Annotated in this window: 46 protein-coding genes, 2 tRNA genes and 1 pseudogene (1 of these 49 running past the window's edge); 35 read left to right on the plus strand and 14 right to left on the minus strand. The window is 41.0% G+C overall.

Annotated features, from left to right (window positions below):
- Positions 1-241: 241 nt before the first annotated feature.
- A tRNA-Arg gene (locus tag A33Q_RS00750) sits at positions 242-315 on the minus strand.
- A gap of 171 nt (positions 316-486) precedes the next feature.
- Between A33Q_RS00750 and A33Q_RS00755 the strand changes: the two genes are divergently transcribed.
- The 17 genes and pseudogenes from A33Q_RS00755 to A33Q_RS00835 all read left to right on the plus strand — a co-directional run bounded on the left by A33Q_RS00755 (position 487) and on the right by A33Q_RS00835 (position 19,701).
- Complete coding sequence (locus tag A33Q_RS00755; RefSeq protein ID WP_009035097.1) at positions 487-1,761, plus strand: site-specific integrase; 1,275 nt, start codon at positions 487-489, stop codon at positions 1,759-1,761.
- 95 nt (positions 1,762-1,856) lie between these two features.
- Positions 1,857-2,267, plus strand: a complete 411-nt coding sequence (locus tag A33Q_RS00760) for a hypothetical protein (RefSeq protein WP_009035098.1) — start codon at positions 1,857-1,859, stop codon at positions 2,265-2,267.
- Between the two features lie 137 nt (positions 2,268-2,404).
- A complete protein-coding gene (locus tag A33Q_RS00765; protein WP_009035099.1) occupies positions 2,405-3,301 on the plus strand; it encodes a hypothetical protein in 897 nt (298 codons plus the stop codon).
- A 327-nt stretch (positions 3,302-3,628) separates the two neighbouring features.
- Positions 3,629-5,197 carry a type I restriction-modification system subunit M gene (locus A33Q_RS00770; RefSeq protein WP_009035100.1) on the plus strand — a complete coding sequence of 523 codons (1,569 nt, stop codon included), beginning with the start codon at positions 3,629-3,631 and terminating at the stop codon, positions 5,195-5,197.
- On the plus strand, positions 5,197-6,426 hold the full coding sequence (locus tag A33Q_RS00775; protein WP_009035101.1) for a restriction endonuclease subunit S: 1,230 nt from the start codon (positions 5,197-5,199) through the stop codon (positions 6,424-6,426). The genes A33Q_RS00770 and A33Q_RS00775 overlap by 1 nt, the downstream gene beginning before the upstream one ends.
- A gap of 10 nt (positions 6,427-6,436) precedes the next feature.
- Positions 6,437-7,264: a toll/interleukin-1 receptor domain-containing protein gene (locus A33Q_RS00780; RefSeq protein ID WP_009035102.1), complete on the plus strand. Its 828-nt coding sequence runs from the start codon at positions 6,437-6,439 to the stop codon at positions 7,262-7,264.
- A 178-nt stretch (positions 7,265-7,442) separates the two neighbouring features.
- Positions 7,443-9,227, plus strand: a complete 1,785-nt coding sequence (locus A33Q_RS00785; protein ID WP_009035103.1) for a GmrSD restriction endonuclease domain-containing protein — start codon at positions 7,443-7,445, stop codon at positions 9,225-9,227.
- Positions 9,228-9,252: 25 nt separating this feature from the next.
- Positions 9,253-9,927: a hypothetical protein gene (locus A33Q_RS00790; protein ID WP_009035104.1), complete on the plus strand. Its 675-nt coding sequence runs from the start codon at positions 9,253-9,255 to the stop codon at positions 9,925-9,927.
- Positions 9,928-9,942: 15 nt separating this feature from the next.
- Complete coding sequence (locus tag A33Q_RS00795) at positions 9,943-12,828, plus strand: type I restriction endonuclease subunit R (protein WP_009035105.1); 2,886 nt, start codon at positions 9,943-9,945, stop codon at positions 12,826-12,828.
- A gap of 114 nt (positions 12,829-12,942) precedes the next feature.
- A complete protein-coding gene (locus tag A33Q_RS00800; protein ID WP_009035106.1) occupies positions 12,943-15,003 on the plus strand; it encodes a DEAD/DEAH box helicase family protein in 2,061 nt (686 codons plus the stop codon).
- A 249-nt stretch (positions 15,004-15,252) separates the two neighbouring features.
- Positions 15,253-15,471 (plus strand): annotated as a pseudogene (locus A33Q_RS21725) (BRO-N domain-containing protein); the annotation flags it as partial.
- A 146-nt stretch (positions 15,472-15,617) separates the two neighbouring features.
- Positions 15,618-16,454 (plus strand): DUF4846 domain-containing protein, encoded by an 837-nt coding sequence (locus tag A33Q_RS00810; RefSeq protein WP_084328456.1) that lies wholly within the window; start codon positions 15,618-15,620, stop codon positions 16,452-16,454.
- Between the two features lie 21 nt (positions 16,455-16,475).
- Positions 16,476-16,769, plus strand: coding sequence for a hypothetical protein (locus A33Q_RS00815; RefSeq protein ID WP_009035109.1), 294 nt, complete (start codon positions 16,476-16,478; stop codon positions 16,767-16,769).
- Positions 16,770-16,866: 97 nt separating this feature from the next.
- The gene (locus tag A33Q_RS00820; protein WP_009035110.1) at positions 16,867-17,184 is read left to right on the plus strand and encodes a hypothetical protein; all 318 of its coding nucleotides are present in this window, start codon (positions 16,867-16,869) and stop codon (positions 17,182-17,184) included.
- Positions 17,185-17,381: 197 nt separating this feature from the next.
- Positions 17,382-18,239, plus strand: coding sequence for an AAA family ATPase (locus A33Q_RS00825; RefSeq protein WP_016254450.1), 858 nt, complete (start codon positions 17,382-17,384; stop codon positions 18,237-18,239).
- A complete protein-coding gene (locus tag A33Q_RS00830) occupies positions 18,220-19,200 on the plus strand; it encodes a DUF3871 family protein (RefSeq protein WP_009035112.1) in 981 nt (326 codons plus the stop codon). The genes A33Q_RS00825 and A33Q_RS00830 overlap by 20 nt, the downstream gene beginning before the upstream one ends.
- Positions 19,201-19,251: 51 nt before the next feature.
- The gene (locus A33Q_RS00835; RefSeq protein ID WP_009035113.1) at positions 19,252-19,701 is read left to right on the plus strand and encodes a JAB domain-containing protein; all 450 of its coding nucleotides are present in this window, start codon (positions 19,252-19,254) and stop codon (positions 19,699-19,701) included.
- A 138-nt stretch (positions 19,702-19,839) separates the two neighbouring features.
- On the opposite strand, the gene A33Q_RS00840 is transcribed toward A33Q_RS00835, so the two are convergent.
- A tRNA-Arg gene (locus A33Q_RS00840) sits at positions 19,840-19,913 on the minus strand.
- A 164-nt stretch (positions 19,914-20,077) separates the two neighbouring features.
- Between A33Q_RS00840 and A33Q_RS00845 the strand changes: the two genes are divergently transcribed.
- Positions 20,078-20,818: a porin family protein gene (locus tag A33Q_RS00845; RefSeq protein ID WP_009035114.1), complete on the plus strand. Its 741-nt coding sequence runs from the start codon at positions 20,078-20,080 to the stop codon at positions 20,816-20,818.
- Between the two features lie 56 nt (positions 20,819-20,874).
- On the opposite strand, the gene A33Q_RS00850 is transcribed toward A33Q_RS00845, so the two are convergent.
- The 5 genes from A33Q_RS00850 to rplU all read right to left on the minus strand — a co-directional run bounded on the left by A33Q_RS00850 (position 20,875) and on the right by rplU (position 29,534).
- Positions 20,875-23,943, minus strand: a complete 3,069-nt coding sequence (locus A33Q_RS00850) for a WD40/YVTN/BNR-like repeat-containing protein (RefSeq protein WP_009035115.1) — start codon at positions 23,941-23,943, stop codon at positions 20,875-20,877.
- Between the two features lie 123 nt (positions 23,944-24,066).
- On the minus strand, positions 24,067-25,482 hold the full coding sequence (locus A33Q_RS00855; RefSeq protein ID WP_009035116.1) for a RagB/SusD family nutrient uptake outer membrane protein: 1,416 nt from the start codon (positions 25,480-25,482) through the stop codon (positions 24,067-24,069).
- A 12-nt stretch (positions 25,483-25,494) separates the two neighbouring features.
- A complete protein-coding gene (locus A33Q_RS00860) occupies positions 25,495-28,458 on the minus strand; it encodes a SusC/RagA family TonB-linked outer membrane protein (RefSeq protein WP_009035117.1) in 2,964 nt (987 codons plus the stop codon).
- 471 nt (positions 28,459-28,929) lie between these two features.
- Positions 28,930-29,190, minus strand: coding sequence for a 50S ribosomal protein L27 (gene rpmA / locus A33Q_RS00865; protein WP_009035118.1), 261 nt, complete (start codon positions 29,188-29,190; stop codon positions 28,930-28,932).
- Positions 29,191-29,222: 32 nt separating this feature from the next.
- Positions 29,223-29,534, minus strand: a complete 312-nt coding sequence (gene rplU, locus A33Q_RS00870; RefSeq protein ID WP_009035119.1) for a 50S ribosomal protein L21 — start codon at positions 29,532-29,534, stop codon at positions 29,223-29,225.
- Positions 29,535-30,171: 637 nt separating this feature from the next.
- Between rplU and A33Q_RS00875 the strand changes: the two genes are divergently transcribed.
- Both A33Q_RS00875 and A33Q_RS00880 read left to right on the plus strand, forming a co-directional pair.
- Complete coding sequence (locus A33Q_RS00875) at positions 30,172-31,152, plus strand: ribonucleoside-diphosphate reductase small subunit (protein WP_009035120.1); 981 nt, start codon at positions 30,172-30,174, stop codon at positions 31,150-31,152.
- Between the two features lie 33 nt (positions 31,153-31,185).
- Entirely contained in the window at positions 31,186-33,588 is a 2,403-nt protein-coding gene (locus tag A33Q_RS00880) for a ribonucleoside-diphosphate reductase subunit alpha (RefSeq protein WP_009035121.1), read from the plus strand.
- Between the two features lie 163 nt (positions 33,589-33,751).
- Here the strand turns inward: A33Q_RS00880 and A33Q_RS00885 are convergent, their stop codons facing one another.
- Entirely contained in the window at positions 33,752-35,002 is a 1,251-nt protein-coding gene (locus A33Q_RS00885) for a dipeptidase (RefSeq protein ID WP_051394796.1), read from the minus strand.
- Positions 35,003-35,182: 180 nt separating this feature from the next.
- On the opposite strand from A33Q_RS00885, the gene A33Q_RS00890 reads away from it, so the two are divergent.
- The 3 genes from A33Q_RS00890 to A33Q_RS00900 all read left to right on the plus strand — a co-directional run bounded on the left by A33Q_RS00890 (position 35,183) and on the right by A33Q_RS00900 (position 39,038).
- Positions 35,183-36,907, plus strand: coding sequence for a hypothetical protein (locus tag A33Q_RS00890; protein WP_009035123.1), 1,725 nt, complete (start codon positions 35,183-35,185; stop codon positions 36,905-36,907).
- 131 nt (positions 36,908-37,038) lie between these two features.
- Complete coding sequence (locus tag A33Q_RS00895; protein ID WP_009035124.1) at positions 37,039-38,040, plus strand: acyl-ACP desaturase; 1,002 nt, start codon at positions 37,039-37,041, stop codon at positions 38,038-38,040.
- Between the two features lie 146 nt (positions 38,041-38,186).
- Positions 38,187-39,038, plus strand: coding sequence for a pirin family protein (locus A33Q_RS00900; RefSeq protein WP_009035125.1), 852 nt, complete (start codon positions 38,187-38,189; stop codon positions 39,036-39,038).
- Positions 39,039-39,092: 54 nt separating this feature from the next.
- On the opposite strand, the gene A33Q_RS00905 is transcribed toward A33Q_RS00900, so the two are convergent.
- The 6 genes from A33Q_RS00905 to A33Q_RS00930 all read right to left on the minus strand — a co-directional run bounded on the left by A33Q_RS00905 (position 39,093) and on the right by A33Q_RS00930 (position 44,733).
- A complete protein-coding gene (locus A33Q_RS00905; protein WP_009035126.1) occupies positions 39,093-39,869 on the minus strand; it encodes a Rossmann-like and DUF2520 domain-containing protein in 777 nt (258 codons plus the stop codon).
- A 90-nt stretch (positions 39,870-39,959) separates the two neighbouring features.
- Positions 39,960-42,488 carry a cytochrome c biogenesis protein CcsA gene (ccsA, locus tag A33Q_RS00910; RefSeq protein ID WP_009035127.1) on the minus strand — a complete coding sequence of 843 codons (2,529 nt, stop codon included), beginning with the start codon at positions 42,486-42,488 and terminating at the stop codon, positions 39,960-39,962.
- Positions 42,489-42,513: 25 nt separating this feature from the next.
- Positions 42,514-42,930 (minus strand): cytochrome c maturation protein CcmE domain-containing protein, encoded by a 417-nt coding sequence (locus A33Q_RS00915; RefSeq protein WP_009035128.1) that lies wholly within the window; start codon positions 42,928-42,930, stop codon positions 42,514-42,516.
- A 57-nt stretch (positions 42,931-42,987) separates the two neighbouring features.
- A complete protein-coding gene (locus A33Q_RS00920; RefSeq protein WP_009035129.1) occupies positions 42,988-43,236 on the minus strand; it encodes a CcmD family protein in 249 nt (82 codons plus the stop codon).
- 18 nt (positions 43,237-43,254) lie between these two features.
- Positions 43,255-43,935: a cytochrome c biogenesis protein CcsA gene (gene ccsA / locus A33Q_RS00925; RefSeq protein ID WP_040489604.1), complete on the minus strand. Its 681-nt coding sequence runs from the start codon at positions 43,933-43,935 to the stop codon at positions 43,255-43,257.
- Positions 43,936-44,067: 132 nt separating this feature from the next.
- Complete coding sequence (locus A33Q_RS00930; protein WP_009035131.1) at positions 44,068-44,733, minus strand: heme exporter protein CcmB; 666 nt, start codon at positions 44,731-44,733, stop codon at positions 44,068-44,070.
- 535 nt (positions 44,734-45,268) lie between these two features.
- Between A33Q_RS00930 and A33Q_RS00935 the strand changes: the two genes are divergently transcribed.
- From A33Q_RS00935 to A33Q_RS00990, 12 genes are all read left to right on the plus strand, one after another.
- Positions 45,269-45,628, plus strand: a complete 360-nt coding sequence (locus tag A33Q_RS00935) for a DUF2200 domain-containing protein (protein WP_009035132.1) — start codon at positions 45,269-45,271, stop codon at positions 45,626-45,628.
- A gap of 449 nt (positions 45,629-46,077) precedes the next feature.
- Positions 46,078-47,961 (plus strand): molecular chaperone HtpG, encoded by a 1,884-nt coding sequence (gene htpG, locus A33Q_RS00940; RefSeq protein ID WP_009035133.1) that lies wholly within the window; start codon positions 46,078-46,080, stop codon positions 47,959-47,961.
- A gap of 400 nt (positions 47,962-48,361) precedes the next feature.
- Positions 48,362-48,574, plus strand: a complete 213-nt coding sequence (locus A33Q_RS00945; protein WP_009035134.1) for a hypothetical protein — start codon at positions 48,362-48,364, stop codon at positions 48,572-48,574.
- A gap of 44 nt (positions 48,575-48,618) precedes the next feature.
- Positions 48,619-49,776: a DUF4221 family protein gene (locus A33Q_RS00950; protein ID WP_009035135.1), complete on the plus strand. Its 1,158-nt coding sequence runs from the start codon at positions 48,619-48,621 to the stop codon at positions 49,774-49,776.
- Positions 49,773-50,162, plus strand: a complete 390-nt coding sequence (locus A33Q_RS22045; RefSeq protein ID WP_009035136.1) for a hypothetical protein — start codon at positions 49,773-49,775, stop codon at positions 50,160-50,162. The genes A33Q_RS00950 and A33Q_RS22045 overlap by 4 nt, the downstream gene beginning before the upstream one ends.
- Before the next feature lie 10 nt (positions 50,163-50,172).
- The gene (locus tag A33Q_RS00960; RefSeq protein ID WP_040489607.1) at positions 50,173-51,213 is read left to right on the plus strand and encodes a hypothetical protein; all 1,041 of its coding nucleotides are present in this window, start codon (positions 50,173-50,175) and stop codon (positions 51,211-51,213) included.
- Between the two features lie 52 nt (positions 51,214-51,265).
- Entirely contained in the window at positions 51,266-51,682 is a 417-nt protein-coding gene (locus tag A33Q_RS00965; RefSeq protein ID WP_009035138.1) for an RrF2 family transcriptional regulator, read from the plus strand.
- Positions 51,683-51,755: 73 nt separating this feature from the next.
- A complete protein-coding gene (locus A33Q_RS00970) occupies positions 51,756-52,028 on the plus strand; it encodes a DUF2061 domain-containing protein (RefSeq protein ID WP_009035139.1) in 273 nt (90 codons plus the stop codon).
- Positions 52,003-52,707 carry a phosphoadenylyl-sulfate reductase gene (locus A33Q_RS00975; RefSeq protein WP_016254457.1) on the plus strand — a complete coding sequence of 235 codons (705 nt, stop codon included), beginning with the start codon at positions 52,003-52,005 and terminating at the stop codon, positions 52,705-52,707. The genes A33Q_RS00970 and A33Q_RS00975 overlap by 26 nt, the downstream gene beginning before the upstream one ends.
- A 420-nt stretch (positions 52,708-53,127) precedes the next feature.
- Positions 53,128-54,027, plus strand: a complete 900-nt coding sequence (gene cysD / locus A33Q_RS00980) for a sulfate adenylyltransferase subunit CysD (RefSeq protein WP_009035141.1) — start codon at positions 53,128-53,130, stop codon at positions 54,025-54,027.
- 290 nt (positions 54,028-54,317) lie between these two features.
- The gene (locus A33Q_RS00985; RefSeq protein ID WP_009035142.1) at positions 54,318-55,574 is read left to right on the plus strand and encodes a sulfate adenylyltransferase subunit 1; all 1,257 of its coding nucleotides are present in this window, start codon (positions 54,318-54,320) and stop codon (positions 55,572-55,574) included.
- A gap of 174 nt (positions 55,575-55,748) precedes the next feature.
- On the plus strand, positions 55,749-57,671 hold the 5' portion of the coding sequence (locus tag A33Q_RS00990) for a HEPN domain-containing protein (RefSeq protein WP_009035143.1). Its footprint extends 180 nt past the window's final position; the window shows 1,923 of its 2,103 coding nt (coding positions 1-1,923); the start codon lies at positions 55,749-55,751; the stop codon falls past the right edge of the window.

Here is a 57,671-nt window from a genome sequence, read left to right on the forward strand (position 1 = left end):
CAATCAAATGTAGCAGATCCAACAAGCCCTTTAACCTCCTAATCCTCAATCCATTTAAACAGTAAAACAAAAAAAGCCCTGCTATGCAGAGCTTCTTGGTGATCTCGTCAGGATTCAAATACCGAAAAATCGGTACAGGCTCTAAAACCTTCCCGACCTTAGTCGGGATGTTCATTCAGGTAAGCTTTTGTAAATAATTGAATTTCACATCAATTAAATCCCTGACTAATTTAAGAATTTGTGACCTCGTCAGGATTCAAACCTGAAACCTCCTGAGCCGTAATCAGGTGCTCTATTCAGTTGAGCTACGAGGCCAATTGGGATTGCAAACCTGAAAATCAACAGGTTACATCTTTCACTTCTCTCAGATCTCAAACGGTTTTCTGCAAGGGAGACAAGATTGGGAGACAAAAGTGAAACTTTTAGCGGTTTGAAACAAGGCGTGTACGCAAAGTTTTCATCAAACCCCAATGTATCAAATGACAAATGTACACCGAAAACACCCAGGTCAACTTAATACTGCAAACCTGGAAACCTCTAAAAAATGATAAATTCCCTGTAGTTTTAAGAGTCTACCACGATAAAAAGCGGAGATACTACAGAACTGGCATCTCTGCAAAAATTGAAGAGTGGGACGAAAAGAATGCTGGTATAATAGGCAAACCACGAGAAAACAAAACCTTACAAAAGTTTCTCATCAAGGCACAAGACTTCATACAAAAAATCTACTTACTCCAGGAAGAATTCGATTTCGACTTGCTGAGTGAGGAGATCAGCCCCTCTCCTACCAAGAAGAGACTGGAAAACATCGAGACCTTCTGGGAGTCGGTCATCGAAGATCTCAGAAAAGAGAAAAGACATGGTACTGCCGATTCCTATGATAACGCACTTGTTAAGTTCAAGCGGTTTCTGAACGGCAAAACACTTTACCTCCACCAAGTCACACAACAGACTTTCGAGAAATTCCGCATTTATATGGTGCAGTCGGGGCAATCCACCAATGGAGTTGGTGTTTACCTGAGAGCCATGTCTGCTGTGTATGGAAAGGCGCTGAACAGAAAGCTAGTCAAGCCAGAAGAAGACCCAAGAATCGGCTTTCGGATCAAAACCAAAAAGACCCATAAGAAAGCAATCAAAAAAGAAGAGGTGCACCAACTGGCAAAACTCGACTTGAGTCAGTTTCCTTATATGGAAGAATCGAGGGATATGTTTCTCTTCTCTTACTACTGTCAGGGGATGAACCTAAAAGACCTCTCCATGCTCAATTGGCATGAAAACATCGTGGAGGATCGCATCTTCTACCACAGAGGAAAAACAGCCGACATGTTCAGCATACATATAAAGAAGGAGACCGTGGGCCGAATTCTCGAAAAACAGAAACAGGTATTGTCCGCAAAGCTTGATGCAGGCTTGATCAAAAACACCACAGCCAAAAGCTTGGTCTTTCGGGTCTTTGACAATCTCAGTGAAAAGGAAATGTCAAACCCAGCGAAAATCACCAAGGTAAGGAAACAGCGAGCCAAAGTCATCAACGCACACCTCAGAAAACTCGGAGAAAATGAACTTGGTTTCAGTCCATCACAACTCAGATTCCTGACCTTCTACGCAGCCCGGCACACCTATGCATCTGTTCTCAAGTCCCAGCATGCACCTGTAACTTTGATTGCGGAGGCATTGGGACATGCTGATATCAGAACAACGCAGGTGTATCTAGACAGCTTTGCCAACACGGAGTTGGATCATTTCAATGATTTGCTTTGAGCATTGCAATCAGGTAGTAAAGCGAAAGTTGAGGTACATTTTGTCTTGTTTCCCCATTGTTCTTCAACTATCTTTCTGGAAAAACTCATATGAACATGAAAAAAGGCCTTTTAGGTATTCTCGCAATCTTGATCCTCCTAGGGTGTTCAGATTCTGAAAATCCAAATTCAGGACAACTCAATTTCGTCGTCACCGTGTCACCTGCCCTTGAAGGCGAAACGTTCTTGTTCGGAAATGAAGATTTCTTTGTACTTAACATTACAGGAAATCAAACCAGGTTTGAGTCAGACCCTGTCGCTATCGGGTCTGGACAAAACTTTCAATACCAACTGGGTGGTTTGGGATCAACAAATAGCTGTCATCAGTTTTCTGTAGAAGCATTTTACTCTGGGAGATCCTTTCACAAAAGAGATTATGTTATGCACGGTTTTCAGAACTCGTTTAGCAGTTGGACGAGTGATTGCAAAGATGGTTATATTCAAACTATCAACATAATCACTCCGTAAAACACACCGCGTTTAAACTCTTCTTATTTAACTCTCCAAGCCTCACCAAACAGGTGGGGCTTTATCCATCCTATCCTGACTAGCAAAGTTCACCTAAAATTTTATATTTGTACACCAACACCATCCTGCAAAATACAATGATTGACTACCTACAGGCAATTCTTCCACGGATCCAGAATAAAAGCAAAAAGCTCGACCAAATTGAAATGTTTGTAGAAAAGCCTTGGGTGTTGATAGACAATGCATCAAATGAACAACTGGAATATGAGTTTTTCCGTGATGGAAGACTCCTTGTATCACGTGGAGGTAATGCAGCATGGGGAAAATGGGAGCTCGCCCCCTCTAGCCATCGCTTGATTTTGGAGTATGGAGACAAGTTGTTATTGCTTCAAACCTCATTCCTCGATGAGGCTGTCATGATAGTTCAAAAAAGTGGCATGCCAAATTCAACGCTTGTGTTTGTCAACCAAAAAAAGATACCAGACCTCATGTTCAAAAATTACCTGGACAAACTGATACAACTTGAAGATCTTGTAAAAAGCAATTCCAAGCGCAAAAGTTTAACTGACGCCGAGACTTACGGGGATTCAGCAAGATCTAGGCAAATCGCAGAGGTGAAAAGGGAAAAAGAGTACAAAGTTTACAGCTCATTTATCTCACTCAATAGCAATGGTGATGTTTCAGGGTTTGTTTGGTCTGGAAAAGAAAAAGAGCTTTACCTCAGGTTTGAAAATGGAAAACCAACTGACGAACCATGGTATGTAGTGGATGAGAAAAATAAGAACGGAGATACCTTCTCCTTCCTTACACCACACAAAGGTGTTATTTTGGACAAATCCCATCTAATTAAAGTGAATGAAGATACAGAATACGAATGGATCCCCAGAAAAGAAACACTAAAAACCTTTAATGGAGACCTTTCTTTAAAAATCGATCCAAACGGTACAGTATCAAAAGTAAAAACCTATCAATCTGAGATTTTCATTTTTATTGTCCTTCTGATTATGGTTTTAATAATTGCGTTTTCGGTCTAAAAAATTACTGAACATGACAGCAAGAAAAACTGGCAATTTCCACCCAAAACCTTATCTTAGCCAGCAGAAGTTCTGTCCATCAGGGGCAAAGCTTAGGGGTGTCAAAGCAGACTGTTTCCAAAAAACCTGAAATTGTGGAGGTTATTCCTGTCAAAACCAAAAGGAGTTCCAATACCCCATAATGACCGGCTTTTTACAGCTCCTTATATTTTGTAGAGCCACAAATGGAAACATCTCTGTAGGGAAACCCCAAACAAAAAACAGTTTTTCACTTGGTCTCTGGACTTTTTCAATCAAGTCTGAGAACCAGCAACGAGTACAGCATACATGTCAGAAGAACAAAAACGCCTCCTGGAAAGCAAGCTCTGGGGAATCGCCAATATTTTACGCGGCAAAATCAGCGCAGACGATTACAGAGATTATATCCTCGGGTTTATATTCTACAAATACCTCAGCGAGCGGCAGTACTTATATGCCAACAACCTGCTGGAAACTGAGACCGTCAAGGATTATCTCAATCTCACCGACCCAGAACTGCTGGAAGCCATCAAAGAGGAGTCCCTGCAGGCACTGGGTTATTTCCTGAAACCGGAAGAACTCTTTGCTTCCATCACGGCCAAAGGCAATGCCTCCACAGAGACGGACAGCAATTATATTCTGGAAGATCTCAAAGCGGTACTCAACCACATCGAGCAAAGCACCATGGGCACAGATTCAGAAGAGGACTTCAACGACCTTTTCTCTGACATTGACCTCAGCTCCAACAAAATCGGGCGAACAGTCAAAGCCCGAAACGAAGTAGTGGTACAAATCCTGAACCACCTCGACTCCATTGATTTCCGGCTGGAAGATATAGAGTCCGACGTACTGGGTGATGCTTATGAATTCCTGATCGGCAAGTTTGCCGCAGGAGCAGGAAAGACCGCTGGGGAATTCTACACTCCTCAGCAGGTATCCAAGATCCTTGCAAAAGTAGTCACCACGGGCAAGGACAAACTCAAGTCTGTCTATGACCCCACCTGTGGTTCAGGTTCCTTGCTCCTTCGGGTAGCCAAAGAAGCAGAAGTCAGTGAGTACTTCGGACAAGAAATGACCCGTACTACTTACAACCTGGCAAGGATGAACATGATCCTGCACGGCATTCACTATAGGAGATTCAATATCGCTCATGAAGATACCCTGATGCATCCGCAGCACTTGGACTATAAGTTTGAAGCGGTGGTAGCCAATCCTCCCTTTTCGGCACATTGGAAAGGAGACGAGCATTCCCTCTTTCATGCGGACGAACGCTTCTCCCAGTATGGCAGGCTGGCTCCCAAGACCAAGGCGGATTTCGCTTTTATGCAGCACATGCTCTATCAGCTGGCAGACAATGGCATCATGGCCAGTGTATTTCCACACGGAGTACTTTTCCGTGGGGCAGCAGAAGGGCAGATCAGACAGTATATGATTAAGGAGATGAATGTACTGGATGCCGTGATCGGATTGCCAGCCAATATCTTCTACGGTACCAGCATTCCCACCTGTATTGTGGTACTGAAAAAATGCCGGGAGCAGGACGACAATGTGGTCTTTATCGATGCCAGCGGAGAGGGCAATTACATCAAAGTAGGGAATCAGAACGAGCTACGGGAAGAAGACGTGGACAAAATCGTACAGACCTACCGTGAGCGCAAGACCATTGACAAGTATAGTTACGTGGCTTCCCTGGCAGAGATTGCTGAAAACGACTACAACCTCAACATCCCCCGCTATGTGGACACCTTTGAGGAAGAAGCACCCGTGGACCTGGACACCACCGCTGCGGAGATACAGCAACTGGACGCAGCACTGAAAAGTAACGATGCTGTACTGAAAGCATTTTGTGAGGAATTGGGAATTAAAGCGCCGTTTTGATGATGGAGAAAAACTTTTTCAAACCAGATCTAAGATTTCCAGTATTTCAAGAAAATTGGAAAAAATTCACTTTGGGTAAAGTAGCGACAAAAATCACTGACGGAACACATGACACCCCAAAGCCAGTTAATTCAGGGGTACCTTTTTTAACTGCAATTCATGTTAAAGACGGCAAACTTGATTTTGAGAACTGTTATTTTCTACCGAAAGAAATTCATGATAAAATTTACGCTAGATGCAACCCAGAATACAATGACATTTTAATGGTGAACATTGGTGCGGGTACGGGAGCTTGTGCAAGGGTAAATGTTGATTTTGAATTCAGTTTGAAGAATGTGGCACTGATTAAACCAGATCCAAAAAAAGTTTTCCCATCATTCTTAGAGCAGCTTCAAAGAGAAAACACAAAAAGACTGAAACAAAGGTTGTCAGCTGGGGGTGCCCAACCATTCCTTTCTCTTAAAGAGATCGGGAAAATTAAAATCAGTCTACCCTCCCTCCCCGAGCAGCAAAAGATCGCGTCATTCCTTTCATCGGTGGATGAGCGGATCGAGTTGCTGGAGCGAAAGAAGGAAAAGCTGAAAGCCTACAAAAAGGGCGTGATGCAGCAGATCTTCCCTTCGACAGACTCAGGGCAAGCTCCACAGATCCGTTTCAAGCAGGATGATGGGAGTGAGTTTCCGGATTGGGAGGAGAAGCGGTTGGGGGAGGTTGCCAAAGTGTTTTCTGGGGGAACACCAAAATCATCTGTCCCAGAACTCTATGGGGGGAATATTCCATTTATTCGGTCAGGGGAAATAAACGCAAGCACAACAGAACTTACTTTGACCGAAAAAGGACTGAAAAGCTCATCAGCAAAAATGGTGGAGAAAGGTGACCTTTTACTTGCTATTTACGGTGCAACAAGCGGAGAGGCTGGAATCTCAAGAATTAACGGCGCAATCAATCAAGCTGTTCTTTGTATAAGGTGGACAGGTGAAAATGTGTTCCTGCTAAACTGGCTTAAATTGAATAAAACCGCATTAACCCAGAAATATCTCCAAGGAGGACAAGGCAATCTTTCTGGCGAAATTGTAAAATCATTTGAGTTAAACGTCCCCTGTCGAGAAGAACAGAAAAAAATCGCAGCTTTCCTGAACACTCTTGACGAAAACCTTGAAACGCTTGACAGCCAGATCCATGGCTTGCGCACTTGGAAGAAGGGGCTGTTGCAGCAGATGTTTGTATAAATGTGATCAAATGAAAAACTGGCAAAAAATTGACAGAAAAAACCGCGACTTCGAAGTGACTTTGAAGAATGGCGACAAATTATGGGGAAGCTTTCCTTTGGCTGATGATGAAGACATCTTCGGTCATGAAACCGTCGGGTTTCTCTCTTGGGAAAAAAAAGAAAGCTTTTTCAAAGCAATTCAAGGGAAAGCAAACATCACTATTGATGAAATTCTTCAATTCGTGGCACCAATTCCGCACGATTCAATTGAATCAATGACAGAATCTGAAAAATCAATCGGTGGGATTTCATTAATCGGGAACAAGCCAATCCCTGATGGATTACAGCTTAGGGTTCACAATTATGGAAAACCCGGGTTTGTAAGAATTACTTACAAAACTCCTGGCAATCACAAAGAATTTGAAATCGGGGAACTGAAAATTGTAAACGGGGAAGTCACTCTACCTCTAATGCTGGCCTTTGTATCTTATGCAAGGGAAGACCAAGCTGTCGTAAAAGAAATCCTAAAAGAGTTGAACGACCATGGTGTGTTGACGTGGTTTGATGAAAATGAATTGATGCCAGGGGACCACTGGGAAAGAAAAATTGAAGAAGCAATTGAAAAGTCAGAAAATGTGATTGTCTTTTTCTCGGGAAAAACGTTAGAAAGGTCAGGCTACAAAAACAAGGAAATCAGATATATTCTCGACCAAGCAAAGTATCGTCCTTTAGGTGCTCGATACATCATCCCCGTCCTGTTAGATGACTGTAAGCCACCTCATGAATTTAAAGAACTTCACTGGCTTTCACATGGCAGGTCTGGATGGCTGGAAAAGCTTGTCAATGTACTCAAGTGAAATCAATGAAACTGAACATTCCATGACGAGAAGAACAAAAAAATCATAACCACCCTGAACACCCTAGACACAAACCTTGAAAGGCTTGACAGCCAAATCGAGGGTTTAAAGAGTTGGAATAAGGGGCTGTTGTAGCAGATGTTTGTTTTACCTCTCCACGTAAACTTTTAAAAAAACCATGCAGAAATACTCCGTCAACCAACACCTGATCGAAACCATCCTTTCCTGGGTAAAGTCCAATGAAATTGCCATACCTGAAATCCAACGTCCTTTTGTTTGGGACGCCACAAAGGTGCGGGATTTGATGGACAGTCTTTATCAGGGTTACCCAGTGGGTTACATCATCGCCTGGAAAAACCCCAACATCAAACTGAAAGACGGCAGCCTAAGTGAAGGAAAAAAGGTGTTGATCGACGGACAGCAACGAATCACTGCTTTGACAGCTGCCATCCTGGGGCAGTACGTAGTCAACAAAACCTACGAGAGGGTGAAAATCAAAATTGCTTTCCATCCCGTGGAGGAAAAGTTTGAAGTTCAGAACCCCGCCATCCTCAAGGATAAAACCTGGCTGCCCGACATTGCAGAGGCCATCAACGGAGACCTGTTTGAAATCGTGGACCAGTACTTTGAGCTGAATCCAAAAGTGGACAAGAAAACCGTGAGGGAAGCTTTCACCAAGCTGCTGAACATCCCAAAGAAACAGATCGGTCTTATCGAGCTTGCGCCCGATCTCGACATCGAGACGGTCACAGAAATTTTTATCCGAATCAACAGCAAGGGTGTGGTTCTCAGCCAAGCGGACTTTGCCATGAGCAAGATCGCTGCAGACACGGAATATGGAGGAAACAACCTCCGCAAAGCCATTGACTACTTTTGTCACCTTGCGGTAGCACCCGAGTTTTACAAGCACATCGTGGACAATGACAAGGAATTTGCCTCCACGGACTATTTTCAGAAGATGGCATGGCTGAAAAAAGAAAATGAGGACCTCTACGACCCGGAATACACAGACCTGATCCGCGTTGCATTTACCTCACAGTTCAATCGTGGTAAGCTCTCAGACCTGGTAAGCTTGCTGTCGGGAAGAAACTTTGAAACCCGTGCCTTTGAGTCTGAAATTGCAGAACTTTCCTTTGAAAAGCTACGCAAAGGTGTTCACAGCTTCATGAATGAAACCAACTTCAAACGGTTTTTAATGATCATCAAATCAGCTGGGTTCATTTCTCCCAAGCTGATCCGTTCACAAAACGTAATAAACTTCGCTTACATAGTGTACCTGAAGCTGAAAGAGATAGGTGTCAATTCGTTGGAAATTGAAAGTTATGTAAGACGATGGTTTGTGTTTTCAATTTTGACAGGCCGATATTCAGGTTCACCTGAAAGTAGGTTTGACTTTGATGTCAAGCAGATCTCCAACAAGCCATTTTCAGAGTTCCTTAAAGAAAGGGAAGATGCAGAACTTTCTGAAGCATTCTGGTCAGCTTCTCTACCTCAAAGTTTGGACACCTCTGTTGCAAGCAGCCCATACTTCCTTGTGTATCTAGCCTCACTGGTAAAAGCGGGTGACAAAGGCTTCCTTTCAAGTGATATGACTGTAAGTGATCTTGTCTCTTTAAGGGGAGACATCCATCACCTCTTTCCTAAAGACTACTTGAAAAAACATGGTCTGGATCGTGGCAAATACAACCAAGTGGCCAACTATGTATACATGCAGTCTGAAATCAACATCAAAGTTGGAAACAAGCCTCCACGAGATTATTTTGACATCTTGCTCAATCAAATTGCGGAGGGCAGCTTAGCAGTAAGCGGTATAGACACAGTAGATGAACTCAATGGAAACTTGGCCATGAACTGTGTGCCCGTAGAAATTATGAACATGGAAATCAAAGACTACCCTGACTTTCTTCACTTGAGGCGCAGGTTGATATCGCAAAAGATCAAAGACTATTATTTCAAACTATAAACAAAAACTCAAACCCAGCAAAAAAATGATTTTAAATTCTTCAGACAAAATTCCTTTCGGGAAGTACAGAGGCTTACACCTAGGATTCATTTACCTTCTCTATCCAAGCTACATTGAATGGATGGTAATGGAAAATGACAATTACTGCGTGGAAGATCTCGATTTTCTACAATCTCTCAAAGTAATAGACAGGTTTGAGAACCACGGTGCAACTGCCCATTATGCTGGTATCGATAGGGAGGAATTTGAAAACAACTGGTCTGGTTTCGCAGAATTTGAAGATGTGAAATACGCCGGCTTTAAAAATTTTAGTTTCCGTCGTGATGCGATCCAAAAAAATGAACAAAAGCTACGCTACTTTGGTGGTGAGCCAAAAAAGATCGAAGTTGAACCTGAAAAAGACCGGCCAATTATGATTTATTACCCTGGTACAACCCTTTCTTCAGAAAAATTGGTGTTCACACCCCTTGAATCATATGATGGTGTTACAGGAAGAACTATTCTCACATTTACAGTGGACAATGGTTGGCGCAAAATCAATTTTCTTCCTCCATTACGCAAACTGAAGGTTTCGAGCTTTTTCTGGGATGAATGGAATATTTCTCCTGAGGAGATCTCCACCATCTTCGAAGAGAAACTTACCTTGGAAGGACAAATAATTGGTGGACGACTAATTCTTCAAAATCGACCGAAACGCTAAAAAGATGCCTTAATAATGACTACCCAACCCGAACAGACCCTTGAAAATAACCTGATTGCACAGCTCGCAGCTTTGGGTTACAAGAAGGTGTTGATCCCTGATGAGACTGCGCTGTTGGCCAACCTGAAAACCCAACTGGAAAAGCACAACAAAACCCAACTCAGCGAGAAGGAGTTTACCCAGATTCTCAATGCGATCAATAAAGGGAATGTGTTTGAGCGGGCAAAAATCCTCCGGGACAGGGTGGAGTATATGGATGATTCCGGAGAGCACCGCACTGTGGAACTAATCAATCAGATCCACTGGTGTCAAAATGAGTTTCAGGTCGCCCAGCAAATCTCCATGAAGGGACTCTACAAAAACCGCTATGATGTCACCATATTGATCAATGGTCTTCCACTGGTCCAGGTAGAACTCAAGCGTAGAGGCCTGGAACTTAAGGAGGCCTTCAAACAAACTTCCCGATACGGAATCCACTCTTACAGTGCGGGACATGGACTTTTTCAGTTAATCCAGATCTTCGTCATCAGCAATGGCGTCAACACCAAGTACTACGCCAATGGCCCTTTGAAGTCCAGAAGTTTCAAACAGACCTTTTACTGGTCGGATATCAAAAACAAACTGATCACCCAGCTTTCTACTTTTGCGGATTACTTCCTTGAGCCCTGTCACATCTCGAAGATGATCACCAAGTATTTAGTGCTCAACGAAACAGAAAAGACCCTGATGGTCCTTCGACCCTATCAGTACTATGCCACCGAAGCCATAGTAGAGCGGGTGAAGACCACTACCAAATACGGATATATCTGGCACACCACAGGTTCGGGCAAGACCCTGACCTCATTCAAAACCGCCCAGATCTTGACCAATCTGCCACAAGTACATAAGGTTGTCTTTGTGGTAGACAGGAAAGACCTCGACACCCAGACCTCCCAGGAATTCAATAGCTTCAGCAAGGGAAGCATTGACGGTACCAACAATACCAATAAACTGGTCAAGCAACTCACAGGAAATGACAAACTGATCGTCACTACCATACAGAAACTTTCCACAGCAGTCAATAAAGCCCGGTATGTGGAAAAGATGGCATCTCTCAAAGACAAGCGAATCGTTTTTATTTTCGATGAATGTCACAGAAGTCAGTTCGGAAAGACCCACGCTGACATCAATGAGTTTTTCGGAAAATGTCAGATGTTCGGGTTTACAGGAACCCCGATCTTTGAAGAAAACGCAGGCACCAATGAATGGGGCAAACGTACCACGGAAATGCTTTTCGGAGACTGCCTCCACAAATATGTGATCACAGATGCCATCAGAGATGAAAATGTGTTGAAGTTTTCGGTGGAGTATATTTCCACTTTCAGGAAAAAGGAACACATCTTTGACATCAACGTGGAGGCCATAGACGAGGAAGAGGTGATGAACGCACCACAGCGGCTGAACAATATAGTAGACTATATCCTTACCAACCATAAACGGAAAACACATAACAAGGCTTTTACAGCCATCTTCTGTGTGCCCAGCGTTCCCCTTCTGATAGCGTACTACAAGCTTTTCCAGGACAAGTATCAAGCAGGTGAACATCAATTGAAAGTGGGCACTATCTTTTCCTATGGAGCCAATACAGACCTGATCGATGACGACATTGACGAGCTTGGACTGGCCACTGATGAATATGAAACCTATGCAGTGGCGGCAGAACCAGATGGAGCGACTGAGTACCAAAGACAATGCAAGAAACACCCAAGAGAATATCTGGACGAGTTCATCGCTGATTACAATACGCTCTTTGGCACCAAATACAATACGAAGGATTCCAAAACCTTCTACAATTACTACAATGACATCGCCAACCGGGTCAAGAACAAAGAAGTGGACATACTTTTGGTGGTGAATATGTTTCTGACAGGCTTTGATAGCAAAAACCTGAATACGCTCTATGTGGACAAAAACCTCAAGTACCATGGTCTGATACAGGCCTATTCCAGAACAAACCGAATTCTGGACGAACTCAAATCCCAAGGGAACATTGTCTGTTTCCGAAACCTCAAAGGTGCCACGGACAAAGCCATTTCACTTTTCTCCAACCTGGAAGAAAAAGGTGAAATCATCATGGAGCCTTATGAGGAATATGTGGAGAAATTCAACCAGGCCTTTATAGAATTGCTGCAGGTAGCCCCTACAGTCAACAGCGTCAATGACCTTCAGGATGAAGAGGCGCAGCTGGCTTTTATAAAAGCCTTTCGGGAGTTGATGCGTTTGAAAAACGTGTTGGTGACTTTCACGGAATTTGAGTTCGATGACCTCTCCATGCCTGAGCAAACTTTTGAGGATTACAAAAGCAAATACCTGGACCTTTACGATAGGGCCAAAAACAACAGCCACAAAGAGAAGATATCCATACTCAACGACGTAGACTTTGAGCTTGAGCTGATCCACAGGGACGAGATCAATGTGAGCTACATCTTGAAGCTTCTCGGCAAACTGAAGGATGCCAGTCCAGAGGAACAGGAAAAGCAGAAGAAAGCGATTGTAGAGCTCATCGTAGGGGAAGCCCAGCTGAGGAGCAAGAAAGAACTGATAGAAAAATTCATCCGTGAGAACCTTCCGAAGGTAGCTGACGCAGATGACATCCCAGAGGAGTTTACACACTTTTGGACGATGGAACGTCTCAAAGCCCTCCACGAGCTCAGCGAAGAGGAAAACCTGGACGACCAAGCCTTGGAAAAAGTGATCGGAGATTTTATTTACACTGAAAAAGAACCACTTCGGGACGACATCATCGGACTGCTGAAAGACAAACCTGCCCTTAAAGAGAGGAAGACCATCGCTGAGCGCATCAAGTCCAAAATCCTGGGTTTCGTCGAGACCTTTATCAACGGGATTTCGGAGGCGGCTTAGGGTGCGTGGAGGATTCTCAGAAAAACATGGTTGATCTATAAAATCACACGAAAAAATACACAAAACTTTCAATAGATTTGCGCGCTGTTCCCTCTATAGGGAAGCCCCAAACGCATGAAGAAAGAGCCATCCGTAACATCTAGTCCATTTGATGTCAAAGACCCAAAACTTGTCGTCAAAGAAGAAACGGACATGTTAATAATCACCAATATCAACCCAGATACGAAAAGGCATACAAAGCTTTCTGAGGTGCTCAACTTTTTACCAGCAGGCATCATTTACAAAGCTGAAACAGGTATGGGAGCCACCACCCTTGAGCTTCAGTGCCCAAGAAACTCCATTATCGTGGAGCCTCTGAGAAGTACCGCATACACCAAAGCTCTCAACCCTAGAAACCCATATCCAGCAAAATTTGTAGGTACAGAACCCAATTCAAGAAAGGGTACTACTCCTGAAGAAATCAAGAAGTATTTACGGGAGACGAAAACATTTAAAAAATTCCTTGTAGTGGCTGACAGTCTTCCAAAGCTACTGAAGGAAATACCAATCGAGGAGCTCTCCAGTTATCATTTGATGCTAGATGAATCCGACTCGTTCCAACTGGACGCAACCTTCAGAGACAGCATGGAAAAGTGTTTGGATATTTACAAGACGTTCCCATCGAATAGAAGATCGATGGTGACTGCAACGCCATTGGAGTTCAGCGACCCTGAGCTAAATGAAGAAAATAGCATAACAATAAGGTATCGTGATTCGGAATCACGGCAGGTGACTTTTATCGAGACAAACACTGGTCTTGAAGTAATCGCCGACCAAATCTTTGACCACTTTCAAAACGCGGGCTTAGAACCATGTACCAAAATGGTTGTGGCCATCAATCACATTGAAGACATTCTGAAGGTGATCGAAACAGTGACCGAAGATGGAAATCCTCGAAGTTTGGAGAAGTGGCAGATCCAGATCCTTTGTGGAAGCTCAAGTAAAAAGAAGGTTGCTCCATTTTATGATGAACTCAAGGGCGGAACTCTGACAAAGGACCTTACTTTCATTACATCGGCTTACTTTACAGGTGTTGACATCGAAGAGAAGTTTCACTTAATAACCTACGTTAGAGAAACTCCTGATGTGCTGAGACTCTCGGAAAAAAAGCTAAAGCAAGTCTCGGGGCGCGGTAGGAAGGGACTTTTGTCTGAAACAATTGTGTACGATTCTTCCACTACTTCAGGATTGGAAAGTTTTGATCTAGAATCTCTTTTGAGTATGGCCCAGTCCCAAGTAGAGGCGCTTCGGTGTATCGCATATACCTACGGCACCAATCCGCTGATGAAGTCGAGAATGGTGGATACATTTGAAAAACTTCTCAAAATTGGGGATGTGGGCACATCAAGGTTGGTCAGGAGACACGAAGAGGATAAGTTTCAAATCTCCTACCTTAACATCGACGCCGCATTGGAATTTTCCCGGGTTCTGGAACACCTATACCGAAAACCAAACGGTCTAAAGGATGCTCTTGAAAAAAGTGGATGCGTCATAAAGAAGATCACTCGCCATTCTAAAACAAAGATTCTGGAAGAATCTGTGATTTCAAAGGCGCATGCCATTGACGAACAAAAAAATCTCGAAAAGCTCCTGATGAAATTAAAATCCAGGGAAACGGACCTACTCGACCTACTCGAAAAAGACATTTCCGAACTTGAACGCAGTGCGTTGGTTTTGTTTGACAAGTTCAGGATCAATTTTGAGGAAGACGCATTTTTCAAGGCTGTCATCAACGCGACGAGTAAGGGCAGAAAGGGAGAGAAAACCAAAAGACTCCAAATGCTGGAAAACCGAATACAACATCTGATAGAGGATCCTTCAAAAGGTTTCCTGTATAACCTTTTACAAGAGATTCCGCTTAACCCAGAAAGGGGCGTGTGGTATTCTGAAAACGCACTGGTAGAGCGCTATCAGCGGGCAGCACTCCACGCAGGAAAACCTCTTCCCCGAAAAGGGACAGAAATTGATCATAAGGCAATCATCGGAGATATTAGAGAGTATTATGACGCTCGATCACAAAAAAAGAAAGAAGGGTTGGGCTACTATATATACGGACGAGCTGATACGAACAATCTCCTATCTGCAATTAAGCGGTACGCAACCAACTCCTTCTCAGCGGCAGATTTCTCTCCCTGAGGGTCGTGAATTTGTGAATCTGTGGTGTTTTATATATAAGCGCCAGAAATTCACAGTAAGAGAACGGACACAGGAATGCACCCAAACGGCTCGTAAATTTCATCAAACTCTCCATGCTGAAAAACCTTGCCAATCAAAAACGTTTGATAGCTAAGTCTGACAAGACACCACTATTTCAGCACCCACAATGTAAGGGTGTTACTTGACGAAAACAACGAACCATGGTTTGTTGCCTAGGACGTAGCTGAAGTATTGGGGTATGTTAGACCCGATCAAGCTGTAAAATCACATTGTAAAACAACAAAAACCTGTCCCCTTAATTCAGGGGGGCAGGTTAGACACATGACAATTATTCCCGAACAGGATGTGTACCGCCTGATTTTCAAGTCCAAGCTGCCAGCAGCTGAACACTTTGAAAAATGGATGGTGGAAGACGTACTTCCTACAATCAGAAAAACAGGAGGATAGATGAGACTTGTAACTTTGAAAGTTCACTCTCAGAATCAACCATTGGAATTTAAAGCAGACAACCACCGTCGCACTTTCTCAAATCCTTCCGTAGCCTATTTGAAAAGTGGAGGCAAAACGAGATCTTGCGTTACATATCCCGATCTATGAAACAACTTGCCTTCACCCTCTTCACCTGCACTATAACGCTATCGTTGCTCTTCACATCCTGCCATGGAAAAGACCGCTCAAAACTTCTCCTTAAAGAGGGTAAGACCGTAGCAGGCAGAGTCCTTGCTCCTCAAGGCTTTGTCAGAGAAACAACCGCCACAGGCACATGGCAGCATTACCTGCAAAATCTCAAGCTGCTACCACATGGATCCAAAGTTCTGGATTTTCAGGGTCGTCCAATCTCAGACCAGCGGAATCATTTTGCAGTCATGGACATTGATGTCGGTACCAAAGACCTGCAGCAGTGTGCAGATGCCACCATCCGACTGAGGGCAGAGTATCTGTATCAGCATAAAGCGTTCGACAAAATCAAGTTCCAGTTTACAAGTGGCCACAGTTATGCTTGGCTTGACCACGCCAAAGGGGTCAGACCTGAAGTCAAAGGAAACAAAGTGGAATTCAAGCAAACCTCCACATCGGATAACAGTTACCAGAACTTCCGACGGTATCTCGACATAGTGTTCATGTATGCAGGTACCATCTCCCTAGAAAGAGAATTAACCAAAGTCAGCCGTGGAGGTGATTACCAGATCGGTGACGTGATCGTACACCCTGGGAGCCCGGGTCATGCAGTAATCATTGTAGACCGTGCCAAAAACAGCAAGGGGGAATATATCTACCTGCTGGCACAGGGTTATACTCCTGCACAGTCCATCCACATCGTCAAGAGCCATGATAGAGGAATTTCGCCATGGTTTGACCTCCCTAAAAAGCTACCGATCTGGCACCAACGCTTTTTCTTCAAAAGCCCACAGGTCAGAAGATTTACATAGTACCCAACCCAAACCCTTCACATGCTAGAAAATCAAGACTTCAAAAATTCAAGCCGCCTTGAAAGTGGCTCAAAACCTCCACACCTTACAACTGAGCCATCGCCAGGTAATCCCGAAAGGAAAGGATGGTGGAGCAAGCAGAATACCCTGACCAAAGTCCTCACAGTCATTTTGAGCATAGTGGCACTCTTTGTTGTGACCGAGATATTGGAACAGGTGGAGAGGGCTCTGTATCATGCATACAAGATTGGAGTTTGGGTATTTGCTGGTATTGTGGTAATTTTCACCATCTCCTCAATCTTCAAAAAGAGCTGAAAATCAGACAGAAAGATGTGTTTTGAAGTGAAAATTTGCTTGATTTTTCGTATATTATAGTAAGGGGTAAGTGCTCCGAAACTATAATTCAAACAACATGACAAGATCATTCTACGTGACGCTTCGCAAGAAGGAAAGCCCAAACATCACCCACATTATCAGCCCTGAATACAAAGATATTGTTGACGCATCAATCTTTGCCACAGAACTGGCCAACAGGCTAGATTATGCCAATGATTTCAAGATGTCAGGTGACGATGGAACTGTTCACTTCAACGATGATATAATCATCAAAGTAGAGCAGGATTCTGCTTACATTGGCATACCGCTGGAGCAATTTGATGAAGAAGTCTTTGAAGGAATTTTCAACCAAATCGAGGAATTCCTTCTAAGAAAACCATTGGGGCAGGAGTAATCCTTCCCCATTTTGTTTTACCGGTCTCACGGCGGTTTCCCTATGGTGAGGGAGAGCGCGATGGTACCGCCCCCTTAACCTACCCCCGGTTATTCTAAAATCCATAGGTACCCCCCTCCCCTTAATTTCAGCTTTTACTTTTTCACCCTCCTACCCCCCAGTTGCTCCAATGTTCAACCAATAAACATAAGAGCAATATGCAACTACGTGTTTCAAAACGTTCCCAAGCTCGCATACGAATTGCGATGCAGGGTCCAAGTGGCTCGGGTAAGACTTACTCATCCCTACTACTTGCTTTTGGTTTGGTCGGAGACTGGTCCAAGGTAGCCGTCATCGACACCGAAAATCAAAGTGCTGACTTGTATGCACATCTAGGAGGTTACAACGTCATTTCACTTGGTGCTCCCTACACACCTGAGAAGTATCTGGAAGCAATCCAACTATGTGAAACCGCAGGCATGGAGGCCATTGTGATTGACAGTCTGTCCCATGAGTGGGAAACCTTGCTAGACGTTCACAGCAACATGCCAGGAAACAGCTTCTCCAACTGGGGCAAGATCACCCCTAGGCACAACCACCTGATCAACAAAATCCTTTCCTCCACCTCACACATAATCGCAACTGTACGAAGCAAGCAAGACTATGTGTTAACCGAGAAGAACGGAAAACAGGTACCTGAAAAGGTTGGTCTGAAAGGTGTGCAGCGTGACGGCTTGGAGTACGATTTTACCATTGTATTCGAAGTCAACATCAAACACTTTGTCACTGCTTCCAAAGACAGGACTGGGATGTTTGTAGGACTGCCAGATTTCAGAATCACCGCAGAAACAGGGGAAATGATCAGGGATTGGTGTCAATCTTCTGCATCAAATCTGGATGAGGAGCCCAGCGATTTTGTGGAGCTCATCAACTCCTGCAAAAGCCTTGACCAGCTGTACAAACTGTATAACGAAAACCCAGGCCTGCGAGAGCTCTATAAGGAAGAGTTTGTCGCCAGAAAAAGTCAGTTGTTAACTAAGCCAAACTTCATGTCCAATGGAACTCATGCGAATTAACAACACAATGGAAGCACTGGAAATCTCCCATGTGGAGGTGTCCGCTCCACCTTTTCTGGAAGCCAACACTGCTGAGATTGCACTACGGGAAATCAGGGAAAGGCATGTGATACCCGTGTTTCTCAAAGACAACGAGCCAACAATTTCCCAAGTGGAATTTGTGGAGGTTGTCGCAGAAGCTGCCAGAGATGTCTTTGGACTAAGCGCCACACCTTCCCCTAAAGTGAGGGTTTCCCATCCGATCAAAGGCAGGACTTATGAGGCGAGACAGAAAAAAGCGCATGACCTGCTTCCTCATGAAAAAACAATCTATTACGAGCGGATGGCTTTCATGCTGACCATTCCTGGCATCACCGATGTAATCAACGGGAATCTGCTTGAGCTGACTGTAGGAGGCGTCAAAGCTTACAACTTGGACAACCTCAACAGCATCAAAGGTTCACCCGAGCACTTCAAAGTGTTTGTCGGTTTCAGAAACTTTGTCTGCACCAATCTTTGTGTTTCAACTGATGGCGCCAAGCTGGACATGCGGGCAAAAAGTTTAGAAGATCTGTACCAGCAGGTATTCCTGCTCTTTCAGGACTATGATGCAGTGAAGCAACTCAGCCACATGAACCAGTTCACAGGTTACTATCTGGAAGAGCGCCAATTCGCACAGATCATCGGTCGTGCAAGGCTGTACCAGTTTCTCCCAAGAGAGCTTAAAGCTGAGGTGCCCGAACTGCTGATCAATGACACGCAAGTTTCGAGAGTTGCGGAATGCTACTACAGTGACCCCAACTTTCAACGTGGTGAAAATGGCAGTATTGACCTGTGGAGGTTTTACAATCTGATGACTGGGGCGGTCAAGCACTCGTATATTGACAAGTACTTGGAACGTGGCGTCAACAGTTTCGACTTCACGCAGCAGGTACAGGAGGCCTTGGAGTCACCATCACACAATTTCTGGTATTTGCGTTGAACCCGAAGAGCTCGCCCCTAAAAAGGCGGGCTTTTCACATTTAAGACAGACATGACAAATTTGATTTTCGAGCTTCAGCTCAGTTACAAAGCAAAAGGTTCAGGAAAAAACCTTCAAAAAATCCGAAGTTCAGTAGACGCATTTCAGTTGCTACAGACTATATTTGACCCAGATCTGATCGCCGCCAGAGAAGAATTTATTGTGCTGTACCTCAACCGCGATTCATGCGTAATAGGGTACCACAAGGCATTTCAAGGCGGCGTTTCGTCTGTTGTTTGTGACCCCAAGATCATCTTGGGTGTAGCACTCAAATCTCTCGCCTCGGGGTTGATCCTTGCACACAACCATCCCTCAGGAAAACTGATTCCATCAGAAGCTGATCTCTCCATGACAAGAAGGATCAAGAACGCTTGCAAGGAAATGGAAATCGAGCTGATGGATCACCTCATCCTGTCACCCGACGGGCAATACTTCAGTTTTGCTGATGAGGGAAAGATTTGAGAAGGAACCGGACACAAAAAAAAGGAAGCTTGTTTCGTAAGCTTCCTTTTCGTGTCACCCTCTTTGTCTCCACAAAAAAAGGGAGACAAAAAAGGGAGACAAAACCGGTAAAAAACGCCCCGTATAAGCGCTAGAAAGTGACCTCGTCAGGATTCAAACCTGAAACCTCCTGAGCCGTAATCAGGTGCTCTATTCAGTTGAGCTACGAGGCCAATTGGGATTGCAAAATTAGACAGCTTTTTCAATTTACCAAAAATGATTTTACTGCATTTCAATTTAATGCTTCCAACAATTAAGAATAATTAAGAGGAAAACAACTGCAAATCAAGCATGATTTTATAATTTAGCCGAAATTTTAAAGTCAATAAACTCTTTCATGAAAAGATTATCAGTAATTCTACTCTTAAATATTGTCACATCATTTACACTATTGGCGCAGGAAGAAAGGGAAAGAACCCCAATCGGAGGTAGACCTGACATCAAAGGTGATTTATTCCTAGACTTCGGTTTCAATAGACTTAATAATATCCCCGATGAGTTGGGCACCAACTTTTTTCCTTCACGAACTTTCAACGCTTATTACCAACATCCTTTTAAAATCGGGAATGAAACTGGTTTTACATTCAACCCCGGTATTGGTATAGGAACAGACAAGCTGGCATTTAGAGATGACAGAACCTTATTCAATAATCCCAATATCGGTCCGGAGTCCAGTCAAATATTGGAAATAGAAGAAGTTTACGGTGAAAATATTTCTATCAGCAGAAACAATGTTTCTACGACCTATGCTGAAATCCCCCTTGAATTCAGATATCATTTTAACAGGAGAAACTACGATAAAAGCTTTAGAGTAGCACTTGGAGCAAAAGTCGGATACATGCTCAATGCCCAAACGAAAATTGCCTTTACAGACAGTGACGGATTGGACAGAAAAATAAAGGACAGACAATCTTATGGCTTCAATCCTTTGCGATACAGTGTCTATACCAGAATTGGATTCCCAGGATTTAATGTATGGGCTAATTATGGACTGAATCAGGTTTTCAAAGGAGAAAATGGACCATTTAGAACTGAAGCAAATCAAATTAGCTTTGGCATCTCCGCCGCATTATTTTAAAAGTAAAAAAATCAGTTAAATAAAAAAGGGAGCTTCGAGCTCCCTTTTTTATTGGTTTATTTCTTATCAAGTTCTGTTTTTAATTCTTCAATGTTGAGAATATTGGAAATTTGGGACTGTTCTATTTCCCTGAATTTTTCCAACTGAACATCAATCTGTCTGGTGATTTCTCTTCTTACTTCCTCTGCACCATCTGTAGGTCTGAAAGCTCCAGTTCCTGCGATTACATTGAGGTGAGCAAGTTTATTATTCAGTCTGATCGGATAATTTAAAGGATCCTGACCACTTCTGTTTTGAGTCTGATAAAGTTCTTTCTCTATATCAGAAATGGATTTAACAATTCCCTCAATCCTTCTTCTCTGCCTTGAATTGTTTTCTGCTATTTCATTCAGCTCATCTCTGTATTTTCTGATCATGATAATGGCCTCATGCGTCTCAGTCAACTTATCTCTGACGCTAAGTAAGAAATCAAACTGCGCCTGCAAGTCTTCTTGGGATGAAGGATATCTCAAATCTGGCAACACCTTGAATGCTTGTTCCTGAGTCTCACCATCTACAATCATCCTTACATGATAGTCTCCAGGAACCACCTTTGGTCCTCTCAAGGGACCAGACCACATAATCATGCCTTCAAATCCAATGGCGTCAGGAATTCTTAGGTTCCAATTGAACTCGTTGGATCCTGTCTTGTATTTCAGCGTATCACCTTGTATTCCTTTCGAAGAAAATTCTCTGATCAGATTTTTATTTTTATCCAAAAACTCAATCCTTAGCTCATCTTTTGGCTCATCTTTTAAATGATAATAGACCAAAACACCTCCAGGTCTATTAGTACCCGCCACCAAAGACTCTCTTCTCACACCGTCGATTAGGTAAGAATCCTGAGGCTTAAAGAGATAATAAGATTTTTGATTGATGTCATCAGCAAGTTGATGGAAAACTGTTAAATCATCGATGATCCAGAAGCTCCTACCTTGAGTCGCTGCAATGAGATTATTGTCTTTGATAGTTAGGTCTGTAATTGGAACGACAGGCAAATTCAATTGCATAGATTGCCAGTTTGCGCCATCATCAAAAGACATGTACATACCAGTTTCTGTACCTGCATATAAAATACCACGCTTCTCTGGGTCAGCCCTCACTACCCTTGTAAAATGCTGCGGGTCTATACCGTTGACTATTTTTGTCCAAGTAGCTCCATAATCGGTAGTTTTATAAAGATAAGGTGCAAAGTCTCCATTTTTGTATGAAGTCGCAGCTACATACAGCCCCCCTTCTTCAAATGGGTGCCCTTCTACACTATTTACCTGAGTCCATTCCGGGAAGTTTTGTGGTGTCACATTTTCCCATGTTTCTCCATTGTCTCTGGATACATGTATCAATCCATCGTCCGAACCAGCCCAAAGTACACCTTTTTTCAAAGGAGATTCCGTAGCAGCGAAAATTGTACTGTAGTATTCAACAGAAGTGTTGTCTTTGGTTATTGGTCCTCCGGAAGGTCCTAGCTTTTCTTTCGCATTTCTTGTCAAATCCGGAGAAAATGTTTCCCAAGTTTGTCCTTTATTGGTTGATCTGTGAAATTGGTTTGAGGTGGTATACAAAACCTCTGGATCATGTGGTGAAAAGAAGATAGGAAAATTCCATTGGAATCTATATTTCATTCCTTCAGCACCATGCCCCATTGGGTTGTCAGGATACACATTTACGTTTCTTCTTGCTCCTGATGAATGATTGAGTAACTGGAGCAAGCCTCCGTAATTACCTCCAAACACAACATCATTGTCAGTTGGATCTACAGCTAGCCAACCACTTTCACTTCCTGCACTCACCTCCCAATCATCTTCAGTTATAGCATAACCATCATTTCTGTGATTGATACGCATGGTGGAGTTATCCTGTTGGGCACCATATATTCTATATGGGAAATGATTGTCAGTTGTCACCCTATAAAATTGGGCTGTTGGCTGATTCATATAAGTAGACCAAGACTCACCGCCATCCAGAGAAACCTGAGCACCACCATCATCAGCAATCACCATTCTCCGATTGTCATTGGGGTCAATCCAAAGGTCATGGTGATCACCATGAGGGGCTCTGGATGCTTTAAATGTTTCACCGCCATCTGTAGATTTGTGATAATCCACATTGACTACGTAAACTGTGTTTTCATCCTGAGTATCTGCGTAGATTCGTGTATAATACCAGGCCCTTTGTCTTAGATTTCTATCTTCATTTGTTTTAGTCCAAGTAGCACCTGCGTCATCCGACCGGAAAACTCCTCCATCAAGATTCTCTACAATTGCCCAAAGTCTATTGGAGTTCAGAGGAGAAACGGTAATTCCCATAATACCCAAAATCCCCTCAGGCAATCCCGGATTTCTTGAGATTTCAGTCCAATTTTCTCCCCCATCTGTACTTTTAAACATTTTGGAATTGGGACCTCCACTTTCTAAGCTATAAGGAGTTCTTTTGACATCCCAAGTGGAGGCATACATAGTCTCAGGATCATTGGGGTCCAATATTAAATCCACAGCTCCGGCCACATTGCTTACAAAAAGCTTTCTATCCCAAGTTTTTCCTCCGTCAGTAGATTTGTAAACACCTCTCATGTCGGTAGGCTTGAAAATATCTCCCAGAACAGCGGCATATACCACATCTGGATTTTCAGGATGTATCCTAATTCTTGAAATGAATCTGGTTTCTTCCATCCCAAGATGCTCCCAAGTCTCCCCTGCATCTGTACTTTTCCAAAAACCATATCCATAAGATACGTTTCCTCTTACAGTTTTCTCTCCACCTCCTACATATATAATATTTGGATCGGATTCAGCAACAGTAACTGCTCCTATAGAACCTCCAAAATACCCGTCGGAAATATTTTTCCAGGTTCTTCCTGCATTATCTGTTTTCCATACTCCTCCGCCTGTAGCTCCAAAGTAATATGTGTTTCGGTCAGAAGTCACACCTGCTACAGCTGCTGACCTGCCTCCCCTGTGTGGACCGACCAGTCTCCATTGAACTGCATCGTAGAGGGATTCGTCATAAGTCTGAGCCTGAATGGTTTGGTTGGGGAAAACCAAAAGCCATAGAAAAAGGCAGACTATTGGGATAAATATTCTTTTCATAGTATAATATTTAGTGTAATTAATCGGTATTCCATTTATTAAGCCATAAGATAAGTAGCTTTAATTATCTACTTCATAGTAATTCTTTCAACGGCAACATATTTTCATCGAATTCATGAAATTTTAATTTCCGTAATTCGGGTTTTGAACCATGTTGGGGTTCGAAAGCAATTCATCTCTGGGTATCGGTAAAATCTGCTTCCAAGGCTGATCTAAGCTTACCGGAGCTGAGGAGTTTTTCCTTTCTACACTTCCAAGTACAGTTAAAGCTCTATCAGTTCTTACTAGGTCAAAAAAGCTATGTCCTTCAAAAGCCAATTCAAATTTTCTCTCCTTTTCTATTTCAAGCAAAAGTGCTTCCTGGGTAACAGGCCCTGAATAAGGTGCTACGCCAGCCCTTTCTTTAATAGTATTCAAATCTTCCACAGCTAAAGCTAAAGTCCCTTGGGATTGCGCATAAGCCTCAGCCCTGTTCAGGTAAATCTCCGCAATCCGGATCACATGAAAATTGTCAATGTTTCCAGGTTTTTGATATTTAGTGGGAAAATAAACTCCCTGAATAGGATCAAACCCAAACATAGTTCCGCGGATATCATTTTCATCTGCCTGAATTTCTGAAATGAAACTTTCATGAACTGCCAGCTCACCTCTACCTCCTTGGGCACCAGGAAAATACCAAAACCTCATGGCACTTTGATCAGCAGCAATAAACTCCAGTTCGAAGATGGATTCCGATGTAAATTCCCCTGCGTAAATTCCTAAGTAATCCTCCAATAAACTATACTTATTGTCATCTATAACTTCCGTGCTCAACCTAATTACCTCATTGTAATTTCTAGTATAGAGGTAAAATCTTGAAAGAAGGGCCCGGGCAGTACTTTTAACAGCTCTGGCTCTAGTAGTCGTATTGTTTGCCTGTGCCTCGGGCAGTAAATTCAGAGCGGACAGAAGGTCTGCCTCTACCTGATTGTAACCCTCTGCCAAAGATGGCCTGCTTGGGTACAATGACTCATTCACAGCTCTTGATGGGCTCAAGGGAAGCACAACACTTTGATCACCATGAACTCCTGGCACTCCTCCAAATACTCTGTTCAGGTCGAAGAAGGCCAGTGCTCTTACAAAATGCGCTTGGCCTATGATATTATCTTTTTTGGCCTGATCCATCTCAATAGCAGGCACTTCTGCGATAATATTATTTGCTTGGTTTACAGCTCTGTAAGCAGCTGTGTAGAAGTTTGTGACTTCAAGATTCGAAGCATCTAGTTGATAGGTATCCAATTCTCTGTAAAAATCCCATGTACCCACACTTTGGGATATATCACTGGAAACTTCACAAATATTTTGAAAATTCCTTCCATAGTAAAAGCCCGATTGAAGCTGATGGTATAATCCTGCCAAAGCAGCATCGGCACTTTTCTCATTGGTAAATGCAACCTCATCCGATATTTGGATTTCAGGCTCTTGGTCAAGTACATTGCAACCGACTGTAAAACAAATGCCGATTGTTGCGATTCCGTTAAATATATTTTTGATCTTCATGATTGTCTGAGTTTAGAATGTAATGTTAAAACCTCCCATAAAAACTCTCGGTTGTGGCATGGCATAAAAATCCACACCCTGCGTTGTAGCTGTACTTGCTGTAGAGTTTACCTCGGGATCCAATCCACTATAATTCGTGAATGTCAAAACATTTTGGCCGCTGAGATAGACTCTTGCCGATGTCATACCCAATTTTGAAGCAAGGCTCGCGGGAAGCGTATACCCTATGCTTATATTCTTAAGTCTTAAATAAGATCCATCTTCTACAAATCTCGAAGGTCTCAGGTTTGCCGCATAGTTTGCATTAGTCATTCGCGGAACCATAGTGACATCTCCTGGCTGTTGCCATCTATCCAATTGGCTTCCTAAGAAGTTTGTATTCCTTGTACCTCCATGTTCTTGGAAGAACCTATTCCAAAACAATTGGTCATTCCCATAAGAATATTGGAAAAATATCATTGCGTCGAAATTCTTATACCTAAAGGTATTGGTCAATCCACCAAAAAAGTCTGGCCAAGCATCTCCTACAATAAACCTATCAATATTTGGGTCAAAAGGTCTATTTGGATCTTTGGTATCCCAGATAGGATCGCCTGTTTCGGTATCCACACCTAGCTGCCTATGCATCCAGAATGAGTACATAGGAATACCTTCTTCCATCCGGATGATATCCCGATTGTAAACAGGAATAGACTGGGCTAGCGTTTTTATATTGTTTCTGTTTTGTGCAATGTTGAAATTTATGTCCCAAGTAAAATCCTGCTTCACGATTGGGCTTCCTGAAATAGAGAATTCAAACCCTTTATTTTCCATTTCTCCGAAGTTTTGGAAAATACTCTGAAAACCACTCGATCTTGGAATTGGGACAGCAAGCAATAAATCAGAGGTCTGCTTGTTGTAATAATCAAAAGTCATCATGACTCTTTCGTTGAACATCGCAACATCGACCCCTATGTTAAATTGTGCTGTGCGTTCCCATCTGAGGTCCGGATTGGCCAATTGTGAAGGCTCTGTACCTGGAGTGATGGCATAATTGGCTCCTCCTGCCCATAAGCCTCTGGACTGAAAGTCATTGATCCCATTTTGATTACCTGTCACACCATAGCTTGACCTTATTTTCAAGTCTGAAACAAATTTTCCTTTATTAAAAAAATCCTCCTCAGAAATTCTCCAGCCAACTGCAGCGGAAGGGAATGTACCCCATCTATTTGCCGCACCGAACCTTGAACTACCATCTCTTCTAAGATTCAATGTCAGTAGATATTTGTTTTGGAGTGAATAATTAATCCTACTGAAAACTGATGCAATCCCCCAGACCGAACCATCAGAGGAAGAGGTCTGTACAGCAGCTGATGCTATCCTCTTAAAATCGTTTGATGGAAACTGTTGTCCGGTTGCTGTTGTCCTTTCAAAAGTCGATTGCTGTAAAGTAGTCCCCAAAAGGACACTTAAACTATGCCCTGAACCGAAATTGGTTTGGTAATTCAAGACATTCTCTTGAATCCAGTTATCATTGACCGATACAATAGAGGATGCCTGGCCATTTACGGCAGCACCGGCATTGAGAAGGGTATTGATATAAGTATCTTCTTTTATATTATTATAATCTACACTGAAGTTACTTCGCAAAGTTAAGCCTGGGAAGAATTCATACTCTCCATAAACAGTCGCTAAAACCCTATTGGTAACCATGGTAATATCATTTTCATTGATTACCGCAATTGGGTTTTCAAAAATTGAAAATTTGGTATAACTGCCATCCGGCTGGAAAGGAGGGAGATTGGATGGGAAAAAGTGTGTTCCACCAAGTGCTCCGGCAATGTTATCGTCATTATTTACTCTATTTCTGACATTTCTAGAGTAAAGGATACTTGTTCCGATTTTCAATTTATCTGATACAAAAGCATCAAGATTAAGCCTCCCTGTTCTCCTTGCAAATGAAGATGGGGCAACTATACCATCTTGGTTGAAATCTGATGCGGAAGCCAAATACCTTACTTGATCATTGCCCCCCGTTACAGACACATCAAAGTTGGTGATTGGGGCATCCCTGAATACAAAATCTGAATAATTTGTACTGATAGCTTGAGCAGGGTTAGGATATATCGGTTGCCCTCCATTATTGACCGCTGCTTCATTACTCAGCATCTCGAAATCCCGACCATTTACTAGGTCAGGCTTTCTCCAAGCACTCTGCACACCGTGGTATGCACCTATGCTTACCCTTGCCTTCTGGCTTTTACCTCTTTTGGTAGTAATCAAAACTACTCCGTTGGCTGCTCTTGCTCCATATATTGCTGTTGCTGACGCATCTTTAAGAATCTCCATAGATTCAATATCTGCCGGATTGATATCTGCCATAGCATTGGCGGTACCTCCTCCAAGGCCAACTGCAGAGAGGTTTCCTGAAACAATAGGTATTCCATCTACAACATAAAGTGGGTCATTGTCAGCATTGATAGAAGTTGTACCCCTTACCCTTACAAACATCCCACCTCCGGGAGTTCCGGAATTTGCAGAAATCAAAACACCAGGTGCTCTTCCCTGCATCATCTGATCGGGACTTGGCATTGGTAAGTTCTCTATATCTTTTGCACTTACAGAAGAAATGGCAGAAGTCAGAGTCTTCCTATCCTGCTCTCCATAACCTACAATAATCACTTCACCCAATTGCTTCAGGTCTTCATTGAGAATCACATCAATGGAATTTTGATTCCCTACCAAAAGCTCTTGGGTAATGTATCCGATATAAGTGAAAATAAGTACGGCGTTACCATCTGGTACTTGAATGGAAAAGTCACCATCAATGTCGGTAACCGTACCAATATTGGTCCCTTTTATCTGAATATTTGCCCCCGGTATGGGCTGGTTGTCGGAACTCGAAATAACAGTTCCTGACACGCTTCTCTGCTGGGCTTGTAAAGCCCCGGTCAGAACAACCAAATATAATATGGCTGCGAGTAAAGGTTTCTTCATAGTTGTATTGGTTTTAGATTCTATGTAGAATTTAATTTATTTCAATTCCAAGAACCAATACAATCTAGGATGAGTGGTTATATAAGATTATTGAAAACCATAATTTTGCGAATAAGGAGAAACAGTATATTCAGAATTATTTATCTCAAAAAATAGCATTAAACCAAATATTAATGATCAAAAAAGACATGATAAGATAGTTTATATCTATACAAACCAAAATTTAAAAATAAGATAGAGTTAACTATCTTTAAAAATTAGACCCTAAAAAATTTTATTACAAAAGATAAAACTTAAAACATAATTGTTTGTGTTGGAGGTGTTTTTGGCCTTGGTTTCACAGCCCAAAAAAGAGACTTAAAATCAAAAAATAATTAGAGTTATCTCTGACAAACCAATTTTTAAAATTGTCACCAAAACAAAAAAAGTCTTCCTGTATAAGAAAGACTTTTTTTAAGATGCTTATTTGGATTAAGCTTCTGCAGGCACGATGCTTACATAAGACTTTCCGTCAAACTTCTTTTTAAATTGAACTTTACCATCAGCCAAAGCAAATAGAGTGTGGTCTTTTCCTACACCTACATTTTCACCAGCATGATGTTTCGTACCTCTTTGTCTTACGATGATGTTTCCAGCGATTACCGCCTCACCACCAAATTTCTTTACCCCGAGTCTCTTACTGTGGGATTCTCTACCGTTTTTGGAACTACCGACACCTTTCTTGTGAGCCATAATTTTATTTGTTTATGATTTCAGCAGAAATCTTATAGTGTAATGTTTTCTATCAAAATTTTGGTAAAATTCTGTCTGTGACCATTTTTCTTTTTATAGCCTTTTCTTCTTTTCTTCTTGAAGACTATAATTTTGTCACCTTTTACATGATCAAGGATTTTCCCTGATACCTTGGCTCCTTCGATAATTGGAGCCCCTATTGACACAGTACCGTTATCGTCAGCTAACAATACTTGGTCAAATTCCACGGAAGCGCCAGCTTCGCCCTGCATTAATGGTGCATAGACTTGCTGATCTTTTGTTACTTTGAACTGCTTTCCTGCGATGTTAACAATTGCGTACATATTAATTATATATTGCTTTAGGAAATTGAGGTGCAAATATAGGAAGCTTCAACACAATAAAAAAACTTCTCTTCAAAATATATCCCACAACCTCTTCGCCGCCAGTGAAAAATCTACTACACCGATTTCTCAAAGCTTGCCTGAGTTTACCAATTAAAGCCCTTATTATTCTCTTAATTTCTAACCTAAATTATAAGAATGGATTTTTGAGTCAAAAAACCCAAAAACGCATGATGAAACCATAAACAACTGATTTAATGAATTTTATATATATTAATTTCAAACAAATCTTTGGATTAAAATATTGACCGAGAGTCAAAAAACACCTTGAATTTCATCCTGAAAATCTTTTTACAATTATTTAAAAAAAGTTTCAGGGGCAATTATTAGCTCAGTTCTTTAATTTATAACTTTAATTAAAACAATTTAATTTATTGTTTTAAAGTTATTTATACAATTTTTGACTGAGGTTCAAAAAACTATTACTTTGGGAGGTTTTGTGGTTTTATTTTTGAAAATTGTTGATCATATTTGTTCAAAGGCTGTTCTAAAGACAGCCTTTTCTGTCCAGTCTGTGCAAGGAAAGATATCAGGCTTTAAAGGCTGAAAAAATTCTGAAACAAAAAAATTAAATGTAATGCAACAAGTAGAACCAATACTCCAGGAAAACAGTGGAAGATTCGTATTATTTCCAATCCAACATGATGACATCTGGCAATATTATAAAAAGGCAGAAGCCAGCTTCTGGACAGCTGAAGAAATCGACCTAAGCCAGGACCTGAAAGATTGGAAAAATCTCAATGACGGGGAGAGACATTTTATTTCTCATGTACTTGCATTTTTTGCTGCCAGTGACGGAATAGTCAATGAAAACCTTGCAGAACACTTTGTCTCTGAAGTACAATATACCGAAGCAAAGTTTTTCTATGGTTTCCAAATAGCCATGGAAAATATCCACTCTGAAACATACAGCCTCCTGATAGATACCTATATCAAGGATAATGTGGAAAGGGACAAACTATTGAATGCGATAGAACATATTGATTGTGTCAAGAAAAAAGCAGATTGGGCACTTAGGTGGATTGACAATGGTACATTCCAGGAAAGATTGATTGCCTTTGCCGCAGTAGAGGGGATATTTTTTTCCGGTTCTTTCTGCTCTATTTTCTGGTTAAAAAAGAGAGGGCTGATGCCGGGACTTACTTTCTCCAATGAATTGATTTCAAGAGATGAGGGGCTGCACTGTGACTTTGCCTGCCACTTGTACACCAAACACGTAAACAACACCCTTCCAAAGGAAACCGTTACCGAGATTATCAAAAACGCAGTAGAAATAGAGAAAGAATTCGTCACTGATGCATTGCCAGTAAAGCTCATCGGTATGAATTCTGATTTGATGTGCCAGTATATTGAATTTGTGGCTGACAGGCTTTTGGTTGAGCTTGGTTGTTCCAAAGTATGGAACAGTACAAATCCATTTGACTTTATGGATATGATTTCCCTTCAAGGAAAAACCAACTTCTTCGAGAAGAGAGTAGGCGATTACCAAAAAGCGGGAGTGATGAACAGCAAAGACAAATCAGACTCACCTAAATTCTCCATGGGAGAAGAATTCTAATAACCCATCCACCAACCCAAAACTTACAAAAGCATGCTAGTAATAAAAAGAGACGGACGAAGGGAATCGGTCAGGTTTGACAAGATTACCTCCAGAATTGAAAACCTCTGTTATAACCTTGATGGCAGATATATTCAACCTATTGAAGTCGCCAAAAAAGTAATCGACGGACTTTATGACGGGGTAACCACCTCCGAATTGGACAATCTTGCGGCTGAAGTTTGTGCTTCACTGACTGTCAAGCATCCGGATTATGCCATTCTCGCAGCTAGAATAGCAATCTCAAACCTGCATAAGACCACCAGTCAGTCTTTTTCAAATACAATGAAAAGACTTTACACCTACATCAATCCCAAAACTGGGGAAAATGCCGCTTTGATAGCACCTGATGTATATGGTATAGTAAAAAAGCATGCAGCTAGATTTGATGAGGCCATCGATTACACCCGTGATTTCGATTATGACTATTTCGGTTTCAAAACCCTGGAAAAAAGTTACCTCATCAAATTGGATGGAAAAGTAGTGGAAAGACCTCAGCATATGCTGATGAGAGTTGCAGTTGGTATTCACAAGGAAGACATTGAAGCTGCAATTGAAACTTACAACCTACTATCAGAAAAGTGGTTTACACATGCCACTCCTACCCTTTTCAATGCGGGTACACCTAAGCCTCAACTGTCTTCGTGCTTCTTGCTTGCAATGAAAGATGATAGCATTGATGGAATCTATGACACCCTGAAGCAATGCGCGAAAATTTCACAATCTGCAGGAGGTATCGGGCTTTCCATTCACAATGTAAGAGCCAAAGGAAGCTACATTAGAGGAACTAATGGCGTTTCTAATGGAATTGTCCCCATGCTTAGAAACTTCGACATGACTGCCAGATATGTAGATCAGGGGGGTGGGAAAAGAAAAGGCAGCTTCGCTATCTACCTTGAGCCTTGGCACGCTGACATAAAGGACTTTTTGGAACTAAAAAGAAACCACGGTAAAGAAGAAATGCGTGCCCGTGACTTGTTCTACGCCATGTGGATCCCTGATCTTTTCATGAAGCGTGTTGAACAAAATGAGGACTGGTCATTATTCTGCCCGAATGAAGCTCCTGGTCTTGGTGATTGTCACAGTGAAGAATTTGAAAAACTGTATGAAAAATATGAGAGAGAAGGAAGAGCGAGAGAAACTATAAAAGCGCAAGAGCTGTGGTTTGAAATTTTGGAATCACAGATTGAAACAGGAACTCCATACATGCTGTACAAAGATTCTGCAAACAAAAAATCTAATCAGCAAAATCTGGGGACCATTAAATCCTCCAACCTCTGCACAGAAATCATCGAGTATACTGCACCGGATGAGGTCGCTGTATGTAACCTTGCTTCTATTGCTTTGCCTAAGTTTGTAAAGACAGGTCCTGATGGAAAGAAGTTTTTTGATCATAAAAAGCTTTATGAAATCACTAAGGTAGCCACGAGAAACCTGAACAAAGTGATCGATGTCAACTACTATCCTGTTGAAGAAGCGAGAAGGTCTAATTTCAGACATCGCCCAATTGGACTAGGGGTTCAAGGCTTGGCCGATACCTTTATCAGTTTAAGGATGCCATTTGAATCAGAAGAAGCCAAAGGACTTAATGAGGATATTTTCGAAACCATTTACTTTGCCTCTGTAGAAACATCTATGGAACTGGCCAAAGTACAAGGAACATATGAGACTTATGAAGGTTCTCCCGCATCCAAAGGGCAGTTACAGTTCGACATGTGGGGTGTAACACCCAAGTCCGGTAGGTGGGAGTGGGATGGTCTCAAAGCACAAGTTAAAAAGTATGGTTTGAGAAACTCTTTGTTGGTAGCTCCAATGCCTACCGCTTCGACTTCGCAAATTCTGGGCAACAATGAGTGTTTTGAGCCTTATACCTCAAATATCTACACCAGAAGGACATTATCCGGTGAATTTATTGTAGTCAACAAGCACTTGATGAAAGATCTGATCCGTCTAGGATTATGGAATGACAACATGAAAAACAGGCTGATTGCTGCAAATGGATCTGTACAAGCTATCCCAAATATTCCACAAAACATCAAGGACATCTACAAAACTGTGTGGGAAATCTCTCAGAGAGTAGTTATTGATATGGCAGCAGATAGAGGTGCCTACATTTGCCAATCCCAAAGCATGAATGTATTCATGCAGGATCCTAACTTTGGTAAGTTAACTTCCATGCACTTCTATGCTTGGAAAAAAGGTTTGAAAACAGGTATGTACTACTTGAGATCACAAGCAGCCACAAGCGCAATCCAGTTTACAGTTGATAAATCAGCTTTGGAAGCAGATAAAATTACAGATGCTGCAGCAGCTCATGAGAGCAACAAGTCTCAAAAACAAGATGCCATTGCCTGTTCACTTGACGATCCTGAAGGATGCGAAATGTGCGGTAGCTAAGATAAATTTTAGAGTTCGTTTGATGGCAAAAAGCGTCTGATATTATCAGGCGCTTTTTTTATTTGGATCCTGCTAAAATCATATCAAAAAAAGAAGGCTAATAATAACCTCCTTTTTTTGTTCAATATAACATCCAATCTAAACCAGTTGTTCTTGTATCTTTTTAGCTTTTTTCAGCTACTTCCATAATTTTTTCCCAAACTCTAAAGAAGTTTTTGGAGCAGATTTTCTCGATGTCTTCCCTAGAGTAACCTAGCTTTAGCAATTCCTCGATAATATTTGGATACATGGAAGCATCTTTGAGGCCTTCAGGTAGGGTGTCTCCAACTCCATCAAAGTCAGAACCTAAGCCAACATAATCGATTCCAACAAGCTTTACAACGTGATCAATATGTTCTGCTACCTTAGATACATGTACACTTGGTTTTTTGTCAGCAGAATATTCTCTAATGTAGGCTTGCGCCTCAGGGTCTCTGTAGGTCAGGTTATTTTCCTCCAGCCAGCTAACGATATGGGCTCTGATTTCTGAATTGGCATCCGCATAAGCCTGATCTAGAAAACTACCTCCGAAGGTAATCATGACCAATCCTTCCTTCTCTGCTATTTTTTGGATGATTTCATCAGATACATTTCTTTCAAACCCAGGCGTAAATGATCTTACAGAGCTGTGAGTTGCCACTATCGGAGCCCCACTGATTTCGGCTACATCAAAAAATGTTTTGTCTGTAATGTGAGATACATCGATGATCATTCCGAGCCGGTTCATTTCCTTTACCACCTCTTTGCCAAATTCACTGAGTCCACCGTGGGTTTCTGAATCATCATAAGAGGAGTCTCCCACCAAGTTGTCTTTCCCATGAGTCAATGTCATATACCTGATGCCTTTATTGAAAAAATACTCCACATTAGCAATATCATCTTCAATTGCAGCTGCATTTTCTATACCCATAGGTAAGGATAATAAACCTTTTTCAAAATTATTTCTGATATCATCCGGAGAGTATGCCATGGCTATTTTGTCCGGCCATGTTGTAGCAAGTTTTTCCACCATCATGATCAAAGTATCTGCCAGCCCTTTGGATCCACCGGTCTCCTGATAAGAAGCAGGTATATATATAGCCATAAATGGTGCATCTACTCCTCCTTCCCTGGCTCGCACATAATCTATATTTCCTTCATCTTGCCTGTTAATAAAATCGTAGGCAGAATTGATATCTCCATTAGTTTGATTGTAGATCCTAAGTGGCAAATCCATATGCCCATCCACGATAATTGTATTCAACGCAATTTCCATTGCAAGTTCCTTTCTTTCTTCATCAGAAAGCGTAGAATAATCCCTTTCAGTATTTTCACTTCCTGGATTACATGCCCAAAAACAAAAGGCTAAGGCAGCCAAAATCATGTTATTCTTCATAATAGTAGTGTTGGTACAAACCATAAATTAAATTTTTCCTGTAATTTATTGATCATAAGATTTACGAACGGTTGATTGTTAGCTTAAAAGACAGAATTTTCCGCTTGTATAATTTGATTCTTATGACCACAACGAAATGGGATTTTTATTTAAATTGATCAATAACCAACCTACAATACAATGCGAAAATTTGCTTTTATTCTGATCATGATTACCTTTTATTCTTGTTCTCCAAATAAGAATACCAAAGTATCCATAACAGTTGAAGATGAATTAGGGAAAAAATTGAGTGATGGAAGGCTTTTACTTCTGCTTCACCACCAAGAAGGTACCGAACCCAGGTTTGCAGTTAGTGATGACGTGGGTTCTGCCCAAGTAGTGGGGATGGATTTCGAAAATTATCAGGAAGGAAATGGGTTTGAATTTGACGTAGAGGCTTTTGGTTATCCAATAGAAAACTTAAAAGACATCCCCCCAGGAGAATATTGGGCGCAAGCTTATATAGTGAAATATGAAACTTACAAGAGATCAGATGGTCATACAGTCAAGATGCCCATGGATCAATGGGAAGGAAGGCAGTGGAACAGAACTCCAGGAAACATTTTTAGCACACCTAAAAAAATCCAATGGAACGGAAGTGGAGCTATCAGTCTTCATATTGACCAAATCAACCCTCCTGTAGAAGAACCTGAGGATACCGAGTTTATCAAACATATCAAATTCAAATCAGAGTTACTGTCAGAGTTTTGGGGAAGAGATATTTACCTTGGAGCACATATCCTATTGCCCCGTGATTTTGATAAGAGAACAGAGGAACATTATCCGCTAATGATTTTTCATGGTCACTTTACTCCTGATTTTGGTGGATTCAGAACTACTCCTCCTGATGAAAATCTGGAAGAAGAATACAGCCCGCGTTTTGATATATATGGCTACAATAAAATCCAGCAACAAGAAGCCTATGATTTTTATCAAAAATGGGTTTCTCCTGATTTCCCGAAGTTTATTGCGGTTGAAATCCAACATGCCAATCCATTTTATGATGACAGCTATGCAGTAAATTCCGAAAATATCGGCCCGTATGGTGATGCCATTACCTATGAATTAATCCCTCATATCGAAAAAGAGTTTAGGGGAATTGGAGAGGGTTGGGCAAGGTTTACCTACGGAGGCTCCACTGGTGGTTGGGAAGCATTGGCTGTACAAGTCAAATATCCAGAAGAGTACAATGGCTGCTTTGCTGCATGCCCTGACCCCATAGATTTCAGGGCATATACTACAGTCAATATCTATGAAGATGAAAACGCCTACTTTTTAAAAGGTCCTTTCAGAACCACCGAGAGGGTTGGTAAAAGAAATTATTTAGGGCACGTATCAGCCATGCTCAAAGATATGAATTACAAAGAATTGGCACTTGGGGGAAATAAAAGCCTATCAGGTGATCAATGGGATATTTGGCAGGCTGTTTACTCGCCAATTGGTGCTGATGGCTATCCTAAACCAATATGGGATAAGTACAGTGGTGAAATTGATAAAGATGTTGCTGATCATTGGAAAGAAAATTATGACTTAAGGTATATCATGGAAAGAGACTGGTCCGACATTGGAAGCAAATTGGAAGGCAAAATCCACATCTATTGCGGAGACATGGACAATTATTACCTCAATAATGCCGTTTACCTGACTGAAGAATTTCTTGAAAATACTGATTCTCCGTACTATGGAGGAGAGGTTCTTTATGGAGATCGTGCCGAACACTGTTGGAATGGAGACCCTGATTTACCTAACTACATCACAAGGTTGAGATACCACACCATGTATTTGGATAGGATTGCTGAAAGACTAAAAAAGACAGCTCCTGCAGATTTCAACCATTCAAACTGGGTATTGATAAAGAAAAATTAAGATGGAAACCGTTTGCACAAATCAAGTTTCCCTGAACTATATCTGATAAATAGTCCTTACCTTTATACCAGAATTAACTGTGATCTAGCCAACAACAATCACCAGACTGGCAAACAGAAAACCTAAATATCATGAGTAAATCAGAAAATATTAATTACGAATTGGAAAAAAACATGGAAGTCATCAGCCAGCTTGATGGCTTTGTGACCCATGCTGTTGAAAATATACTCGTAGATCCTGATGAATGCTGGCAACCTACTGATTTTCTTCCCGACATGTCTAAGTCTGATGCTTTTGATGAAATCAAAAAGCTCCAAGAAAGATCTTCTGGGATTCCGGATACTGTCATCACCTCTTTGGTAGGGAATATGATTACAGAGGAAGCACTACCCAGCTACCAGACTTACTTCAACCTACTTGAGGGCATCAATGTAGAAGGAAATCTATTGAGTAACTCAGGATGGGTAAAATGGTCTAAAGCTTGGACAGCAGAAGAAAACAGACATGGAGACCTTCTGAACAAGTACCTTTATCTTTCAGGTAGATGTGATATGAAAAAAGTCGAACAGACCATTCACAGGTTGATTTACAATGGCTTTGACCCACGCTCAGAAAAAGATCCCTATCAGGCTATTATATACACATCATTCCAAGAAAGAGCAACTAAAATCTCCCATGTAAATACAGGAAAACTAGCGGATAAAGCTGGTGATGATGTGTTGTCAAGAATTTGCAAAACAATTGCCGGAGATGAAGCAAGACATGAAAAAGCATACAAAAGCTTTATGTCTCAAATCTTCGAAATAGACCCAAATGGTGCTGTTTTGGCTTTTGAAAAAATGATGAAGAAACAGATTGTGATGCCTGCAGTACTGATGGGCAAAGGAAGTAGTAACCCTTCTTTGTTCGACCAATTCTCTGCCATTACTCAAAAAATAGGTATCTACACAGGTTGGGATTATGCAAGAATTATAGATCACCTCGTCAAACTTTGGGATATTGAAAATCTTTCAGGTTTGGATGGCATAGCTGCAAAAGCACAAGATTACCTATCCAATCTTTCTGACAGATATATGCGACTAGCTGATCGAATGAAGGCTCCTGATGAGATTTCACTCGCTTGGTTAAAATAACACTTAAAGCCTGATCAAAACGATCAGGCTTTTTTATTACCCTTTTCCGAAATCCATAACATGTTCATTTATCAAATTCGAAAAGAATTGATCCGAAAGGGAACAATCACTGGTGATTTTTGATTGTATGTATATACATCGAAATTATGAAAACAATAAAAACAATACACCAGGCTTCTTATCACCCCATTGCGGATTTGATCACATACAATCCTCTGCCATCTCCCAAATTAAGGCAAATTGACCCATTTATTTTTTTAAACCATCACGGGCATCAGACGTATCCCAAAGACAACAATGGGCTTCCGTTTGGACCGCATCCTCACAGGGGAATGGAGACGGTTACTTTTATTCTTGAGGGTGACATCATGCACAAGGATTCCGGAGGTCATGAATCAGTGATCAATGCAGGTGGCATACAGTGGATGACTGCAGGAAGTGGCTTGATACATGCCGAAGTTTCATCTGAAAAATTTAAAAAAGAAGGTGGTGATCTTGAGATTTTGCAGCTTTGGCTCAACTTGCCTGCTAAGCTTAAGATGACCAAGCCGAGATACATCGGACTTCAAAAAGAGGAAATCACTTCTTTTGAATTGGATGAAGGAAAAATACATGTCCAATTGATTGCAGGAAAATGGGAAGGAAAAGAGGGCTCTTTTGAAACACTTTGGCCGATTTTTATGAGTACGCTTCATCTTCAAAAAGGTGCAAAATTGCAAAAGAATATTCCTGTAGATGAAAATGTGTTTTTTTATATTGTCAAAGGATCCGTAAAAATCCAGGGCGAAAATATTCCTTTTAGAAACCTTGTTGAATTTAACAATGACGGTGAGAAACTTCATGTTGAGGCCTCAGAAGATGCTGTAATCATCTTAGGCCATGCAAAGCCATTTAATGAACCCATGGTAGCCCAAGGTCCTTTTGTCATGAACACCCAGCAGGAAATTATGCAGGCTTATCAAGATTATCAGGATGGCAAATTCGGGTCTTGGAACTGATTCCTGTCCACTCTTGGATTACCAAAAAAAAGGCAGCTTCTTAAGGCTGCCTTTTTAGTTGCAGTCAATAATATCTTGGGATATCAACCTGTAAATTTCTGCCATTTGCTCATTATAGTTTAAAAATTGATGATGTAAATCCAAAGTGTTCAGATCTTCTCGGACCGCTGGTCCTGTTTGGGCGTTTCTAGCACCGAGTTCAAGGCTTTTACTGATTGTCTCAATAATCAAAGGTTTCAAAATTTCAAATTCCAACCCTTGTCTGGCCATGATATCCTCTGACAATCTCAGCATGTGATTGGAAAAATTACTTGCAAATACCGCAGCTACATGGAGTGCTAGCCGGTCTTTACTTTTAATTGTATATTGTAAATGAGAAAGGGTCTTTGCAAGCTTTTTTAATTTTTGAAGGGTGGCCTGATCCTCACTTTCGAGCAAAAAAGGTACTTCTTCAAAAGCTATATTTCTATCTTTGGAAAATGTCTGGAGCGGATAAAATATTCCAGTATAACTGGCAGAACTGTATCCTAATACATCCAGATGAACTGAGCCGGAGGTATGAACTAAAATACTCTCGTCAGGCAGAATAACTTCATCTGCAATATATCCAATAGCATCATCACTAACTGCCAGAATAAAAATTTCTGCTTTGGAGGCTGAAAAATCAAGATCCCTTTTGTCATCAGCTGTATACAGTCTGTTGGTGATAGATGCTACGGCCTTTGGACTCCTTCCGTATACCTCGGTAATGGTATGCCCGGCCTCTTCCAAAGCCGGTGCCAAATGCCAGGCTACATTGCCTGTTCCGATGATTGCAATTTTAAATTTCATTCAGGAAATATAAGTGATTTAACAGCAATAGGAAAAAGAAAACCCATGCCAAAAATAGCACAGGTTTAATTAACTCTCCATAAAAAGGAATTACTCCAATCCTTTATCTCTCATTTTACTGAATTCATCATACCTTCTGTAAATAGCTACACAAAATCCTATCAACATGATGATAGTACCTGCCCATAGCACGTTGATCTGCGGCTTTATAATTGCTTTCAAAACCACATAGTCTTTCTGATAACGATTTACTTTAAAGGAAAACTTATTGGATTCAGGAACAATATTCTCAACCTCCACTTTAATTCCAAGTTCATTGTCAATGGCAGGAATTTTACCAAGTTGATTGCCCCTAATAATGAAAATTGGCTGCAGTCTTTTTTCAACTCCAAAATCCTGAATCACCAGGTTTGCCTTTACAGCCACATCACCTTCCTTCAAAACCATCCCATCCAATTCTTCTACAACCTCACCTCCTTCAAATGTGGTCACAAAATCAGCAATAAAGAAAGTCTCCCCTGGAGAAACTTCGTAAAACTCATCGTCTCTCCACTCTGGATCATCAAAATCATTCAGGGCAGAGACAAATGTGTATAGGTCTTTATTTACAAATCTTCGTGAATCAGGTGAAGAAATCAAACCCATATTCACATTGTATTGAGACATGGGATTCAGGGTAAACTGAAACTCTTCATCTTTGAAATAATCAATTCTGAAGTAATCATTTTCCTCCAGCACAATTCCTACCTTATCCCCCTTCTGATGATATGTCCTGCCTCTCACAACAATATCATCCAAAGCTATGGCCTCATTGACATTCCCGGTTGGCTCCAGTAAGTTTACACTCACATATCCCGGTACACCTTCAAGCTTTTTTTGTCTGCCTTTATATACAGCTGTATAATCCTTTATTTGGGTAGGTTTATTGATCCACAGCAATACATGCTCTTTATTCAATTCATCCTCCCAGCTGTTGGAATAGGTCAAACCTGACATATTATAAGAGATGATTTCGGAATAGCCTGAGGAAAACATCACACCGATCAGAATCATCCCGAGTCCAATATGAGCCAAAGAGCCTCCTGCAAGTTTGAATGTGGATTTTTTCAAAAGTTTGAATAAAATCGTCGCATTAGCTACTATTGTAAATGTCCCCGCAAGAACAACAACAATATAACTCAGATCATATACTTTGCCCAATACAATAATTCCTGCTGAAATAATCACAGAAACCACATAAGGCATAGCCAAAGCTTCACGGAGCTTTTTACCATCCATTTTATTCCACCAAAAAAACTGGCCAACTGCAGTCAAAAGGGCCAAAGCAACAGCAAACCACAATTGGAATTTAGTGTAGAAACCAACCTGATCTGCCGGCGGAGCCATGTTGGAGATACCTCCAAAACTTTCTACTAAAGCATTCCATACAGGTATAGAGGTAGGTAAAATAACCTGAAAAGCCATTAAGGCCAAAGTCGTGGCTCCTATGAAGATCCAGAATTCCCTGGAGTAAACCGAAGCCTCTTTTTCTGAAGTAGGAATATTCTTCCAATTCTTAGCCGCCAAAAATATGGCAACGAAAAGGAAAAATAACATATAAATTAACAGCTGGCCTGAAAGACCCAAATCAGTAAAGGAGTGTACAGATGAGTCCCCCAATACACCGCTTCTCACCAAGAATGTGGCATAAAGAACAAGAATGAAAGAGGCTATCACAAGCACTATGGAAGACTTAAGCGCAGTACTGCTTTTCTTAAAAGTAATCATCGTGTGAATAGCAGCCACTAGAATCAACCAAGGCACATACACGGCATTTTCTACAGGGTCCCAGTTCCAATATCCACCAAAATTAAGTGTCACATAAGCCCAGTATGCACCCATGATTATCCCCATTCCCAAAATCATCGCAGAAAACTGAGCCCAGGGAAGTGCAGGTCTTACCCATTCTGAATATTTTTTGGTCCAAAGTCCCCCCATTAAGAAAGCGAAAGGCACCAAAGTGGACGCATAACCCAAAAACAAAGTAGGTGGATGGATGACCATCCAAATATTCTGAAGAAGAGGATTCAGGCCCGTGCCATCCTCCGGAACAAATTCAGGGTTGATAGAAAATACAGGAGCAGATACCGCATCTCTCAGAAGAATAAAAGGTGAACTTCCAATTTTCAAATCACCGATTACTACTCCCAAGATCATGGAAACCAAAAATGCCTGCACCAATGCAAATACCAGCATTACCGGACCTTCCCAAAACTTGTTGGTATGGATTAGGATCAATCCCAACACGACATTCCACACAATCCAAAGAATAAAGGCCCCTTCTTGACCTTCCCAAAAACTGGATATCATGTAATGCACTGGCAATGCTTTGCTGGAGTGAGAGTAGGCATAAAAATACTCAAAACGGTGGCTATATATGATTTCAAAAAGCGATATGGCAATTGAAATACTAGCTACAGAATGAATGTAGAAAGAAATTCTACTGAAACGTCTCCAATTTGGTTTTTCTAACTCGGAAACTGTAGTGTATTGATAATATGCGAAAGCGGAAACCAAGGCACTTACAAAGGCCAAGATGACCGAAAAGTGTCCCAGATTACCTACAAAGGTATTGATCATGAATTCTTAAAATCAATGGAGTGGATTAAATGCCAGCATTGCTGACTTCTGTTTCTTGGTATTTGGAAGGACATTTCATAAGGATTTTGTCTGCCACAAACAACTCATCAGTTTTATAAGCACCAATGACTACCACTTGTTCTGCTCTTGCGAAGTCAGCTGGGACGGGTTCATTGTAAAATACCTTTTGTTCAGTACCATCACTATCCACCATTACAAAGTAAAAAGAAGTTTTATCGGGATTGACCTCAATTCCTTCTACTATACCCGTCATACTTTTCTTCAATTCTCCGACCACATGAATTGGTTTCTCCTCCCCTCTCAATTTCATCGCCTTGGCTGTCTGAAAACTCTCGTATGTACTGGCATCACCTATTGAAGTGATGATGATCACAATCGCTACAGCTATGATGCCCAATCCTATTAGATGCCCTTTTTTCATTTCTCTGTTATTTTATATCCCTTACGGGAAAATGGAATTATCGTTAGATGACTTTTATCATTGATTTTCCTTAATCAGTTTTTCAAGCTTTGAAACCTTTCGGTCTGTGTTAACCACATAGCCAGTGATGCCTGCAAATATGATAACAATGACTCCTACCAAAACGTAAATCTTACCTTCTGAACGCATAACATCTGCCATTTCTACATGGGAGTTGGTGTAATCTTCTTCGGTAATTTCTATTTTTTCCTGCGCTGTAGCCTGAATACTAATGGCCATCAGCAAGATGAAAATCCATTTTTTCATTTGATTTTTTGATTTAGGTTATGAAACCTGGTTGATCATTTTATCCTCCACAATTCTCTCTACCCTCTTCAATCTCACTCTTACCGTCGCAAGCCAAGTCCCAATAAGGGTCCATCCGATAATGGCCGGGTAAAATACCATCCTCAATTTGCTATCCAAATCGTAAGCATTGAACCCAGGGTTTCCTCCATTGCCAGGATGGAGACTATCAGTCAATCTCGGCAACACAAAGATTAATGGAATGAAAGCTGCGAAAGCGAATATATTGTAAACTGCTCCTATCCTAGCTCTCTGGTGTACATCTGTAAGGGAATTTCTCAAGATCAGATAGGCAAAATACATCAACAAGCCTATCGCTGAGGCATTCTGCTTTGGATCACCACTCCAATAATCCCCCCAAGTAAACTTGGCCCAAAGCATTCCTGTCACTATTCCCAAGACACCAAATAATATAGCAGCATTGGTGAATTCTATTGCCATGTCATCATGCTTAAGCTCATTGCTTCTCAGGTATTTGATACTGTTAACTACAGCCACCACCAGCATAATAATCATTCCGAACCACATCGTGACGTGGAAGTGTAATGCCCTTATCGTCTCATTGAGAATGGGGAGTCTTGGTACGTCTAAGAGGAGTCCGGCAATAAGTGTGTACAGCAGCAACCCTATTGTCAGAATTTTCCACCAGCTTGTTCTCATTATTGTGATTTTGCTAATTCAAGCGCAAAAATAAGGCATAAGTTCCTGATTCCTGTGCTTTTTGTGAAGTAAGTTAACCAACCATCCTTTCTGCACAGGGAGGAGCATAAAAAGTTAAATCAAAGTAAGTCATCAACTTCTCCACAGATATGGAAAAAGAATGTAAGCTGTTACGGCCACTATTATGTTGATAGCAAAAAGAGTCAAGACTTTATCCACACTCACAGTCCAATCCAAACCATCAAGTGCATTTTTGGAAACGCGGATGGCCATAAGCAGTATAGGAATAATGACAGGAAAACTTAAGATCGCCATCAGCGTGGCATTGTTACTCGCTTTGGAGGCAATGCCGCTGACCATGGTCAGGCAGGCAGAAAATCCTAAGGCGCCCAGCAGCAAATTCAAAACAAACAATCCTTGATCTTGTACGGGGTTTCCTAAAATTATACTGAAAACCAAGTACCCCAACAGCGCCAACACCAATGTCAAAAATGAATTATAAATGATTTTGGAAACAATGATTGCTTCAGGTGAAGCAATCATATAATAGTAAAGCTGTCTTCCCTGATGTTCCTGAACGAAGCTTTTTGCTACTGCATTGACTGCCGAAAAGAGAATAATGATCCAATACAAAGCATTCCAAGTGGTTACAGCAATATTACCTTGTTTGGCCCCTACACTGAGATAAGTTATAAAAACAGCAGAAACGACATACAGTAAAATTCCATTGAGCGCATATTTTTGTCTCCACTCCAGAGTGAGTTCTTTCAGAATTAGGGTATGGACTTGTTTGAACATAGATCTACTTGAGGGACAAAGTTAAGGTTTGAAAAATGGAAATGAGTAGAAATAAGGTGGAAATACAGTAGAAATATAATGGAAATAAATGTCCAGTTCTATGGGGGGTGATTTAGAGGTTAATGATTTTTGTGGATACTGATGGATATTCGTGGATATAGATTACTTCAGTTTGGCAGAAATTCCTTTGGTGGTGATATTATTGAAATATGGTAGAAATACAGTAGAAATATAATGGAAATAAAAGTCCAGTTCTCTGCGTGGTGGATTAGAGGTTAGGGATATTTGGATACTGATGGATATTCTCGGATATTGATTACTGTAGTTTTTGCAGAAGACTTGGGAGAGAAGGGTTTCGGTGTATTTTTGGAATATGATGGAAATCAGAGTAATGAGGAGATCTCGAGAGCTTTAGCGATTCGGGATATACAGTAGAAGTATTTCGGCGAAGCCGTATTTCACCGCAGGTATGTTTCGATCATATTTCCAATTTTTAAGAGTTATTTTAGTTTTGCAAACCAAAAAAGATAAATCGATGATTCCTACTCCAGAACACAATGAAAGAATGGCAAAAATGACCTTTGCTTCAGTTTACCCCCACTACGTCACCAAGGTAGAGCGCAAAGGCAGAACCAAAGAAGAACTTCATGAAGTGATCACTTGGCTGACAGGTTTTGATGATGGACAGATTCAGGACCTGATTGATAAGAAGGTAACATTTGAAGAGTTTTTTGCCAAAGCAAAGCTCCACCCAAATGCGGAAATGATCACCGGAACCATCTGTGGCTACAAAATCCAGGAAATCGACAACCCTCTTACCAAGCAAGTCCGTTATCTTGACAAGCTTGTCGATGAATTGGCGAAAGGGAAGAAGATGGAGAAGATATTGAGGTGATAAAATGGTAGAAATATAGTAGATATACAGTTGAAATACGTTAGAAATAAAGTAGAAATATTTGGGCGAAATTGAAGGCTAAGCCATATTCCGATCGCTATGCTTTCAGGACTCATGCTGAAAATCCAGTTTCTATCCTATTTTAGTGAAGCGATATTTCTATCTTATTTCACTCATTATATTTCGTGTAGCATATTTCAATTTTATTTCGCCGTAGGCATATTTCACGAAGTATGTCCCGAATTGCTCCGCTCTCGGGACTTCCGCTAAAGCTCCAGTTTCTACCATATTTCCATTAATATCAAATATCGCCAAAGGTTAATATCACGAAGTCAATATCAATCAAAATCTTTTTAATCTGCCAAATTGACATTTTTTATCCTTTGGAACGGGCATTGATAATGCTGCATTGTCAAAATGTTTATCCATAATTAAAATTCAATATAGCTATGCAGGAAAAAGGTACCATCTCGATACATACCGAGAATATTTTCCCGATCATCAAGAAGTTTTTATACTCTGACCATGAGATTTTTCTCCGAGAACTGGTCTCCAATGCAGTAGATGCCACCCAAAAAATAAAAAGACTGGCACAGTTGGGGCAGTACAGTGGAGAACTAGGCGATACCACTATTGAGGTAGCTTTCGACAAAGACAAAAAGACCATCACCATTACCGACAAGGGTCTTGGGATGACTGCCGAAGAAATCAAAAAATACATCAACCAGATCGCTTTCTCAGGAGCTACAGAGTTTGTGGAGAAATTCAAGGATGCCAAAGATGCCAATGAAATCATCGGTAAGTTTGGACTTGGGTTTTATTCAGCCTTTATGGTGGCCAAAACAGTGGAGATCAACACCCTCTCATACCAAGAAGGTGCTGAGCCTGCCAGATGGACTTGCGATGGAAGCACTGAATTTGAAATCAGTGAAGGAGACAGAAAAGAGAGAGGCACTGAAATCACCCTCCACATCAATGAAGATTCTGAGGAGTTTTTGGACAAGTGGAAATTGCAGGGCATTCTGGACAAATATGCCAAATTCCTTCCTGTGCCCATCAAATTTGGGACAAAAACAGAAAGCGTTGAGGACGGTGTGGACGACAAAGGAGAGAAGAAATGGAAGTCTGTGGAAGTGGACAACATCATCAACACCACTTCCCCGATCTGGACCAAATCTCCAAGCGACCTGAAGGATGAAGATTACCTTGCTTTCTACAAAGAATTGTATCCGATGAGTGAAGATCCGCTTTTCTGGATTCACCTCAATGTGGATTATCCTTTCAACCTGACAGGAGTACTTTATTTCCCGAAGGTGAAAAATGACTTCGAATTTCAGAAAAATAAAATCAAACTTTTCAGTCGTCAGGTATTTATTACCGATGAGGTAAAAGATATCGTGCCTGAATTCTTGATGCTGTTGCATGGGGTAATCGACTCTCCTGATATTCCGCTCAATGTATCCAGAAGTTTCTTGCAGGCGGACGGTAATGTGAAGAAAATCAACAATTACATTACCAAAAAGGTAGCAGATAAGCTGGGTGAACTCTTCAAAAAGGGCAGAAAAGTCTATGAAGAGAAGTGGAATGATATAGGACTCTTTGTGAAATACGGTATGATCAGTGAAGATAAGTTTGCTGAGAAAGGAAAGGACTTTACTTTGCTGAAAAATACCAAAGGAGAACTTTTCACTTTACCTGAATACAAGGAGAAAGTTTCCGCCATTCAGACTGACAAAGAGGGCAACACCATTTATCTCTATGCCACTGATGCTGACAAGCAGGACGCTTTCATACAGTCAGCTGGCAAAAAGGATTATGATGTGTTGTTGATGGATTCGCCAATCGATAGCCACTTTATCCAACACCTGGAGACCAAGGAAGAGAAAACCCAACTGAAAAGGGTAGATGCCGATGTGGTAGACAAACTGATCCAAAAAGAGGACAACTACGAAAATCTGCTTACTGAAGAACAATCCAATAAGGTAAAAGAGATCTTCGAAAAGGCCATCAACAGCCAGACTTATTCGGTGGCAGTAGAAGGACTTAGCCCGGAAGAGCTTCCTGTGACTGTGACCATGGATGAATTTATGCGCAGGATGAAGGATATGGCCCAGATGGGTGGAGGCATGAGTTTTTATGGTGCCATGCCTGACAACTACAAGGTAGCCATCAACGGCAATCACCCAGTGATCGACAAGGTTCTCAAAGCAGAATCAGAAGAAGATCAGACCAGGTTAGCAAAACAGGCTTTTGATTTGGCTCTTTTGTCTCAGGGATTGCTTAAAGGCAAAGACCTGACGGAGTTTGTCAAGAGAAGTGTGGAGTTGATTTAAAATACCATTAACCATTGGGGTCTTTTTCAGACCCCGATGGTTTTACCTCTTGAACCTTTGAGATCTTTATGATCTCGAAGGTTTTTTTGTATTTATAATTCTATGTTCAACTAACAAAAAAAACTTTTCTTTACCAATATTTAAACGTTCATTCACAAATTTTACCGAAAACATAATCTGGCTTATGTAATTGACTATCAAAGCCTTAATTGAGAGATTTTATTTTATATTGAAATATTTGTTACTGAAAATCAATAGGTTACAAAGAAATTAAAAATATTTTTAGTTTAAAACTTGACAACTAAGTCGTTTTTTTTCCTTATAGGAGAATTAGTTTTTGTCGGCAATTTTTAATTCATATTGTATTTTAACCAATTTTCAACTTGTAAATTTCAAACTAATGAAAAAGTATGTATTCTTATTTCTAAGCTCGTTTTTGCTTGCTTTATCAGTATCATTTACTTCAAATTCCGCATGTATTGATCCAAATACAGGTGGCGAATATGTAATTCCTAATCCAAATGGAGCTGGGTTAGCCGTGCTTTCCGCACATGTAGGAGGAGGAGCCTGTATGGGATGTGGAGGATGTGTAATTCCTATTCCAATGCAGTAATCCTAAATTGCCCTTGGATATCCAAGGGCTAATTTTATAAAAATATGGCTTTTTGTAGAAATTTAATCTTACTGGCACTTATTCTTCATTCATGTACCCGGCCCATTGAAGAATTAAATGACGACTATATGTTTCACTTTGTGGAAGAGATCAATCTTGTCCTTGATGATTCTACCTCAAATGAATTTATATACTCACAATATTTCAGCAACGGCAAAGAAGAATTTCTGGTAGCTTTAAATCCAATTACTAATTCGGTGGACAAATACTCTCTAGCTGATGGAAATCTTGCGAAAAGGATAAAATTCCTTACTGAAGGACCAGAAGGAATAAATTCAGTTATGCAAGGTTTCACTTATGCTTCGCCAGATTCCATTTTTATTTACCTTAAAGGAAGCGTAAGAGGGAGTATTATGATCAATGAAAATGGGGAATTCGTTAAAAGATTAAGTCCAGTTCTTGATGAATCAGAACATTATGGGTTAGTAAATCATGTTTCTACAGTAGGAAATTCCACAAAATTATTTGGAGACCGACTTCATTTTATGCAATTCCCACTTTTTGATATTCATAATCCCTCGAATATAAATGGAAAATTTCCATTATCACTGGAATACAGTTTGAGTATGGATCAAATTCATTATGATTCAACCATCACTTATCCTGAGGTATATTGGGACAAAATATGGCCTGTCTATGATTTGGTATTTTCCAGAGATTTTATCTCAGATTCAATTTATTTAATCTCTTGGCCGATTTTGGACTCCCTTATTGTAGTTGATAAAAGTAATCGGCAAACAAAAAAAATACCTGCAAAGAGCAGTTTTTTCTCTGCAAAACAAAAACCTTTTAACACGCCACCAAATCAAGCAGAGCAAAATGAATTGGTTTTGGGACAGTTTCGATATCGACAAATCATTTTTGATCCTTACAGGAAATTATATTATCGAATGGTCACTCACCCTCTTGAGGATCCAAAAAATAAAACATTTATCCCATACATTGACGAGCAACAGTTTTCTATAATTGTATTTGATAAAGATTTTAACTTTAAAAAAGAAGTTCTTTTTCCATCAAAATCTTATTCTCCATTCAATTTTTTTGTTAGTGAAAAAGGAATTATCCTTATGAAAAACAATTACTTTGATGAAGACATAAATGAGGATCAACTGGTTTTACATGTTTTTAATCTTGAGCCATGAAGATTTACTACATTCGAATTTTAATTATTTTTATGTTTTTCAACGTATCCTGTAACCGAAAAAATTCTAAAATAGAAGAGAGGTTTAAAGAATTTTCAAGAAAATTAGATATCCATGAGGATAATATTTTGTTTATCAACCTTTATGGATGTCCTTCTTGTACAGTTGTTTATTATGATTACGCCAATCATTTTTTGGATTCTGGAGTAGTAGTTTTAATCTCAAAAAATTCAAAAAAAGCAAAAGCATTTTTGGATGTATATCACCCAAAAGTTGTTTATGACCAAGAAAATCTATCAAAGCAACTAAATTTGTCAAACGTTATGCCTACAGTTTATAGTCAAAAAAAGGATGGATCAATTGATTCCTTAATTGTTGGGTTTTAATTAGTGCATCATGAAAACCTCGATCTGGATTTCAATTTACATGTGCTTGTCGCTTTCTTGCAGTCAAGAACCTTTCCAATTCCATGATTTTGAATTAAAATCTTTAACTATTGAAATTGACGATCCAAGGGTTTATTCGGAATACCTTTACATTGGTAACCACTTTTGGACGAAGAATCAACTATGGTTTAACACCAATTTTTCTAAGACTGTAGGAGTGGATTCTTTGGGAAATGTAATAGAGATCATAGATCTTGGAAATGTTGTTCAAGATCATCAGGGAAGACCTATTGAGTACAAAGGAGGAATGGTCACTGATTTTTTTCTTCATGAGTCTGAAGTTTATGCCCTTTATTTGGCTGATGATAAGTTGAAAAGGTTTAGCTTAAAGGGAGGAGGTTATGAAGCCATTGATTTGCCATCTAAAGAAGAGTTGTTTTATTTAAATTTTAGGGATATTATAACAAATGACGAAACTGGTCATAAAAAATTATTCGTGATTTCAGGGATTTCAGGCGATTTTGAATCTTTCGATTTATACGTTAATACTAAAGAAATCAAATCTGGCTTTAGAGGAAATTTTGTACCTGGGATTAGGAGTTTTATGGTTTCTAAATCAACTGAGGGAAAAGTAATTTTATTCGATTATGAATGGAAGGGTATTTCCATGTTTGATATTAAGGGGAATAGAGTTTATGATTTCAATATGCCAAAAGAACCAAATATTATTTTTGGAGAAGGGAGAGACCATTTTGAAAAATGGTTTCAGATTGGGTTTGAGGAACTAGGGGCTAGAATAATAAAAGTGGTAGGTGAACCGGAAGATTTATGGGTTTTAATGAATTTGAATCCTAATGGGAAAGCCAATGGGCCAATAGAACCATTTTTTCTTCTTAGAAATAGAAACTCTGAATTGGATTTTTTTCGGTTAAAAGGAATGGATCAAATCAATATCAATGACGAAGGCCTTGTTCTGATCACGAATTTCAAGGATAAAAGCGTTGTTTTTGAAATTATGGACTTCAAGCTTTTTTGTTCCAACCTTAAATAGTTACTCCACCCTCATTATTTGCTATCCCGATAATTCCCCTATTTTTGTAACCATGCTATCCAAAAAAACCAAGTATGCTTTTCATGCCCTGACTTATTTGGGCAAGCACCGTGATCAGAAGACGGTTTTGATTCAGGACATTTCTGAGGAATATGGGATTTCCCATAAGTTTTTGGAAAACATACTTTTGGAGTTGAAAAAAGCCGGGATCCTGGGGAGTAAAAAGGGAAAAGGGGGTGGCTATTACCTGATCAAAGCCCCCAAAGATGTAGCCCTCTCCAAAGTCATCAGGCTGCTGGACGGTCCCATAGCACTACTTCCCTGTGTGAGCCTCAACTACTACGAACCCTGCATAGAGTGCAAGTCCGAAGCAGCATGTGGGCTAAATAAGGTCATGATCCAAGTACGGGACGAAATGCTTAAAGTTCTGGAAAATAAGACGTTAGCAGATATTTTAGATAAAGAATAAAATTTTTTCCCTAATTACCCTATCTTTTTTATAGGTTTTATATACTTTTGTTATTCTGAAACTGGAAAAGTATATGATCCTAGACCAACCTATCAAAAAGTGGTTTGTAAACAGCAAAGGCCAAGATTCTAACATCAAGAGCTTTCTCAAATCCATATCTTGGAGAATAGTCGGTACACTCGATACCATGGTGATTTCCTTTTTCGTCACTGGCCAATTGGTCATGGCCCTTTCCATTGGGTCAATAGAGGTAGTCACCAAAATCGCCTTGTATTACCTGCACGAGCGTGCTTGGGAAGGAGCAACCAAAATCAAAAAAGATGAGCCTAAAAACGAATTTGCATAGTCTTGGCGAAAAGCTGGATAGTCTAAGTCCGTCTGATGGCTTGGCACTGCTTTCGGATCTTTTCCCCGGAAAAGTAGTCTTCTCTACTTCACTGGGACAAGAAGATCAGGTCATCACGCAGTTGATCGCGGAGAACCTACTTGATATCCACATCTTTTCTTTGGATACAGGTCGCTTGTTTCCGGAAACTTTGGACTTGATCGCTAGGACTGAAAGTAAGTACAAAAAAAGAATTGAAGTGCTTTACCCTGAAAGGACCTCTGTAGAGAAGTTGGTGGCCGATATCGGCATCAATGGATTCTATGATTCGGTGGAAAATAGAAAGTCCTGCTGCTTTGTACGTAAAGTAGAGCCTCTGAAAAGAGCACTTGCTGGTAACAGTGTCTGGGTAACTGGCCTTCGTGCCGAGCAAAGCCCAAACCGGGCTGATATGAAAAAAATCGAATGGGACGAAGCCAATCAGATCATCAAATTCAACCCCTTACTCGATTGGACTTACGATCAGTTGATCGCCTATATCAATGAAAACAATATTCCTTACAACCCGCTCCACGACAAAGGCTTTATCAGCATAGGCTGCGCCCCATGTACCCGAGCCATCAGCGAAGGCGAGGATCCAAGAGCCGGCAGATGGTGGTGGGAAGAGTCAAAGAAGGAATGTGGGTTGCATATAAAATGATATATGCTTCGCGATACAAATAGATATATGCCTTCGGCGATATAGGGAAACCATCAATCAAGGTCGAAATTCATTATTCGATGTTCGATATTCTAAATTTGGGAAGGGGTGATTGAAAAAGGATGAAGGATGAGGGAGGAAGGATGAAAAGGTGATAATGGGTGAAGGGTGCTCCTCCAAAAGCGAGAGGCGAGAAAAAAGAGATAAGAACCAAAGTCCTGTTCCGAGATCAAAAAACAGGATTCAGGAACACAAAAGCAACAATTTTGAATCAGTTAAAACATTGAAGTTAACAATTTCAGCATCAAGATATATTCCAGCTTCGCCTTGTCATCTCGACGCAGGAGAGATCTAAGAAAAGAGAAATACATACTGATTGCGCTGACTGCGTAAATCAAAAATCGTAAATCAAAAATAGTTATGTCAAACCTATTCATACCCAATCCAAAGGAAGCCGAGTCCATCCATATCTTGAGGGAGGTGGCAGCACAGTTTGAAAAACCTGTCCTGCTTTTTTCTGGAGGTAAGGACTCGATTACTTTGGTGAGACTGGCCCAAAAGGCATTTTACCCAGCAAGAATTCCTTTTCCACTCCTGCATATTGACACAGGGCACAATTTCCCGGAAACGATAGAGTTTCGTGATCAATTGGTAGCTGAATTGGGTCTTGAACTGATCGTGAGGAATGTACAAGATTCCATAGATCAGGGGAAAGTGACGGAAGAGAGGGGAAGATATGCCAGCCGAAATACTCTTCAGACGACCACTTTGTTGGATGCCATTGAAGAATTCAAGTTTGATGCCTGTATAGGCGGCGCGAGGAGGGATGAAGAAAAAGCCCGTGCCAAAGAGCGTGTTTTTTCCGTGCGGGATGACTTCGGACAGTGGGATGAAAAGAACCAAAGACCTGAACTGTTTGACATGCTTAATGGCAAAATAGAGCAGGGACAAAATGTGCGTGTTTTCCCTATTTCCAACTGGACTGAACTTGATGTTTGGGAATATATCAAAACAGAAAATATCCAGATTCCTTCTATCTACTTTGCCCATAAGCGTGAAGTTTTCTTCAGGGATGGCATGATCTGGACAGCCAACGAACATGTTTTCAGAGAAGAACACGAGCAAGTAGAAGAAAAAATGGTGCGTTTCAGAACCGTGGGAGACATGACTTGTACAGCAGCCGTCCTTTCCGAAGCCACCAGTTTGGAAGCCGTAGTCGAAGAAATAAGGGCCTCCACCATCTCCGAAAGAGGTGCCAGAATTGACGACAAACGCTCTGAAGCTGCAATGGAGAAAAGGAAGAAGGTGGGGTATTTTTAAATGATATACGCTACGCGATATAAATGGATATTTGCCTTCGGCGATATAAAATTTAAGAATTTAGCATCCATCAAAACATTTGAAGCTCTTTCTGAAAAACCTTTGTGTCTTTGCGAGAATCAATAGCGTGAAACGAAAATCACTTGGTTTAAGACTAAAGTCTTGAAGCAAAATACCCACAGTCTTCAGACTGATCTTAGTGTCTTTGCGCCTTTGTGGCAAAAAATATATTGAAAGTGATGATTTGACAAAGTCTTAAGTCTAATGTCTCACATCTAAAATCTTAACAAATGGAAAATAGAAAACTAATCAAAATAGCAACAGCCGGTTCGGTGGATGATGGGAAAAGCACCCTGATCGGCCGCCTGCTCTATGATACCAAATCTCTGACCACAGACAAATTGGAGGCCATTGAGAAGACCAGCAAGCAACGTGGATTTGATTACCTGGATTTTTCCTTGGCTACCGATGGTCTTGTTGCAGAACGCGAACAAGGGATCACCATTGATGTGGCCCATATCTATTTCAATACCGAAAAGACAAACTTCATCGTAGCAGATACTCCTGGTCATGTCGAATACACCAGAAACATGGTCACAGGAGCCTCTACCTCACAGGTAGCCATAATCCTGATCGATGCCAGAAAAGGCGTGATCGAACAGACCAATAGGCACTTTTTCATCAGCAATCTACTCAGGATGGGCCATGTGGTGGTAGCCATCAACAAAATGGATTTGGTAGACTATGACGAAGACGTATTCCTGAAAATCCGTGAAGACTTCGAGGCATTGGTAGAAAAAAGTGACTTCAAATCTGAGCAGATCACTTTTATCCCAATCTCGGCACTAAAAGGTGAAAATATTGCCAAAAAATCTGACCTGATGCCTTGGTATGTAGGCAATACATTACTGGATCATTTGGAGGTATTGGAGCCAGAAGATTTGCAACAAAGTTCATTGGCGCGTTTTCCGGTTCAGTATGTTGTAAGGCCAAAGACAGAAGCATTTCACGATTTCAGAGGATTTGCAGGTAAGCTTTATGGTGGAAACCTTAAAGTGGGTGATGATGTCACTATCCTGCCTTCATTCACTACCTCCAAGATCAAGTCCATTCAGTTTTTTGATCAAGAGTATACAGAAGCCACTCCAGGGTCTTCCATTACCATTACCTTGGAAGATGAAGTCAATATATCAAGAGGAGATATGTTGGTCAAATCAAGTGAGGTGCCCCATTCAGAGAAAAATATCTCTGCCACCATCTGTCAAGTGAACAATAAGCCGTTAAGAGTCGGGCAAAAGTACACCCTGCAACATGGTGTAAACAGGGTTTTGGCCAAAGTGGAAAGCATCTCCTCAAAAGTGCATACAGACTTCTCAGGAGAAGAAGCAAGCGACCAACTGGGACTCAATGACATCGGGAAAGTCAATTTCAGACTGAGCAAGCCGATACACTTTGATGCCTACACCGTCAATAAAGCCAATGGCAGCTTTATCCTGATTGATGAAGGCAGCTATGATACGGTGAGTGTTGGGTTTATTGAAATGTAAAGTGTACCATGTACAAAGTACGAAGTACCAAGACAACAGCCGTCCAAACCTTTGAAGATTTAAGTTGGCTTTAAAAATTCGAAAGTAGAATACAAATTCCCAGATTCATTGTACATCGTACTTGGTACTTCGTACAAAAATTTAACCTACTAAACCTATAGAGAATAAATAAAAATGGAAAGCTTCAGAACTGAAATAGAAAACCCTATCGTCCAAAAGGACATCATTGAACTGGAAAAGAAGATCAAACTTTTCAGGGATGGGAAAATCGACGAGGAAAAATTCAGGAGCCTCCGTCTGGCCCGTGGAATCTACGGCCAGCGTCAGCCGGGAGTACAAATGATCAGAATCAAATTGCCCTATGGAAAATCCACAGGTGAGCAATTGGTAAGAATCTGTGAAGTTTCTGAGAAATACTCCACGGGTAAGCTCCATATTACCACGCGACAGGATATTCAGATCCACTATGTCAGTCTGGATGAAACACCTCAGCTCTGGGCGGAGCTGGAAAAAGATGATGTGACCATACGAGAGGCATGTGGAAACACTGTCCGCAATGTGACAGCTTCTGAGACCGCTGGAGTGGATCCTAAGGAGCCATTTGATGTAACTCCCTATGCTGAGGCTACTTTCCAATACTTTTTGAGAAATCCAATTTGCCAGGAAATGGGCAGAAAGTTCAAAATGGCTTTTTCTGCTTCTGAGGAGGATACTGCCTTGACTTACCTACATGATTTAGGTTTTATCCCCCAACTGAAAAATATCGATGGACAATCTATAAGAGGTTTCAAAGTCCTTCTTGGAGGAGGCTTAGGTTCTCAGCCAAGGCATGCGGACTTGATCCAAGAGTTTTTGCCAACAGATGAACTGATTCCTTTCATTGAAGGGGTCTTGAGGATATTTGACCGACATGGTGAGCGTGCCAGGAGGATGAAAGCAAGAATGAAATTTTTGCTCAATGATATCGGTTTGGAGGAATTTATGAGGTTGGTAGATGAAGAAAAAAATGCACTACCTTATCAAAAATATCCTATAGATTACAAGACTTACGAATCTACCATTACCCAGGCTAGACCTGTCGTGCCTGCAGTTGAGGCACCATTGTCATTGGCTTACGAACAGTGGAAGTTGACCAATGTATTTCCTCAAAAGCAAAAAGGTTTTGTATCTATAGGTGTGAAGGTGCTTTTGGGGGATTTCAGCACCAAGCAGGCAAGACAGTTGGCCGAATTGGTGCAAAAATACGCCAATAACGAAATCAGATTTACCCTGCGTCAAAACATCCTGATCCGTGATGTACAAGAGGAAGCTGTTCCTTTTTTCTATCAGGAACTACAGAAAATCGGTCTTTCAGATGCGGGTTACAATACATTTGGTGATATCACCGCATGCCCTGGTACAGATACCTGTAACCTTGGTATTGCCAGCAGCACCGGAATTGCGAGAGAGTTGGAGAAAGTGATTCTTAATGAATACCCACAATACCTGAAAAAAACTGATCTGACCATTAAAATCTCAGGTTGTATGAATGCCTGTGGGCAACACAACATGGCACACATAGGCTTTCAGGGAATGTCCATGAAGGTGGGCAAAACAGTGTTTCCTGCACTTCAGGTATTGCTTGGAGGAGGAACATTGGGCAACGGGAATGGAAGATTTGCAGATAAGGTGATCAAAATACCGAGCAAAAGAGGGCCTGAAGCTTTGAGAATTCTGATCAAAGACTTCGAAACTTTTGGGGAAAAATCCGAGAGCTTCCTTGACTACTATGACCGCAAAGGGCAGATTTATTTCTACGATATCCTGAAAGTCCTGACCGACACCGCCACGCTGACCGAAGCTGACCAAGTCGACTGGGGCAATGAAGATGCCTATAAAGTAGCAGTTGGCGTAGGAGAATGTGCCGGTGTGGTGATCGATTTGGTGGCTACCTTATTATTAGAAGCAAGAGAGAAATTGGAACTTTCGGAAGAAGCCTACAAAGAAGCCAGGTGGTCGGATAGTATATACCACACTTATGCTGCTTTGGTCAATGCGGCTAAGGCCATCTTGCTCAGCGAAGGCAAAAGCACCAATTCCTACGCAAACATCATCAAG

The sequence above is a fragment of the Indibacter alkaliphilus LW1 genome (genome assembly GCF_000295935.2).
GTDB lineage: Bacteria > Bacteroidota > Bacteroidia > Cytophagales > Cyclobacteriaceae > Indibacter > Indibacter alkaliphilus.

Excerpts from the sequence above, each read along its gene's own strand:
- A33Q_RS00885 (WP_051394796.1), bottom strand. The coding sequence starts at position 35,002 with ATGAAGAATAACATGATTTTGGCTGCCTTAGCCTTTTGTTTTTGGGCA.
- A33Q_RS00790 (WP_009035104.1), top strand. The coding sequence starts at position 9,253 with ATGATTTTAAATTCTTCAGACAAAATTCCTTTCGGGAAGTACAGAGGC.
- A33Q_RS00755 (WP_009035097.1), top strand. The coding sequence starts at position 487 with ATGTACACCGAAAACACCCAGGTCAACTTAATACTGCAAACCTGGAAA.
- A33Q_RS00950 (WP_009035135.1), top strand. The coding sequence starts at position 48,619 with ATGGCTTTTTGTAGAAATTTAATCTTACTGGCACTTATTCTTCATTCA.
- A33Q_RS00895 (WP_009035124.1), top strand. The coding sequence starts at position 37,039 with ATGAGTAAATCAGAAAATATTAATTACGAATTGGAAAAAAACATGGAA.
- A33Q_RS00830 (WP_009035112.1), top strand. The coding sequence starts at position 18,220 with ATGGAACTCATGCGAATTAACAACACAATGGAAGCACTGGAAATCTCC.
- A33Q_RS00985 (WP_009035142.1), top strand. The coding sequence starts at position 54,318 with ATGGAAAATAGAAAACTAATCAAAATAGCAACAGCCGGTTCGGTGGAT.
- A33Q_RS00770 (WP_009035100.1), top strand. The coding sequence starts at position 3,629 with ATGTCAGAAGAACAAAAACGCCTCCTGGAAAGCAAGCTCTGGGGAATC.
- A33Q_RS00965 (WP_009035138.1), top strand. The coding sequence starts at position 51,266 with ATGCTATCCAAAAAAACCAAGTATGCTTTTCATGCCCTGACTTATTTG.
- A33Q_RS00960 (WP_040489607.1), top strand. The coding sequence starts at position 50,173 with ATGAAAACCTCGATCTGGATTTCAATTTACATGTGCTTGTCGCTTTCT.
- rpmA (WP_009035118.1), bottom strand. The coding sequence starts at position 29,190 with ATGGCTCACAAGAAAGGTGTCGGTAGTTCCAAAAACGGTAGAGAATCC.
- A33Q_RS00775 (WP_009035101.1), top strand. The coding sequence starts at position 5,197 with ATGATGGAGAAAAACTTTTTCAAACCAGATCTAAGATTTCCAGTATTT.
- A33Q_RS00850 (WP_009035115.1), bottom strand. The coding sequence starts at position 23,943 with ATGAAAAGAATATTTATCCCAATAGTCTGCCTTTTTCTATGGCTTTTG.
- A33Q_RS00810 (WP_084328456.1), top strand. The coding sequence starts at position 15,618 with ATGAAACAACTTGCCTTCACCCTCTTCACCTGCACTATAACGCTATCG.
- A33Q_RS00855 (WP_009035116.1), bottom strand. The coding sequence starts at position 25,482 with ATGAAGATCAAAAATATATTTAACGGAATCGCAACAATCGGCATTTGT.
- A33Q_RS00860 (WP_009035117.1), bottom strand. The coding sequence starts at position 28,458 with ATGAAGAAACCTTTACTCGCAGCCATATTATATTTGGTTGTTCTGACC.
- A33Q_RS00785 (WP_009035103.1), top strand. The coding sequence starts at position 7,443 with ATGCAGAAATACTCCGTCAACCAACACCTGATCGAAACCATCCTTTCC.
- htpG (WP_009035133.1), top strand. The coding sequence starts at position 46,078 with ATGCAGGAAAAAGGTACCATCTCGATACATACCGAGAATATTTTCCCG.
- A33Q_RS22045 (WP_009035136.1), top strand. The coding sequence starts at position 49,773 with ATGAAGATTTACTACATTCGAATTTTAATTATTTTTATGTTTTTCAAC.
- A33Q_RS00900 (WP_009035125.1), top strand. The coding sequence starts at position 38,187 with ATGAAAACAATAAAAACAATACACCAGGCTTCTTATCACCCCATTGCG.
- A33Q_RS00845 (WP_009035114.1), top strand. The coding sequence starts at position 20,078 with ATGAAAAGATTATCAGTAATTCTACTCTTAAATATTGTCACATCATTT.
- A33Q_RS00765 (WP_009035099.1), top strand. The coding sequence starts at position 2,405 with ATGATTGACTACCTACAGGCAATTCTTCCACGGATCCAGAATAAAAGC.
- A33Q_RS00935 (WP_009035132.1), top strand. The coding sequence starts at position 45,269 with ATGATTCCTACTCCAGAACACAATGAAAGAATGGCAAAAATGACCTTT.
- A33Q_RS00970 (WP_009035139.1), top strand. The coding sequence starts at position 51,756 with ATGATCCTAGACCAACCTATCAAAAAGTGGTTTGTAAACAGCAAAGGC.
- A33Q_RS00820 (WP_009035110.1), top strand. The coding sequence starts at position 16,867 with ATGACAAGATCATTCTACGTGACGCTTCGCAAGAAGGAAAGCCCAAAC.
- rplU (WP_009035119.1), bottom strand. The coding sequence starts at position 29,534 with ATGTACGCAATTGTTAACATCGCAGGAAAGCAGTTCAAAGTAACAAAA.
- A33Q_RS00975 (WP_016254457.1), top strand. The coding sequence starts at position 52,003 with ATGAGCCTAAAAACGAATTTGCATAGTCTTGGCGAAAAGCTGGATAGT.
- A33Q_RS00880 (WP_009035121.1), top strand. The coding sequence starts at position 31,186 with ATGCTAGTAATAAAAAGAGACGGACGAAGGGAATCGGTCAGGTTTGAC.
- A33Q_RS00915 (WP_009035128.1), bottom strand. The coding sequence starts at position 42,930 with ATGAAAAAAGGGCATCTAATAGGATTGGGCATCATAGCTGTAGCGATT.
- A33Q_RS00780 (WP_009035102.1), top strand. The coding sequence starts at position 6,437 with ATGAAAAACTGGCAAAAAATTGACAGAAAAAACCGCGACTTCGAAGTG.
- ccsA (WP_040489604.1), bottom strand. The coding sequence starts at position 43,935 with ATGAGAACAAGCTGGTGGAAAATTCTGACAATAGGGTTGCTGCTGTAC.
- A33Q_RS00905 (WP_009035126.1), bottom strand. The coding sequence starts at position 39,869 with ATGAAATTTAAAATTGCAATCATCGGAACAGGCAATGTAGCCTGGCAT.
- A33Q_RS00920 (WP_009035129.1), bottom strand. The coding sequence starts at position 43,236 with ATGAAAAAATGGATTTTCATCTTGCTGATGGCCATTAGTATTCAGGCT.
- A33Q_RS00930 (WP_009035131.1), bottom strand. The coding sequence starts at position 44,733 with ATGTTCAAACAAGTCCATACCCTAATTCTGAAAGAACTCACTCTGGAG.
- A33Q_RS00795 (WP_009035105.1), top strand. The coding sequence starts at position 9,943 with ATGACTACCCAACCCGAACAGACCCTTGAAAATAACCTGATTGCACAG.
- A33Q_RS00890 (WP_009035123.1), top strand. The coding sequence starts at position 35,183 with ATGCGAAAATTTGCTTTTATTCTGATCATGATTACCTTTTATTCTTGT.
- A33Q_RS00835 (WP_009035113.1), top strand. The coding sequence starts at position 19,252 with ATGACAAATTTGATTTTCGAGCTTCAGCTCAGTTACAAAGCAAAAGGT.
- A33Q_RS00875 (WP_009035120.1), top strand. The coding sequence starts at position 30,172 with ATGCAACAAGTAGAACCAATACTCCAGGAAAACAGTGGAAGATTCGTA.
- A33Q_RS00945 (WP_009035134.1), top strand. The coding sequence starts at position 48,362 with ATGAAAAAGTATGTATTCTTATTTCTAAGCTCGTTTTTGCTTGCTTTA.
- cysD (WP_009035141.1), top strand. The coding sequence starts at position 53,128 with ATGTCAAACCTATTCATACCCAATCCAAAGGAAGCCGAGTCCATCCAT.
- A33Q_RS00760 (WP_009035098.1), top strand. The coding sequence starts at position 1,857 with ATGAAAAAAGGCCTTTTAGGTATTCTCGCAATCTTGATCCTCCTAGGG.
- A33Q_RS00825 (WP_016254450.1), top strand. The coding sequence starts at position 17,382 with ATGCAACTACGTGTTTCAAAACGTTCCCAAGCTCGCATACGAATTGCG.
- ccsA (WP_009035127.1), bottom strand. The coding sequence starts at position 42,488 with ATGATCAATACCTTTGTAGGTAATCTGGGACACTTTTCGGTCATCTTG.
- A33Q_RS00815 (WP_009035109.1), top strand. The coding sequence starts at position 16,476 with ATGCTAGAAAATCAAGACTTCAAAAATTCAAGCCGCCTTGAAAGTGGC.
- A33Q_RS00800 (WP_009035106.1), top strand. The coding sequence starts at position 12,943 with ATGAAGAAAGAGCCATCCGTAACATCTAGTCCATTTGATGTCAAAGAC.